Consider the following 47,206-nt stretch of genomic DNA (forward strand, 5'->3'; position numbering starts at 1 on the left):
GGGCTGCGCCCCCAGACCCCCCGCACTACTCAGCCCCTCCGGCGTTTGAGGAGCGGGGGTTCGGGGGCAGCGCCCCCGAGAAGGATGGGACGGGTAGGGGCGGCGGGGGCGAAAAACTGTCCGGATCGTTGACGAGCCATCACACCTCGCACAGCATGGGCCAAGTCCACATCTGGGAGCGCTCCCACGGCAAGCAACGCACCCCCACCCTCACCCGAGGAGCCCGACGTGAAACGACGCAGAACCACCCTGCTCTCGGTGACCGCCCTCCTCGCAGCGGCCCTCACCACCCTCCCCACCACCCCGGCCGGCGCCGAAGAGATCGAGCAGCTCAAGAACGGCACCTTCGACACCACCACCGCCCCCTGGTGGACCACCAGCAACGTCACCGCCGGCCTCGCCGACGGCGGCCTCTGTGCCGAGGTCCCCGGCGGCACCACCAACCGCTGGGACGCCGCCGTCGGCCAGAACGACCTCACCCTCGTCAAGGGCGAGTCCTACCGGTTCAGCTTCAAGGCGCTGGGCACGCCAGCAGGGCACGTCGTCCGGGCGATCGTCGGCCTGTCGGTGGCCCCGTACGACACCTACTTCGAGGTCAGCCCGCAGCTGAGCGTCTCCGGCGACGCATACACGTACACCTTCACCGCCCCCGCCGACACCGCCCAGGGCCAGGTCGGCTTCCAGCTCGGCGGCAGCGCGGACCCCTTCCGGTTCTGCATGGACGACGTTTCACTGGTGGGCGGGGTGCCGCCCGAGGTGTACGAACCCGATACCGGTCCCCGGGTACGCGTCAACCAGGTCGCCTACCTCCCCGCGGGCCCGAAGAACGCCACGCTGGTCACCGGCGCCACGCAGCCGCTGCCCTGGCAGCTGAAGAACGCCGACGGAAAGACGGTGGCCCACGGCAGGACCGTGCCGCGCGGCACCGACGTGTCCTCCGGACAGAACGTCCAGTCGATCGACTTCGGCGCCTACCGCAAGCTCGGCACCGGGCTCACACTGGTCGCCGACGGCGAGACCAGCCGTCCCTTCGACATCGGCACGAGCGCCTACGACCGGCTGCGGCTCGACTCGCTGAAGTACTACTACACACAGCGCAGCGGCATCGCGATCCGCGACGACCTGCGCCCGGGCTACGCCCGCCCCGCCGGGCACGTGGACGTGGCGCCCAACCGGGGCGACTCCCGGGTGCCGTGCCAGCCGGGCGTGTGCGACTACACCCTCGATGTCACCGGCGGCTGGTACGACGCCGGCGACCACGGCAAGTACGTCGTCAACGGAGGCATCTCCACCTGGGAGCTGCTGAGCACGTACGAGCGAGCCCTGCACGCCCGTACGGGACAGCGGGACAAGCTCGGTGACGGCACGCTCGCCATCCCGGAGAGCGGCAACAAGGTGCCGGACGTCCTGGACGAGGCCCGCTGGGAACTGGAGTTCCTGCTGAAGATGCAGGTGCCCGCCGGGCAGCCGCTGGCCGGCATGGCCCACCACAAGATGCACGACGAGCAGTGGACCGGGCTGCCGCTGCTGCCGAGCGACGACCCGCAGAAGCGCGAACTGCACCCGCCGACCACCGAGGCCACCCTGAACCTGGCGGCCACGGCGGCGCAGGCGGCCCGGCTGTACCGGCCCTACGACCGGACCTTCGCCGCGCATGCCCTCGCCGTGGCCCGGAAGGCATGGACGGCCGCCCTCGCCCACCCCGACCTGCACGCCGACCCGAACGACGGGACCGGCGGCGGTGCCTACAACGACACCGACGCGAGCGACGAGTTCTACTGGGCGGCGGCCGAGCTGTATCTCACCACCGGTGAGAAGCCGTTCGAGCGGTACATCCTGAACTCGCCGGTCCACACGGCCGACATCTTCGTCCCGCTCGGCTTCGACTGGGCCAGGACCGCCGCGGCGGGCCGCCTCGACCTGGCGACCGTCCCCAGCAAGCTCCCCGGCCGGGACAAGGTCCGCCAGTCCGTCCTCAAGGGCGCCGACCGCTATCTGACCACGCTGGCGGCACAGCCGTACGGCATGCCCTATGCCCCCGACGCCAACCTGTACGACTGGGGCTCCAACGCCCAGGTCCTCAACAACGCCGTCGTCATCGCCACCGCCTACGACATCGGCGGCGCCTCCAAGTACCGGGACGGCGCGCTCCAGAGCATGGACTACCTGCTGGGCCGCAACGCGCTGAACATGTCGTACGTGACGGGCTACGGCGAGGTCAACTCGCATCAGCAGCACAGCCGTTGGTACGCCCACCAGCTCGACCCGAAGCTGCCGAGCCCGCCGGACGGCACGCTCGCCGGCGGCCCCAACTCGAGCATTCAGGACCCCTACGCACAGAGCAAACTGCAGGGCTGCGTCGGCCAGTTCTGCTACATCGACGACATCCAGTCCTGGTCGACGAACGAGCACACGATCAACTGGAACGCGGCCCTGGCCCGGATGGCGTCCTTCGTGGCCGACCAGGGCTAGCCCGGACCGGGTCCCACCCCACGGTACCTCTGCCTCACCCGTCTGACCTGGTGGTATTTACGGGTAAGTACCGGCGAGGTACCGTGGGGGCATGCCTGCTCTGAATGTGGAGTTCAGTGACCGCGAGCTAGAGGACCTGCGGCAGATCGCCAAGGAACGCGGTACGTCGATGAAGGCACTCGTGCGGGAGGCGGCGGCGGCCGACATCGCCCGGCACCGTGCCCTGCAGGAGGGCGCGGAGGAATTCCGGCGGTTCTTCGCGGCCCACGCCGACGAGTTCGCCGCCGCGTTCCCCGAGGACGAACCGGTGGCGCCGGGGCGTCAGGGACAGGTCGCCTGACCGATGGCTCCTGTCATCCACATCGACGTGCCGTGGCTGCTCCAGCGCCACGAAGAGGTCCTGCCGGACCAGCCCACGGTCAACGACTTCTCCGCCCTGGTCGCTGCCGTGGCCCGGCACCGGGTCGACCCGCCGAGGCTCGGCGTGGACTCCGACCCCGCCTGGCGGGCCGCCGCGCTGCTGCACACCCTCGCGCTGCTCAAGCCGCTGCCGTCGGCCAACGCCCGCTTCGCCTGTGCCACCGCGGTGGCGTACATGTTCGTCAGCGACGTCGGCATAGACCCGCCCTACGGCGCTCTCGTCGACCTCGCCCGTGATCTGATCTCGGGCAAGACGGACGTCTACGGCGCGGCCGACCGACTGCGTTCCTGGCAGATCTGAGGCCGAGCCGCGACAAGCCGGGCCCGCCCTCGGGGCCGCCGACCGAGGGCGGGAGGAACGGGGTCGGCGGCCGTTTCGCGCGAAAGAGCCGCCGTTTCGCGCGGGGCCTTCGAGGAGGGCCGGTTCCAGTGGACCGCACCGTCGCACGCGCCGGGAGCGTGCGCGGCGCCCGGGCGTGTGCGCGCGGTTCACACGGGGCGCGGGCAGGAATCCGAAAACCGGTACGACTGCTGGAGCTTCTGCCCTGTTGCCGACCTTTCTGCAGTGGACGGACGTGAGCGGATGTTGCCCAAGTGGCTTGTTGGCCAGGAGGAACTTGTGCAAGGGTGAACTACTTGTACAGGGGGAGTGGCCGGGCTCGACTCGCCGGTGGTGATGCTGTGGCGGTCCAGCGCCACAGCCGGGGCGGGACTACGCGGCCGGGGGACCTCTGTGAGTCACCCGCGCGTGGGAAGGAAACCGCTCAGTGCCCCATCCCCACCCCCCTCGTCCGTCCTACCTCCCGTACTCCGGTGGGGTTCTGGGGGAATCGGACGAGAGCCTCGCGGCGCAGCTCAGAGGCAGACCGGAGGGCGAGAGCGGCCCTGCTGTGGCCCTGCTGACGGCGCGGCACTGGCAGGCGGCCCACGAGTACGCGGTCATCTGCCTCGCCACCTCGGCCCAGACCGCCTCCATGGTCACCGCCGCGGCCTTCCACCAGGTCCTGGAGCGGGTGATGCGGGCGGAGCCGGCCGTCGCGCTGCGCTCCCGGTTCCTCGTGGCCGTACGTGACACGGTCAGGGAGTGGGCCGACGACGACCGCATAGCCGACGCACTGCCGGAACTGACGAAACCCGCGGGCGGTCGCGGTATGCGCACGGCGAAGTCCATGACGCCGGAGAACCGGAAGCTCGCCGAGCGCTCGTTCCAGGCTCTTCCCGGCCTCGCCCAGTGCCTGCTGTGGCACACCGAGGTGGAGGCCGACCCGATGAGCGTCCCCGCCGAACTGCTCGGCATGGACGCGGACACGGCGGCGGCGTCGCTGGAACAGGCCCGCGAGCAGTTCCGCGAGGGCTGTGTACGCGCGCACCGGGAACTCGCGCCGTCCAAGGAATGCCGGTTCTACAACCGTCTCCTCGACGTCCCGATCCGACGCGGCGGGGCTCTGCTGCCCGATGTGCAGCAGCATCTGATGGAGTGCCGCTACTGCCGTTACGCCGCCGAGCAGTTGAGCCAGGTCGAGGGCGCACTCGGCACGATGCTCGCGGAGGCGGTGCTCGGCTGGGGCGCCCGTCGCTACCTCGACTCCCGCCCGGGCCGCGCCCAGGGCACCGCCAGGGCGCGGGGCCGGGCCCGGCACGGCGGTGGCGGGGGGCGAGGCAGGCGCACCGCCGGCCGCCGCCGTGATCTCGGCGGCCTTGGACGCGGCCGCCTCCTCTCCAAAATCCCCTCCCCCCGCCGCCCAGCAACGGGCCTCCCCCACAACAGAAGAACCCTGTTCACCAGCGTGGGCCTGGCTTCGGCGGTCGTCCTCGCGGTCGTGCTGGGCAGCGGGGTGTGGCCGAAGGACGGCAGCGGCGCCGACCCGGCCGCCTCGTCCAGCGCGACCGGCGGCCGAACCCAGACGCCCGGCGCCACGCCGACCCCGCCCGCGGTGTCGTCCTCCCCGCCCGCGAACCCGACGGCGACCCAGCAGACCAGGCTGCGCAACATCACCGCCGACCAGTGCCTCGACATCCGGGGCGGCAAGGCCACGCCCGGCGCCGTCACCAAGCTCGCGTCCTGCTCGACCGCGTGGACCCAGCTGTGGTCGTACACGAACGACGGCCTGTTGCGCAGTGTCGCCAACCCGGAGCTGTGCCTGGACTCGCACGCCGACGCAGGTGTGGTCATCCTCGGCCGCTGCGCCGCCGCGTCCAACGACGACGTCCGCTACGACCTCACCGTACGGGGCGAGTTGCTCCCCCGCTGGAAGGAGGGCCTGGCCCTGGCCCCCGCCTCCGACGCCCCCGACACGGACGTGGTGGTAAAGATCCGCGACGGCTCCCCCAAACAACGCTGGCAAACAGACCAGACGACCGCCAGTCCCAGCTCCCTGTCGATAGGGGGCCCAAGGGGGCACGCGGAACAAGTGGCCACAGCCCAGAGGTAGCGGTCCACACTCCAAAGCCCCGGCCCGCACCCCCCAGCCCGTCCGGCGTTTGAGGACGAGGCCCGACGAGCAGGCCCGCACCTTCAACGCCCGCCCGCTTCTCCAGCCCGTCCGGCGTTTGAGGACGAGGCCCGTTCAGGGCCGTAGGGGGGTCTGGGGGCGCAGCCCCCAGGGATGGGACGGGTAGGGGCGGCGGGGGCGAAACCCTCAGCCAGGCCCGACGCCGCTCGCCACCCGTGCAGACCCGCCCCAGCCGCTCGGCGGCCTGCCCGCCGGCTCACCCGCTCCGCCGGCCCCGACAACGTCAGCGGGTGCACCCCGTGCACGAGGGAACGCAGTTCGACCGGTTCCCCTAGGTGACGGTCACTTCTCGTCGGTGGACGTTTCCTCGGGCTCGGTCTCCGTCTTGGACTCGGGCCCTGGCTCGGCGTCCGGTCCCTGGGCCCGTACCCGCTGTACGTGTTCGAGGGACTCGCGCAGCTCCGTGAGCCAGTCGTCGGCGTGGCGTTCGACCAGCCGCACGCACCAGGCGAGGGCGTCGCTGCGGCTGCGGGCGACCCCGGAGGCGATGAGGGTGTCGAGGACCTGCCGCTCGGGCTGACGTAGCCGGGTCATGACGGGCGCGGCGATATGGGTGAACAGGGCGCGCCGGCCATCGCACTCCACACCCCAGGAGACCTTTTTGTCGAACCGGTGCTCGGCCTCGCGCGCGACCGCTATCCGGGTCTCCCGGGTGCGCTCGCGAAACTCCTCGATCCGGCCCTGGACGGCCGCGTCCCGCTCGGCGGCCGACACGTCCTCGGCGAGCCGGGGCGCGGGGACCCGGCCGATCACGGTGATCTCCTCGCGGTCGACAGTGACCTCGGCCAGGCTCTCGAACAGGTCGTCGGGGAGTCGGCCGGCGAACCAACCGCGCAGCTTCTCACGTTGCTCTGTCGTAATCATGTAATCACGATTACTCCGTGACGAGGGGAACGCAAGGGGTTGGGTGCGACTCCGCCCGGAGCTGAATCGGAATGTTTCAGGCCGATTAAGAAGGCGGCTGGATCCGGCCAATAGGCATCCCGGGGCGATCAACGACCGCTCAGTTGTGGGCTTCTGGCGTTCACGTCACGTAACTTCAGGCCACTGATTCAATACGCAAGGTTACTGAAACGCATGGGGTCGAGATGAGTTTCGGCGCCGGACTCGGCAGACTCACGCTCGCCGATCCGGCCCGACCGGCTGGGATCGAGCACCCTGCGAACCATTTGACCTTCGATTCGCATCTTCGAAACGAGCGGAAGGATGCACACAATGCCGAACACCGCGCGCTGGGCAGCGACTCTGACCCTGACGGCCACCGCCGTCTGCGGCCCCCTCACCGGGGCCGCCGTCGCCACCCCCGCCCCCGTCGCCCACGCCGCCTCCGGGCTCTACGCCCCCTCGTCCCTCGTGCTCACGACAGGGCACGGACACACCGCGGTCGCCGTCACCCCGGAGCGTGCCGTCACCCTGACCTGCGCGCCGACGGCCTCGGGCACGCACCCGGCGGCGTCCGACGCGTGTGCCGAACTCCGCGCAGCCGACGGGGACTTCGACGCCCTGGCGGCGCGAAGTGGCGTGAAGTGCACCAAGCGGTACGACCCCGTCGTCGTCACCGTCCAGGGCGTGTGGCGTGGGCAGCGGGTCGACTATGAGCGGACTTTCGCGAACGAGTGCGTGAAGAGCACCTACGGGACGGCCCTCTTCACGTTCTGAGGACCGGGGTCGCGCGCTCCCGTGGGCATCGCAGGACGCTCACGGATGGGGAGAGCCAACCCTGTGTCGCGGGAGCCGCGCGATCTCGCAGCGGGGCCGGTCGGTGGTGTGGGGCCACCGGCCGGCCCATCGGCGTGTGCGGGGGCAGAGACCCGCCCCGGACCCCGGAGCCCTATTCGGGGATACGTGAAAGAGGCGGGAAGCGTCGAAGCAGACGTGCGGCCCGCAGCAGGCGGTGGATGCGGGCCGTGTCGGAGACCAGACGCAGGCGCCCGCCCCGCTCGCGGGCCCGGCTGTCCGCGCGGCACAGTTCGCGCAGGCCCGAGCAGTCGAAGAAGTCGACGTGCCGGAGGTCGACCAGTACGTCCGGCTCGGGGCGTGCGGTCGCGGCGTCCAGGTGCTCGGCGAGGAGGCCCGCGGTCGCCAGATCGATCTCCCCGGAGACCTCGACCACGGTGAACGGCCCGTGCACATACGTACGGGCATACGGATTGGCCGTCGGCGGCAGGGCTCCGGACGAGTCCGAGGCTGTGCGCTCGGACGGCCCGCGAGTACGGTCGTCGGCTTCTGGCGTCATGGCCGCTCCACCTCTGCAGTGGGCGCATTTCGGTCTCGGTAACTACCCTTCCGGGGCCCTGACCATCCCTGAGGCGTCGTCCGCAAGATCTATTTCACCCGAGAAGGTGAATTACGAGCCTCTTGATTGACATTTCCATGCGCCATGCACTCGCCGCAGCCGGGAGGGGCCGCCGTCTCCCTGAAGACGGCGGCCCCTCGGTCTCTCCGGTCCGGGTGCGTCACATGTGCACCACCGGCGCGGCGTTCTCGTCCTGGACCGGTACGCCGGGGCGGTAGAGGAGGAAGGTGATCAGCGCGCCCGCGGCGAAGAAGCCGGCCGACCACCAGAAGGCGGTGGTGTAGCTCTCGATCGTCGACTGGGCCTGGACCAGCTTGTCGGCCGCGTTCCGGCCCGACAGGTAGTTGGTCGCGGCGCTCGCGGCGAGCGTGCTCAGCAGCGCCGTACCGATCGAACCGCCCACCTGCTGCATGGTGTTGACCGTCGCGGAGGCCACCCCCGCGTCCTCCGCACCGATTCCGCTCGTGGCCAGCTGCATGGCGGGCGGCATGATGGTGCCCATGCCCAGGCCGATCACCAGCAGCTGCGGAAGGACGGCGGTGCTGAAGTCCGAACCGACGCCGATACCGGTCAGCCAGACCATGCCGGCCGCGCCGAGGAGGAAGCCCAGCGGGATGATGATCCTGGGGCCGAAGCGGGGCACGAGCATCGTGGTCGAGACCTGGGCCGCGACCATCAGGGCCGCCATCATCGGCATGAAGGCCAGGCCGGTCTTGGTCGGGCTGAAGCCGAGGTTCAGCTGCAGGTAGTAGGTGAGGAAGAGGAAGACACCGAACATCGCCGCGCCGGAGATGAGCACCGTGAGGAACGAGGCCGCACGGTCGCGGTCGAGCAGGACGCGCATCGGCAGCAGCGGGTGCTTCGCCCGCGTCTGCCACTGGGTGAACCCCACGAGGAGCAGAACGCCCGCGATCAGGAAGCCCCACGTCTGCGGCGAACCCCAGTCGTGCGTCTCGGCGTTGGAGAAGCCGTAGACGACGGAGAAGAGTCCGGCGGAGACCAGCAGGGTGCCCGGGACGTCGATCTTGGAGTTGGCGGCGTCACGGTGGTTGCCCAGCAGCATCCAGCCGCCCACGAACGCGACGACGGCGAAGACCAGGTTGACGTACAGCGTCCAGCGCCAGTCGAGCGCGTCGGTCAGCAGTCCGCCGAGCAGCAGGCCCACCGCGCCGCCGGCTCCGGCGATCGCGCCGTACACGCTGAACGCGCGCGCACGTTCACGGGCGTCGGTGAAGGTCGTGTTCAGAAGGGAGAGCGCGGCGGGCGCGAGCAGTGCGCCGAAGACACCCTGGAGGGCCCGGGCGACGACCAGCATCTCGAAGCTGTTGGCCGCGCCACCGAGGACGGAGGCGCCGGCGAAACCGGCGACGCCGATGAGGAAGGCGGGCTTGCGGCCGAACAGGTCGGCTATCCGGCCGCCGAGCAGCAGCAGGGAGGCGAAGGCCAGCGCGTACGCGGTGACGATCCACTGGCGGTTGCCGTCGGTGAAGCCGAGGTCGGCCTGTGCGGAGGGGAGGGCGATGTTCACGATGGTGGCGTCGAGGACGACCATCAGCTGCGCGAGACCGATGATCGCGAGGATCAGCCACCGCCTCGGGTCCGGCGCGGCGGACCCGTTGTCCGTGTGGTTCGTGACGCCCTTCGGGGCGCCTTCGGTAAGGGACTGGGACATCTGAGCACACTCCAGGGAAGGCGTGGGATTACGCGTATGTAAACGAAACCGTTTCGTACGCCGATGTTCCGAGGCTAGCCCACTTTCATCGAAACGGCAAAGTATCGATACGGGAAAGTATCGTTAGGGAGGAAGTGCGGACGTGCGCAGCGGCAGGCTGGCGGTCGACGGTGCCGAGCTCTACTACGAGGTGCGCGGGGTCGGCCCGGCCCTGCTGATGATCAGCGGCGCGGGCGGAGACGCCGGCTACTACTCCGGGATCGCCGAGGGCCTCGCCGACGCCTTCACCGTGATCACCTATGACCGGCGCGGCAACTCCCGCAGTACCGGTGGCGGCGCCCTCATGGCGCTGTCACGGCAGGCCGCCGACGCCCGGGCACTGGTCGCCGAGCTGGCGGAGGGCCGGGCGCTGGTCTTCGGCAACAGCGGCGGAGCGATCATCGGACTGACCCTGGCCGCACGTCACCCGGAGTGCCTGGCGGGCCTCATCGCCCATGAACCGCCCGCCGTGAACGTCCTGCCCGAGGGCGACCCCGCGCGCGGCTTCTTCACCGACCTGGCCGCCCGGTACGAGGCGGGCGGTGCCCCCGCCGCTGGCCGCCGTTTCGCCGGGACGACGCGGGGCGAGGGCTCCTACCGCTGGCCGGCCGACCTGTGGGAACGCTTCCTCGGCAACGCCGACCAGCTCTTCCGCCACGAATGGCCCGGCTTCGCCGCCTTCCACCCCGACGAGGCGGCGCTGCGCGCGGCACCGTTCCCCATCGTCCTGGGCGCCGGCGCGGACGACCGGGGCACGTACTACGCCCGGCCGTCGATCGAGATCGCCCACCGGATCGGCGTGCCATGGGTGGAGTTCCCCGGCATCCACATGGAGTTCCTGCGTCACCCCGCGGTCTTCGCAGCGGCCCTGCGGGTCCTGGCGACCCAGGTGTACGCCGCCGACGGCCGGGTTCCGGAACCGTGGCACGGGGTTCCGGCGCCACCCTGATCCCCGACCCCTCGCCCGTCGGCCGGCCTACGCCAACTGCCGACGCACCAGTTCGTGCAGCCGCCCGCCCGTGTCCGCCAGCAGTTGGGCCGGGGGACCCTCCTGGGCGACCCTGCCGTCCTCCATCACGATCACCCGGTCCGCGTCCAGCACCGTCGACAGACGGTGGGCGATCACGATCCGGGTGGCGTTCAGCGCCCGGGTGCTCTCGATGACCGTGCGCTGGGTCTCGTTGTCCAGGGCACTGGTCGCCTCGTCGAAGAAGAGGATGCGCGGCCTGCGGATCAGCGCCTGCGCGATCATCAGCCGCTGCCGCTGGCCGCCCGAGATCGCGCCGCTGCCCTGGACGATGGTGTGCAGACCCATCGGCATCCGCTGGATGTCCTCCGCGAGCCCCGCCATCGCGGCGGCCGCCATCGCCTCCTCCGGCGTGTAGGGCTCGGTGCCGCAGATGACGTCCAGGATCGAACCCGTCATCGGCTGGGCGTGCTGGAGCACGACACCGCACTGGCGGCGTACGGCCGACTGGTCGAGGGCGCCCAGGTCCTGACCGTCGTACAGCACACTGCCCGAGACGGGCTTGTCGAAGCCGATCAGCAGGCGCAGCAGCGTCGACTTGCCGCAGCCGCTGGGGCCGACGATCGCCACGAACTCACCCGCCCGCACCTGGAAAGAGACGTCGTCCAGCACGAGCGGCCCGTCGTCCGCGTAGCGGAAGGACAGGCGGCGGGCCTCGATCGCGCCGGTCAGCACACCCGGCCGGGTGCTCGCCACACGCACCTCCGGGGTCGCCTCCAGCACCGGCTTGATCTCCTCGTACAGCGGGAGCGCGGCCACTCCGGAGACGAAGGCGCCGGTCAGCTGGGTGACCGAGGTCAGCAGCATCGTCACCGAGGTGTTGAAGGTGAGGAAGGCCGCCGCCGACATCGCGCCGCGTGCCGGACCCGCGAGCAGCATGAACATCAGCAGGGTGCAGACCGGCAGGTACACCGCGCCCAGCACCGTGGTGAGGTTCTTGATGCGGCCGACCTTCTGCTGCAGTTCGCGGCTGCGCGCGAACTCGCCCGCCCAGGCCGCGTACGCGTAGTTCTCGGCCGCCGCGACCCGGAGTTTGGGCAGGCCGCGCAGGGTCTGGAAGGCCTGGTTGTTGAGTTTGTTGGACAGGACGATCAGGCGCCGCTGCCAGCGCACCTGCCAGAGCCCGAGTCCGAGGAACACCGCGGCGATCACCACGAGCATGGCGATCGCCGCCAGCGCCATCGGGACGCTGTAGTAGAGGAGCAGGGCCAGGTTCATCGCCGCGACCGTGACCGACTGCGTGACGACCGGGGCGACTCCCGCCAGCAGCTTGCGGATCGCGCTGATACCCATCGCCGCACTCGCCAGCTCACCGGTCGAGCGCTCGGTGAAGAACTTCGTCGGCAGCCGCAACAGCCGGTCCCAGACGGCCGGTTGGAGTGTCGCCTCGATCCGGCCCTCCATCCGGAGCAGGGTGAGGTTCTGCAGCAGCATGAAGGCCGCCGCCACCACACTGCTGATCATCACGGCGAGACAGAACTGCACGATCAGCGTCGTCTGCGCCGTCGGCACGAACTCGCCGAGCACCTTGCCCGTCGCGACCGGTACCAGCGCCCCGATCGCGATCGTCACCAGAGTGCTCAGCAGCAGGTTCACCACATCGCCCCGGCTGCCGCCCATGCTGAACCGGAGCAGCCGCAGCGGGCTCATCCCGCGTTCGGGAAGCGGCCGGTAGAACATCACCGCCCGCTCCTCGAACTCCGCCGCGTTCGCCTTCTCCACCGGCGTCTCGCGACCCGACGAGGGATGCACGGCCACATAGCCCCCGCGCCGCCACAGCAGGGCGACGGGTGAGCCCGACAGACTGCGGTGGCCGATCAGCGGGCCGACGTTGTCGTGCCACCAGCGCCCGTCGAGCCGCACCGCCCGGGTACGGACACGGGAGGCGAGCGCGATCCGCTCGACCGGATCGAGCCGGTCGCTCTCGGTGCCGCTCTGCGCGGGCTCGGCGAGCGTGATGCCGGCCGCCTCGGCGACCAGCTTGCAGGCCGCGTACGTGGCATCGGCGTCGGCGGCGGTCGTGCGCCTCGCCGAAGGCTTGCCGATCGACGCCAGCAGGGTCCGGTCGGCCTGGGCCCGGACCGCCTCACCCGCCTTGATACCGGCCGCCGTACGGGTCTCGTGACTGCGTTCGAGCTGCTCGATCCACCGGTCGAGGGTGGCGAGCAGCCGGAACTGCTGGTCGACCATGCCCTGCCAGACCCCGGGGTCCATCAGCAGATCGGCGCCGGCCTCCGCCCCGTACAAAGATCCGTACTGCACGCTGCCCGGCGGGACCTGCATCCAGAACACGTCGTCGTCGGTCGGCGCGGCGGCCCGCTCGGAGGCCATCGGCGCCTGGAAGAGGATCGACAGGCCGCGTCCGACGCCCAGGGCGAGGGCGTACTCCAGCGGGCTGGTCGCCGGGGGCACGTACTGGGCGTTGCCGTACTCGTCGTACGACCAGGTCTCCGTGGCCGGCGACTGGTACAGCTCGCGCAGGCCGATGCGGTGCACCACGCAGTCGCGCACCGGGCGGGCGACCAGCGTGTGCTGCGGCCCGGTGACCGGGCCCAGCAGCAGCGCGCCCGCCTCCAGCCGGCCGATGTGGTGCCACTGGCCCTGTTCCACGGCGTCCACCGCGTACAGATCGAGCGCGCCGGACGCGACCAGCCACAGCACCTGCGGGCCCTCGAGATCGAGACGGCCCTGCCCGGACAGATCGAACCGCGTCCCCAGCTGCCCGAGCGCGCCCAGGACGACATCGACATCGCCTTCGTTGACCGTCGTCATCTCATCGCTCCCTGACCAGTTCGGCATACGCCCCACCGGCCGCCACCAGGGCTTCGTGCCGCCCGCGCTCCACGATCGTGCCGTGCTGGAGTACGACGATCTCGTCACTGTCGCGCACGGTGCTCAGCCGGTGCGCGATCACCACACAGGCGCAGCCGCGCTTGCGCAGGTTGTCGATCACCGTCTGCTCGGTCTCCGCGTCCAGCGCGCTGGTCACCTCGTCGAGGACGAGAATGCTGGGGTTGCGCACCAACGCCCGCGCGATCTCCAGGCGTTGACGCTGTCCCCCGGAGAAGTTCCGGCCGTCCTGCTCGACCCGGCTGTGGATACCGCCCGGCCTGCGCGTGATGACGTCGTACAGCGCCGCGTCCTCCAGGGCCGCCACCACCGACTCGTCCGGGATCGACGGATCCCACAGCGCCACGTTGTCGCGGACACTGCCCTCGAACAGGAACACGTCCTGGTCGACGAAGGAGACCGAGGCCGCCAGCGCGCCGCGCGGAATGTCCTCGAGGCGCTGCCCGTCGATACGGATGACGCCCTCCCAGGGCGCGTACAGGCCCGAAATCAGCCTGGAGACAGTCGACTTGCCGCTGCCGGAGCCGCCCACCAGCGCCACCTGCTGCCCCGGACCTACGGTCAGATCGAAGCCGGACAGCAGGGGCTTGTCGAGCGGGCTGTAGCCGAAGGTGATGTCCTGGAGCTCGATGTGGCCGTGCAGCCGGCGCGTCGAGTCGCCGCCGCCCGGGCGCGCGTACAGCGGATCCGCCTGGAAGTTCTCGACGTCCTTGAGCCGGGCCACGTCCGCCGCGAAGTCCTGGATCCGACCCGCCACCCCGTTGAGCCGGGTGAGGGGCGCGGTGAACCGCACGACCAGGGCCTGGAACGCCACCAGCAGACCCACCGATATATGGCCCTCGACGGCCCGCATCCCGCCGATCCACAGGATCAGCGCGCTGTTCAGCGTCGCGAGCGTCGGCGCGACCACCCCCAGCCAGGCACTCGGCACCCCGAGCCGCTGCTGCTCGTCCAGCGTCGTCGCGTGCTGCCCCGCCCACTTGCGGAAGTAGCCCTCCTCGCCGCCGGTCGCCTTCATCGTCTCGATCAACTGCAGCCCGGAGTAGGCGGTGTTGGTCAACCGGGCGTTGTCCGCGCGCAGTTTCGCGGTACGGGTCGCGCGCAGCCGGATCACCACCCGCATGGCCACGATGTTCAGCAGCGCCACCCCGATACCGACGGCCGTCAACTGCGGGTCGTACGTATAGAGGAGCACGGCGTACAGCACGACCACGACGGCGTCGACGCCCGCCGACGCGAGGTCGCGGGCCAGGGTCTCGGACACCGCGTCGTTCGACTGGAGACGCTGGACCAGGTCGGCGGGGCTGCGCTGGGAGAAGAAGGTGACCGGCAGCCGCAGCAGATGGCGCAGGAAGCGGGCACTGCTCAGGGTCGAGGAGATGATGCGGCCGTGCAGCAGGTTCGCCTGCTGAAGCCAGGTCAGTACGACGGTGAGCGCCACGCACGCGGCCATCGACGCGAACAGCACCTCCAGCATCGAGGTCTGGCCGCCGATCAGGAACGAGTCGATGTAGGTACGGCTGAGCGCGGGCATCGCGGCGCCCACCGCCACCAGCAGCAGACTCGCCAGGATCGCGGCGGGCATCGTGCCCGACGTACCGCGCAGCCGGGCCGGCATGGCGCCCAGAACCCCCGGTTTGCGCCCGCCGCGCTCGAAGTCGGGGCCCGGTTCCATGACGAGGACGACTCCGGTGAAACTGGAGTCGAAGTCCTCCATCGGCACGAACCGGCGGCCCTTGCCGGGGTCGTTGATGTGCACCCCGCGCCGTCCGAAGCGGCGCCCCATGCCGTCGAACACGACGTAGTGGTTGAACTCCCAGAACAGGATCGCGGGCGCGTTCACCTCGGCAAGCGCCGCCGTGTCCATCTGCATGCCCTTGGCCGTCAGACCGTAACTCCGGGCCGCCTTCAGGAGGTTGCTGGCGCGCGAGCCGTCCCGTGACACCCCGCAGGCGATGCGCAGCTCTTCGAGGGGGATGTGCCGCCCGAAGTGCCCGAGGACCATGGCGAGCGACGCTGCGCCGCACTCCACGGCCTCCATCTGGAGCACGGTCGGCGTGCGCACGGATCTGCCGCCGCCCTTGGGGACCGCGCGCCGGGGCGGGGAAGAGCGGTGCCCCGCCCGGGAGTTGTGTGCGGGACTCACGGCAGCAGCCAATCGACGGGACGCTGGTCGGCCAGCCGGATCGAGCCCGAGGCCAGGGTCATGGAGGTGAGCTGGAACGGCGGCCCGTCGGCGGAGGACCACTGGTAGCCGCTCTTGGTGGACGACGACCTCTCCAACTCCACCAGTACGGCGACCGGACGGCCCTTCCTGGTGAACTGCTCGCCCAGCTGGCTGTCCCCGAGGAACGCGCCGATCTGCTGCTGTGTCTGCGCGGCCCGGTCCACCGACTTCACCCGGCCGCGCAGCACCCCGTACTGCTGGGTGGGCGCGGTCTGGACGGTCAGGTCGACGGCCGCGTCCGCGGGAATCGTGGCGGCGCTCTCCGCGGGGACGTACACCGTCGCGTACAGCGGGTCGCTCGCGCGGGCGACCTTCTCGATGGCCGCGATGTTCGTGCCCGTGGTGATGATCTGGCCGATGGTGGCGGCGAGCGCGGTGAGCCGGCCCGCGGCGACCGAGCGGACGACCGAGTCACCGGAGGCCGTACGGACCTTCAGCACAGGCGAGTTGGCGGGCAGCCGGGCGCCCTCCTCGGCAAGGACCGCGGTGATCTGGCCGGAGACGGGACTCTGCAGGACGTAACTGCCCTCCCCGTGCGTGAGGATGGCGGGCGCGGAGACCGAGGCGGAGACGGTCCCCGTGACCGCCCACACGGACGCGGCGCCCATCACGACCACCGTCACCGCGAGGACCAGCCAGCCCTGGGGACGGGCGAAGCGCACCGGAAGGTCCAGTTCCTCGGCCGACTGGAGCTTGGCGAGGGCCTGTTGGCGGAACTGCACGGGCTTTCCCCACCTGCGTAGGAAGAAGAAGTGAACTCAGGGCAGCCGAGAGTCCCGGAACCGGGAGACGGTTCCGGGACTCAGCGGCGCGAGGCGACGATCAGAGACCGGCGACCGTGTTGGTGATCGCACCGGTGTTCAGGCCGGTGAGGCCCTCGACCGTGCCGACAACCGTGCCGACCAGCGGGAGCGCGCCGGGGGCAACGCTGTCCACCAGGTTCGTGACGGTGCCGACGGCGTTCAGGGAAAGACCGCCGGAGACGGCGTCGAGGGCGGCGTCCGACAGCTCGGCGGTCTCAACCTGGGGGGTGGAGTTCATGATGGAACTTCCCTTCGTATGGGGATTTCACAAGGGGGGAGCGGCCCCCTCTGGGGACAGTGACGGCCGCGACCGCAGGGCCACTCGGGATCGTCTGCACAACCTCGGCGGCCCCTGCGATGCGATGGATCAAAGCACGCCCGCGCCACGCCCTTCCAATCAACCAACCGCCTCACCTGGGCATTTGAGAGCCAGAGGCCTCACACCGTGAGGGAGCGCGCACGACTTGGCGGCGACTTCTTCACATGCCGCACGGCTTCGGTGCAGCGCGGCTCTTGCGGTCGGACGCGCGCGCGGGTCACGTCCGCTCGGCGGAATCGGACACTCCGCCACCAAAGGCGTGGCGTGTTACGAGCGGATGTGCGCAACCGTCGTATCCGGTGACCTGACTGCGTATTCGATGTGCAGATTCACTGGAGCCGGGATTCGTCCCGCCATGACCGACACAGCGCCATGCGGCGACTACGGAAGGTGTCCTCCGGCCTCCTTGCCGCCCCCCTCTTGAGGACTGTCAGCCCAGCAGGGCGTACACCGTGCTCGCGCGGGCCGCGAGTTCACCGGAGTCCGCGTCGGTCAGCGTGATGTCGGCGAAGGCCATCCGGCGGCCCAGCTTGGTGAGGACCGCCTCGATCAGGACATCGGATCCGGCCACCGCGCGCTGAAAAGTCGTGGACTGCTGGACCGTCGTCATGGGGACGAAGGCCCCGCGAGCCGCCGAGACGGCGATCACGGTCGAGGTGTCCGCGGCCGCCATCAGGGCCTGCCCCGACAGCGCCCCGCCCTCCCGGGCCAGTCGAGTCGACCAGGGCATACGCAGCAGCGCGCGGTGCTCGCCCAGTTCCTCGACGGACAGGCCGAGATCGAGCACCCAGGGGGCGAAGTTGGCGGAAAGGATCTTGTCTGCTTCGGCGGGCGTCATCGTCATATGGGTGATTGTTCCCGGCTCCCGTCGGTCAGGTGCGGGCAATGGCCGATTCGCTGTTTCGCAAAGGGAGTTGGCAAATCTTTTGAACGCCCCACGCAACCCGTCCGTACCTAGAGCCATCCAGGCGCCCCACTCGGTCGCCGAGAACCATCGGCGGCTAAGACCCCGCCCCGCAGGAGGTCAAGAAGTTGAGTCACAAGCGAGTTCCGAAGCGTAAGGCCGCGATAGCGGTGGGCAGTGTCGCGGCGCTCGGAGCGGCGGCCCTGCTGCTGCCCAACGCCATGGCGTCCCAGACCGACGCCGCGGCCGGCGCGGCGCCGAAGACCCTCAAGGCGACGGATGCCTCGGATCTGGCCTCGCAGCTGCAGGAGTTGCTCGGCGACGCCTTCGCGGGCTCCTACTACGACGCCGACAGGCAGCAGCTGATCATCAACGTCGTCGAGGGCGACAACAACAACGTCATCGTCCAGGCCAAGAAGGCCGGCGCCGCTGTTCGCGAGGTCGACAACAGCATCGCCGAGCTCAAGGCGGGCGCGCAGACGCTGAAGGCGAAGGCGACGATCCCGGGCACCGCCTGGGCCCTCGACCCCCGCACCAACAAGATCCAGGTCACCGCCGACAGCACGGTCACCGGCGCCAAGTGGGACACGATCGAGTCGACTGTCAAGAGTCTCGGCCCGGGCATGGCGACGATCAAGAAGACGCAGGGCACCTTCAAGACGTTCGTGGAGGGCGGCGACGCCATCTTCGGCGGCGGCGCCCGCTGCTCCCTCGGCTTCAACGTGGTGACCGGCGACGGTACGCCCGGCTTCCTGACGGCCGGTCACTGCGGTGTCGCGGTGGCCGAGTGGGCGGACGAGGAGAACGGCGAACCCATCGCCACGGTCGAGACGGCCACCTTCCCCGGCGACGGCGACTTCGCACTTGTGAAGTACAACGACCCGGCGACCGTGGCGGCCAGCACCGTCGACGTCGGCAACGGCCAGACCGTCGACATCCTCCAGGCCGCCGAGGCAGCGGTCGGCCAGCAGGTCTTCCGCATGGGCTCCACGACGGGCCTCAACGACGGTGAGGTCACCGGCCTCGACGCCACCGTGAACTACCCCGAGGGCACGGTCACCGGCCTCATCCAGACCAACGTCTGCGCCGAGCCCGGCGACAGCGGCGGCTCGCTGTTCACCCAGGACGGCGGCGCGATCGGCCTGACCTCGGGCGGCAGCGGCGACTGCACGGTCGGCGGCGAGACCTTCTTCCAGCCGGTCACCACGGCCCTCGAGGCCGTCGGCGCGACCCTCGGCGAGGGCGGCGCGGGCGCGGGCGCCGGTGAAGAGGCGGGCGCGGGCCAGGACGCCGGTGCCGGTGAAGAGGCGGGCGCCGGGCAGAACGCCGGTGCGGGCGAAGAGGGCGGTGCCGGTCAGGACGCGGGCGCCGGTCAGGACGCCGGTGCCGGTGAAGAGGCGGGCGCCGGGCAGAACGCCGGTGCCGGTGAAGAGGGCGGTGCCGGTCAGGACGCGGGCGCCGGCCACGACGCCGGACTCGGTGAAGAGGTCGGTGGCGACGAGCTCGGCGGTGTCGACGACATCGGCAACGGCGCCGACAACGGCCTCGGTGACGGCAACGGCCTCGGCGACAACGGCAACGGCAACGGTGCCGACGACGGCACGGGCCTGGGGAACAACCAGAAGCACTGATCGGCCACGCCAGTAGTACCGGCCGACAGAAACGCGGTCCGGCCCTCCGGCGGGAGGGCCGGACCGTTCTGCGTGCGCGGACCCGTCGTCCGCGGGGCAGCGCCGTGACGACCCGTCAGGGCCGGTACCGCACGGGGGGGGGGTCGGTCAGCGCTCGTCACCCCGCGTCTTCAGCAGCAGCAGCGCGATGTCGTCCACCCGGTCGGTCACCCCCGCGCCGAACTCGACCAGCCCGTCCGCCAGTTCGTCCAGCGGCCGGTCCCCGGTCTCCGCGAGCCGACGTCCCAGGGCGGCCAGCGTCTCGTCGAGGTCGACGCCCGGCGACTCGATCAACCCGTCCGTGTACAGGGCGAGCACACAGCCCGGCGGCAGCTCGACCTCGGTCGTCGGGTACGTGGCCGAGGCGTCGATCCCCAGCAGGGGACCCCCGGCCAGGTCGAGCACTTCGACCCGGCCGTCCGGGAGCCTCAGCAGCGGCTGGGGATGCCCCGCACGGGCCAGCACGGCCCGGCCGGTGCCCGGATCGAGCCGCAGATACAGACAGCTCGCGAACAACTCGGTGCCGAGGTCGATCAGCAGCCGGTTGGTGCTGCTCATCACCTCCTCCGGCGCCTGCCCGACGGTCGTGTACGCCCGTACGGCCGTACGGATCTGGCCCATCAGGCCGGCCGCAGGCACGTTGTGCCCCTGGACGTCCCCGATCACCGCCGAGGCCCGCCCGTGCGAGGGCACCAGGTCGTAGAAGTCGCCGCCGATGTCCATGCCCTGGGTGGCCGGCAGATAGCGCGCGGCGGCCTCGATGCCGGGCAACGACGGCAGGGAACTGGGCAGCAGGGCGGCCTGGAGGCCGTGCGCGACCCGGTGCTTGGCGTCGTACAGCATGGCCCGCTCCAGAGCCTGGGCGATCATTCCGCCGAGACTCGTCAGGACGGCGCGCTCGTCGGTGGGGAAGTCGTGCCGTTCGGCATAGCCCAGCACACAGGTGCCCACCGGACGCCCGGACGCGATGAGCGGCAGAAACGCCCAGGCCGCCATGGAACCCGGTACCTCCCGCACCACCGGATACGCCCGGTCCAGTTCCCCTCGGGACCCGAAGAAGGCGGGCACACCCGTGGTGAGGACCTGGGTCCCCGGGTTCTGGTCGCTCAGTGGCAGACCGTCGAACCGCTCCACCAGCTGAGGATCGGCGAACCCGCGATGCCCCACCACGCGCATGCGTCCGCCGCCCGAGCGCAGCAGCACCAGCGTCTGGCAGCCCACCGCGGGCATGATCTCGTCCGCGACCAGCTGGACGACGTCCTGGACACCCGCCGCCTCGGTGAGCGCACCCGCCAACGACAGCACCTGCGAGATCGTGACCAGACTGGACGGACCGCCCTTCCGGCGCCCCGTACGGTCCAGGTCGGCCACCGCCCGCGCAGGTGTGATGCGGACGCTCAGCCCGGTCTCGCTCGGATACAGATGGAACGACAGCCAGTCGCCGGGCGGGCGCAACGCCACGAACGAGGTGACGTGCAGGCTGAACAGCGCGGCGCGGTAGCGGTCCTCGTACACCGGATCGTCGAGCCAGGGCACCGACACCCACAGTCGCGAGCCGAGCAGCGCGCTCGCGGGGACGCCGAGCAGCTCCGCGGCCGCCGTGTTGACGAAGGAGACCCGCCCGTGCAGATCGAGGGAGCACAGCCCGTACGGCAGCCGTGACACCATCCGCGCCGCCTCGACCGTGCCGAAGGTCTCCGCCGTCGGCACATCGGGCGGGATGGCCAGCAGATCCGCCTCGGGCCCCAGCGGACGGCGCTCGACGACGGCCCGTTCCAGGCGCAGGGCCAGCCGGTCGCAGGCCGCGCGGAGCTGCTCCCGCTCTCGGTCCGACAGCTCCGAAGGGTGCGAACCGGGCCAGGTGACGAAGACCGACCCGTACACCGCGGAGTCCGTCGCCAGCGGTACGGCGGCCAGCGCGAAGGGGTAGGGAAGCACCACCGCGACCCGAGGGAAGCGCCGGGCCATGTCCTCCTCGCCGCCCACCCACACGAACCGCCGCTCACGCGCCGCCTCGGCGACGGGAACCGGCGCACCGAGCCCGACCCGCTCCCAGGGCGCCGCGAACGCCCGGGGCAGCCCCGCCATGACGGCCATCTCCAGCACCGACCCACCGGGCTCCAGCAGATACACCGCGCCCGCGAGAGCCCGGACCTCCTCCATCATCCCGGCGAGCGCCAGCGACAGCAGCGGCCTCCCGAACGGGGCCGAGGGAGCCTCGTCTCCCGGCGGCCCGTGGGCGGAGGTCCGTCCGTCGGCCATCGGGACCACCTCCTCACCGGGCCGGGTGCTTCCGACTCAAGGCTCTGTCCACTCGGGCCGTCGCGCACGGCGAGCGCCCGCCGCCCCGCCCCCGCCTCGGGCCGAGACACCTCGCCAGGCGGGGGTCCCACCGAATACCCCCTCCGCACCCGCTCATGTCCCCCCGGTCGAAGCACGGGCCCGGCGCGGGAGCCCCCCGGGTGCGCCCCCGCGCCTCCCGTTGGCCAGTTCTGCACGCCCCGGGGTCGCCCTGAGAACCGAGTGCCGAAAACGGGGCACACGCGTCAGCGGTGAAGTGGGCCGACGCGAGTGAAGGAGCTGTGGTGATCCGAGTGCTGCTGGTGCACGACGCGAGTCTGGTGCGGTCGGTCCTGGCGGAGTGGCTGCGCCAGGAACCCGACCTGGGGGTGTCCGAGGCCTCCTGGCGCTGCGCCGGGGGGAGGGTGCGGGCGCTGCGGCCCGATGTCTGCGCGGCCGACCTGGAGAGCCTGGACTCGTACGGCTTACCGCCGCTGGGTGAGTTACGGGGGCGCGGGTCGGGCGCGGCCGCGCCCCGCCTGCTGGTGCTGGCCGGCGCCGGCAGACCGGGACTGCTGAAGCGGGCGGCGGAGGCGGGCGCGCTGGGCTACGTCGACAAGGAGAGGGAGGGCGCGCCGGAACGATTGCTGTCCGCCATCCGCAGCGTCGCGGCCGGCAAACGGTTCGTCGACGACTCGCTCGGCTTCGGCTTCCTCAGAGCCACGCAGATCCCGCTCACCCGGCGTGAGCTGAGTGTCCTGTCACTCGCCGCGGACGGGGCGTCCGTCGCGGAGATCGCCGGCAGCCTGCATCTGTCCCACGGAACCGTGCGCAACTACATGGCGGCCATCACCCGCAAGACCGGGGCCCGCAACCGCATCGACGCCATCCGCATCTCGCAGGGCGAGGGCTGGCTGTGACGGCACCGGCGGCGTCGCCGACCAACTGCCGACCAGATCGCGGTAGAGGGGCGAGCGCTCCAGCAGTTCGTCGTGCGTCCCGTACGCGCACTCCCGGCCGTCCATGACGAGGACCCGGTCGGCGCGGCGCGCGGAGGCGATCCGGTGCGCGACCACGACCATGGTCGTGCCCGGCCGGTCGGCGAAGGCCCGCTCGGCGCGTTCCTCCGCCTCCGGGTCGAGATGGCAGGTCGCCTCGTCGAGGAACGCCACACAGGCGTACGAGAGAAACGCCCGGGTCAGCGCGATCAGCTGGCGCTCGCCGGCCGACAGAGCGGCCGGGTCGACCAGGCCCTGCGGTCCGCCGTGCCGGTCGAGGAGCGCGGTGAGCCCGACCGCCTCGGCGGCGGCGAGCAGTTCGGCCTCGGGCACGGGTTCCGGCCGCAGACAGCCGAGGTTCTCGGCGAACGTCCCGCTGAACACGTACGCCTCCTGGGGGATGACGACCCGATGCGCGCGGGCGGCTTCGCCGGGCACCGGATGCCCGCACAGCCGGATCGTGCCGCGCCGGGGATCGAGGAGACCGGCGGCCAGGGAAACGAGGGTTGACTTGCCGATACCACTGGGACCGACGACGGCGAGCCGGGTGCCCGCGGGCAGGCTGAGCGTGAGGTCGTCCACGACGGGCGCGCAGGTGGAGCCGTAGGCGAAGGTGAGGCCGGTGATGGCGAGAGCGGGCGTGTCGGCGGGGGTGGATGCGGGCGGGGTCGGGGACGTGGGGGTGGGTGCGTTGGTGGGCGTGGGCGCACGTGGGGGTGAGGGCGGCGACGTGGGGGCGGGTGGGGCCGCGAGTGTGGGTGCGCGAGCCTCGGTGGGCGTGGGCGTGGGTGCAGGGGTGAGTGCCTCGGCGGGTGCGGCCGAGGGCGTGGGGGCGGCCGCTTCGGCGGGTTCGGGCGAGGGCTCAGGAGCGGGTCGGGCCGCAGGTGTCGGTGCCGGAGGCCCGGTGGGCGTGGGCGCACGTGAGGGTGAGGGTGGTGACCCGGGCGAGGGCGTGGGGGCGGGAGTCTCGGTGGGCGCGGGCGCGGGGGTGGGTGCAGGGCCGGGAGCTTCAGTGGGCGCGGGCTTGAGGGAGTGGGCGGGACGGGGGGGCGCCCCGCTGTCGTCGCCCCCCGCCCGGCCGGGCGGTACGAGGCGGCGTAGGACCACCGCGAGGCGGGAGCCGCTGGTGCCCATGCCGTGGACCAGGTTCTGCAGGGCGGGCAGCAGGGACTGGGTGACATAGGCCAGCGCGCCCACCAGGGCGCCGGGGGTGACGCCCCGGCGGAGCAGCCAGGGTGCGGTGAGCAGGAGCAGTACGAGGGGCAGCTGGCCCCCGACGGCGATCGACGCGACGCGCGGCACCCCCCAGCGGGCCAGCGAGCGCGCGGCCCGCAGCTCGGACTCGACCCGGTCGCCCACGTCGGACGCCACCCGCTTCTCCGCGCCCGACGCGGTCACGTCCCGCAGCCCCGCGCAGACCTCCCCGAACCGGTCGGCGAGCGCTTCGTCGGCGACCAGGAACGCCTCCTGGCGGCGGGCCAGCGGGCGCATGCTCGCCGCGAAGAGGCCCACGCCGAGGACCAGTGGGGGAGCGACCACCAGCAGCAGGGGCGGCGCCAGCGAGGCCAGCCCGATCAGCGCACCCCCGGCCGTGAAGACGAACGAACGGGACACCATCACCACCCCGGCGAAGGTGTCCCGGGCGATCTCCACCTGCTGGGTCAGCGCGGACAGCGCCCCGCCGTCCGCCTCCCGGACCCCGCGCGCCACCACCCGCTCAACGAGCCGGTCCCGCAGCGGTTCGACGAGCGCGGCGACAGCCCCGTACACCCGCCGGGTGCCGTACGCCCCCACGGCGACCGCGAGCGCGGCGACCCCCAGCCAGCCGAGGCCGACGCCCGCCCGGCCCCGCAGGAACCCCTCGTCGAGGGCGCGGGCCAGGGCGTACCCCATGAGGAAGGTCTGCGCGGTCTCCAGCACGGACCACAGCACGAGCCGCGCCACGACCCGCCGCTGCTGTCGCAAAAAACGCAGCCCACGCGCGCGTAGGCCGAGTTTTCCCGCCTCTCGTCCGGCGGACCGCCGCCGGGCGCGCTCACCCCGCGCCATCCGCGAACACCTCCCGGTAGCCGCTCTCGCGCCACAGCCGCGCATGCGTGCCCACCGCCCGCACCCGCCCCGCGTCCAGCCAGGCCACGGTGTCCGCGCGGGCCGCGGTGGAGGCCCGGTGGGCGACGACGACGCGGGTGCCGCCGGGGGAGTGGTGCAGCAGGGCGTCGACGACCTGGTGCTCGGTGACCGTGTCGAGGCTGGACAGCGCGTCGTCGAGGACGAGCAGCCTGCTGTCGCGGGCCAGCACCCGGGCCAGGCCCAGGCGCTGCCGCTCGCCCCCGGACAGGGGCGCGGCCCGGCAGGGGGTTGCGTAGCCGTCGGGCAGCCGGCGGACGAACGTGTCGGCGCGGGCGGCAGCGGCGCCGGCCCGGATCCGGTCGGGCGGCGCCGCGCGGACGCCGAGGCCGATCGTGTCCGCGACGGTGTCGCCAAGCAGGGCGGGCCGTTCGAAGGCACAGCCGATCGCCCGGCGCAGCTCGTCGTGGTCCAGTTCGGGCAGCGGCACGCCGTCCAGGAGGACGGTCCCCTCGTCGGGATCGGCCAGGCGGCCGGCGAGGGCGGCGAGGAGGGACTTGCCCGCGCCGGAGCGGCCGACCACGGCGAGGGTGGAGCCCTCGGGGACGAACAGGTCGACGCAGTCCAGGACCGTCCGTCCCCCGCGCCGGGCGGTGACCCCGCGAAGCTCCAGCCGGCCCCGCCCCGGCGGCAGGCGGCGGCCTCCGTACCGTGTGACCGGCTCGGCCAGCACCTCGCCGATGCGCCGGGCCGACGCCCGAGCCCGGACCAGCCCCGACAGCTGCCCGACCAGCACACCGACCCCGGCCGCCAGGACGGCGTACCGCGAGGCGGCGAGCATCTCGCCCACTGTCAGCCGGCCGTGGACCAGCAGGACCCCCGCCACCGCCACCACCCCCAGTTGGAGCAGCGGGGCCAGAACGACCGCCCTGGCCGCCGCGCGTCCCTGGACGTGCCACATCCGGTGGCCCGCCCGGGCGAGTCCGGGCAACGGCCGCAGGATCCTGGCGGCCTCCCGGTCCGCCGTCCCGCACGCGGCGATGGTGCGTGCGCCGCCGATCGCCTCCGCGAGCCCGCGCGCGATCAGTCCCTGGGCTTTTTGGTAGTCGGCGGCGCATTGTGCCGAGTCATGGGTGAAGGCCCGCAGCAGCATCGCCAGCAGCGGCGCCCCGGCGAGGAACACCGCGGCCAGCCACGGGTCGAGCAGACCGAGCGCGACCACCGCCCCGACCGGTCCGGCGACCCCGGCCAGCAGCGCGGCCAGGGAGGCGGGCGCGATGCCGGCCTGCGCGGCGTTGCCGACCAGCCGGGCCACCAGTTCACCGGACCCGAAGCGCTCCTCGGCCCGTGGCCCCACGGCGAGCAGGTGCCCGGTCAGCCGGTGGCGCAGCAGAGCCGTCGCGCGGGCGGTCGTGGCTGCGCCCAGCACGGTCTCGACGGCGTCGAGCACGGCCATGAGAAGGACGAGAGCGGTGCACCACAGGACCCAGCGGACGGCCCCGGAGCCCAAATCGTCGGGGTTCGCCAGCAGCGCGTCGAGGGCCCGCCCCAGGGCGAGGGGCAGGGCCAGGCTCAGGACCGTGGAGACCGTGGCCGTCAGGAACAGGGCCGCGCAGCGTCCCCCGGTGCGGCGGACGGTCGCGCGCAGCGGCGATGTGGTGTCCACGGCCGGGGCAGAGCGGTCGTCGGTGGCTGTCGTCATGTCGGGTGGTCCCTCCGCGCGGGGTGACCGACCGCCGGGCGGCCCTCCACGAGTGGGAGTGACCGCCCGGCGTCCGTGCGGGAGATGCTCAGAGACAGAGGGCGACGCTGGCCGCGCTGACGCAGGACAGCAGGCTCAGGGTGCTGTTGCCGCCCGTGTTGGCGGTCTCGTCGGACTCCATCGTCTGAAGGTCGAGCAGTGCCATGTCGATTCCTTTCCTTCGGTCCCGGTGACCCGGGTTCCTGTGGGGACGGGTGTCGCGTCACGACTCCTCGGTCGGAGCCGCGTCATGGGGCCGCCGCAGCGGCGGGAGGAAGGGCAGAGCGGCGGGGGCCGACTCGTCGAGGGCCGCGCCGAGCGCGAGCAGACAGCCCGCCGTTCCGGTGCCCAGGTCCATGGAGAGCCTCATCATCTGGTGCCCGGGGAAGGCCAGTTGGCCCTGGTACGACATCGCGTACCAGCCGAGCCCCGCGATCTGCTCCCGCAGCCGGGCCTCGGGGGCGCCGGTGCGGGCGAGGTGCAGGATCATGCCCGCTCTGCCCTGAAACAGACCGGGCTGCGCGTAGAAACGCGAGGTCGCGGAGGTCAGGATGCGGTCGCGGGCACGCTCGAAGTCCTCGCGCCGGTCGGTGTGGGTCGGCGCGTGCTCCCCGGACGCGCCGAGCGCCAGGTAGTCGTCCAGGACCAGGCCGATGCCCACGCTGCCCTCCGCGAGGTACGGCATCGTCCGCCATCCCTCGTCGACCTCGAGTCCGCCGCCCCGCTGGACGACACAGCCGTCCAGGTCCCGGCGCAGCGCCGTGCCGGCCGCGTCGAGCAGCGCCGGGTCGCCCGTCACCTCGTACTGGCGCAGGAACAGCAGCGCGGGCCCGCTCGCGCCCCGCAGCAGTCCCGCGCGCCGCTTCGGCGGGTCCGGGAGCGGCTCGGCCAGACGGCCCACCAGGATGTCGGTGACGTCCTGGGCCCGCGCTGCCAGCTCCGTCTCCCCGGTGGTGTGCGCCAGCCTGCCGAGGACCAGGCCGAGACCGGCGAGGCCGCCGCGCAGGTCCGAGGAGAGCTTGTGCCACTTCTCGCGCAGGACCAGGTCGATCAGGTCGAGCGCCCGCTGCCGGTGCCCGAGCAGGCCGAGGACATGGGCGACGCCCGCGAGACCGTCGTACAGCCCCAGCGGCGTGCCCACCGGCACCGGGTCCGTGTGGGCCAGCAGCCAGCGCTCGCCCTCCTCGTACCGCTCGGCGCCCGCCTGGGACAGTGCGTACAGCACTCCGGCCGCGCCGTGCGCGAGGCCGAGTCCGCCGCCGTCGGAGAACTGGGTGATGTCGCCCGGGAAGAGCCGGTCGTCGCGGTCCGGGGTCGCGGAGGCGAGGATCGCCTTCACCATCGAGTCGCGGCTGTACGGCCAGTCGCCGGGGTCGACCGGAGCGGCGGGCGGTGAGGGTACGCGGTGGGCCGGCCCGCGCGCGGACACGTCACGGGTGATCTCGGCGACCGCCTCGGCCAGGAACTCCTCCGGTACGTCCGGGAACTGCCCGGCGATCACCTCGGCCAGCTGCGCCGCCTTGCCGCGGTCCACCACGAACAGGGTGGTCAGGGGCATGAACAGCGCGAGCCGCAGACACGCCAGCGCGTACCGGTCGACGTCCGTGCCCCTGCGGTCCGGCGGGGCGAAGAACCCGGGGTGGGCGACGACCTGCCGGCCCCGCTCCTCGACGGGTGCCGCCGCCTCGAAGTCGACCAGGGACACCGACTCCTCGTCGGGCGCGACCATGATGTTGAAGATGTGCAGGTCGTTGAAGACGATCCCGCGCGCGTGCACCGCGTCGAGGGCTTCCTCGACCATCCGGTGGATACGCAGCGCCCACCGCGTGTACGCGGCCACCGCCGCCGGATCCGGGTCGTGGGTGAGCAGGGGGTGGCGTTCGGCGAAGAAGGAGTTGAGGGGACGCCCCTCCACGAAGTCCATGACGAGGAAGCGGTGGTCCCCGAGCGTGAACCAGTCCCGCACCTGCGGCACCGACTCCAGCCCCGAGACCCGCTCCAGCGCGGCACGTTCCCGCTCCAGCCGGGTGACCGCGTCGGCGCCGTCGGCCGCCAGCCCCGCGTGCGGCCGCCCCTCCTTGAGGACGACCCGGCGCCCGTCGCGGGTGTCGGTGCCCACGTACACGCCACCGCCGTTGGAGAAGTGCAGGGCCTTCTCGATGCGGTACGGCAGGTCGGCGACCGTCGTCGCGTTGCGGGCCGCGAGCTGCGCCTCCAGGAACGCGGGCAGCCGCACCCACTCCGGTACCTGGAAGGAGGGCGCCCGCCGGTCCGGCACCAGCCGCCCCTCACCGTCCCGCACCGCCGGCACGAGCGAGCCGCGTTCGTCGACGACGAAGGAGCGCGCGAACGCGCCGTAGCGCACATACAGCGGGCCGTCCTGCCAGCGCAGATCGGTGAGGATGTACGGCCCCTCGCAGCCCTCGAGGAGTGCGCCCAGCTCGGTCAGCACCTGGTGCAGCTGGTCCTCGTCGGCCGGGTAGACCGTCACGAACTTGCCGCTGCCGTCCCGGCCCGCGTACTTGGTGTTGCGCAGATGCAGCAGATGCGGGCCCGGCAGGAACTTGAACGGGATGCCGCGCGGCACGCAGTACTCCCACACGGTCTCGGCGATCCGCTCGGCGTTCGCCCGGGTGGCCGAGGCGTGCACCTTCCAGCCCTGGGTCGGTCCGGGCAGCGGGTCACCGTCCGCCCCGAGCGGCGTCAGCGTCAGCCAGTCGCCGATCCGGTCCGCCCGCCAGCCCTCCGGCACCGCACGACCCGCTGTCTCGAACAAGGGAGCGGTTTCGCCCGGTGCGGACAGCCGGTCGGGCGTCTCGTAGAAGTGCCGGTCGGCGAGCGCGTACACCTCGTACCGCTGGTCCATGCCCACCTCCTCGATGTCTGGCACCGAGCCTTCCAGCCCGCCCCCGGGGCCCGACAGTCACCGCTGTCACGAGACGACCGTGCGGAACGCATGGACGACCTGGAACGCCAGGGGCTGCGCCCGAGCCCCATACGCGCTGTAATGACGAACGTGGTCAGTGAGGACGCGGGACGCGCAGCGACAAGGGCGCGTGCCGAACTTGCCCTCAAGTCGCTCACCGCCGATCTCGACCCCCGCGAACGCCTCCGCCGCATCCTCGAACAGACACTCGTCTTCACCGGCGCGACCGTCAGCGCCGTCTACACCCCGGGCGACACCGGTGACGTGCTGTGCCTCGTCGAGTCGGCCGGCGTGCCTCGCACCCTGTACGGCCTGCGCGACAGCTACGCGGTGGCCGGCGGATCGCCCGCCGCCGACGCCCACCGCACCGGAACGCCCGTATGGCTCGGCCCGGACGAACTCGCCGACTGCGCCGAGTCCCGGCGGCTGCCCGCCGGTACCGTCCATCTGGCCGCACTGCCCGTCCGCGCCGGGGCGGCGGTCGGTGACGGCGGCTGTCTGCTGGTCGTGACGGAGTGTCCTGGCGGCTTCGACGAAAACGCCCGCGACTGCCTGGAACTGTTCGCCGACGCCGTCGCCTGGCCCGCCCCGCCCACCGCCTCGGACGCCGGCGAACTGTCGGACAACGCCTTCAGCCTCGCCATGGACAGCGGACACGTCGAGGTCGGTGACGAACTCCTCGACCTGTTCGCACTCGATCGCGCCGACTTCGACGGCAAGGTGGAGACCCTGCTCGGCCTCACCGTGCCCGAGGACCTGCCCTCACTGATGTCTGTCGTCGAGGCCGACCACATGTCCATCGGCGACCGCGAGCTGGAGTTCCGGGTCCTCCAGCCCGCAGGGCCGCCGAGATGGCTGCGGCTGCGCGGGCGGCTCGAGACCGTCGCGGAGGGCCGCCCGGCCCGGCTGGTGGGCACGGTGGGCGACGCCTCCACGCTGCGCTCCGGCGTCACCGACGTGGCCCGCGTCCAGCGCCTCGCCGCCGCCCTGGCCACCGCCGGGACCGTACGCGACGTCAGCCAGGCCGTCGTCACCGCGCTGCGCAAGCCGCTGCGGGCCGACCGGATCGCCCTCGCCGAGCTGGAGAACGAACGGATGGTCGTCACCGTCCTGGACCCGCCCGAACCCGAGGCCTGGCCCGGGCTGTGGCGGTTCGAATGGCGCTCCGAGTGGCCGGAGTCGCCCGTGCGCTTCATGCCCACCGTGGCCGCCGCCCTGCGCGAGGGCCGCGCCGCCATCTGGCCGGCGGGCGCCGAACTGGAGCCCGCGCTCGAAGGCGTCGGCCCCGGCGGCCTCGCCGTGCTGCCGCTGCCCGCGGGCGGCCGGATGGCAGGCGTCTGCATGATCGGCTGGGACGACCCGCACGAGTTCGGCACCGACGAACGCGCCCTGCTCACCGCCGCCGCCGGCCTCGCGGGCCAGGCCCTGACCCGCGCCCACGCCTTCGACGCCGAACACGAACTCGTCGGCATGCTCCAGCGCACACTGCTGCCCCGCCGCCTGCCCAAGCTCCCCGGCGGGGTCGCCGAGGCCCGCTACCTCCCCACCACCGAGGGCCTGGAGGTCGGCGGCGACTGGTACGACGTCATCCCCCTGCCCGACAACCACGTGGCCCTCGTCATCGGCGACGTCCAGGGACACAACGCGGGCGCCGCCACCCTCATGGGCCAGATGCGCACCGCCCTGCGCGCCTACGCCGTCGAGGGCCACCCGCCGGACGTCGTCGTCTCCCACGCCAACCGTCTCCTCGTCGACATGGAGACCGACCTCTTCGCGACCTGCTGCTACGTCGAGGTCGACATGGAGGAGGGCACCGCCTGGTACGTCCGCGCCGGCCACATCCCCCCGGTCGTCCGCAACCCCGACGGCACCACCGAGATCACCGAGTCCGAGGTGGGTCCACCACTCGGCGTACAGGCCCGGGCCGATTACCCGATGAGCCTGATCCGCCTCCAGCCCGGCACCCTGCTCGCCCTCACGACGGACGGCCTCGTCGAGTCCGCGGAGATCGACGTCGAGGACGGCCTCGACGCCCTCGCGGCCAACCTCGCCGCCGCCGACCCCGCCCACCTCGGCCTGGTCGCCGACGCCCTCCTCGCGGACGCCAACCGCAACGACGACGTCGCCCTGCTCCTGCTGCGCTACGACGCCATGGAACGGCGCCCGCTGCGCGAGAGCTGGACCGTGTGGCGGGTGCCCGAGGCCGTCCGGCACGCCCGCCGCTTCACCCGGCGCACCCTGCGCACCTGGAGTTTCGCGGGCGAGGCAGGGCTGCAGGAGAACATGGACACCGTGCTCCTCGTCGTCTCCGAACTGGTCACCAACGCCCTCGTGCACACCGACGGCCAGGTCCGTCTCGACCTCACCGTCTTCAACGGCCGGCTGCGGGTCGCCGTCGCGGACAACTCGCCCCGCACACCCATCAAACCGACGAACCTCGGCTGGGAGGCCACCGGAGGCCGCGGCATGCTCCTCGTCGAGGCCATGTCGGCGGCCTGGGGAACCGTCCCGGTCAGCGGCGGCAAACAGGTGTGGAGCGAGATCGCGCTGGAGCCCTGAGGACCGCCCGGCGGGTCCCCGCGCCGGTCACTCTGAGGCACCGGATATTACGTCCTGGGAAATCGAAGCTAGGGTGAACGGATGAAGGCTCTCGTGCTCTCCGGTGGCGCCGGCACGCGGCTTCGGCCGATCACCCATACCTCGGCGAAGCAGCTCGTACCCGTGGCCAACAAAGCCGTGCTGTTCTACGGCCTGGAATCCATCGCCGACGCGGGCATCACCGAGGTCGGCATGATCGTCGGTGACACCGCGCCCGAGATCGAGGAGGCGGTCGGCGACGGGTCGCGGTTCGGCCTGAAGGTCACCTACATCCCGCAGGAAAGGCCCCTGGGCCTGGCCCACGCGGTGCTGATCGCGCGGGACTTCCTGGGCGACGACGACTTCGTCATGTACCTCGGCGACAACTTCATCGTCGGCGGCATCAGCGACCTCGTGGACGAGTTCCGCCGGCTGCGCCCCGACGCCCAGATCCTGCTCACCCAGGTCCCCGACCCCCGCTCCTTCGGCGTCGCCGAACTCGACGAGACCGGCCAGGTGATCGGCCTGGAGGAGAAACCCGAACACCCCAAGAGCGACCTCGCCCTCGTCGGCGTGTACCTCTTCACCCCGGCGATCCACGACGCCGTACGCTCCATCAGCCCATCCCGGCGGGGCGAGCTGGAGATCACCCACGCCATCCAGTACCTCATCGACGCCCGGTCCGACGTACGATCCACGCTCATCAAGGGCTACTGGAAGGACACGGGGAACGTCACCGACATGCTGGAGGTCAACCGCATGGTCCTGGAGGGCCTCGAACGGCGGATCGACGGCGACGTGGACACCGCGTCCGAGACCATAGGGCGGGTGGTGATCGAGGAGGGCGCGAGCATCAGCCGCTCACGCATCGTCGGACCCGTCGTCATCGGCGCCGGTACCGTCGTCAGCGACTCGTACGTGGGGCCGTTCACCTCCGTCGCGGAGAACTGCCGGATCACCGACAGCGAGCTGGAGTTCTCCATCGTGCTGCGGGACTCCTCCATCGCCGGGGTGGGCCGCATCGAGTCCTCGCTCATCGGCAGGCATGTCGAGGTGACCCCGGCCCCCAGTGTTCCCAGCGCCCACCGACTCGTCCTCGGAGACCACAGCAAGGTGCAGATCCACTCATGAATCTCCTCGTCACCGGCGCCGCCGGCTTCATCGGCTCCATGTACGTCCGCAACCTCCTCGCGTCCGACGCGCCCGACGCGCCCCGGATCACCGTGCTGGACAAGCTCACGTACGCGGGCACCCTGGACAACCTCCCGGCCGAACACCCCCGGCTGAAGTTCGTCCAGGGCGACATCTGCGACGCCGAACTCGTCGACAAGCTGATGGCCGAGGCCGACCAGGTGGTCCACTTCGCCGCCGAGTCCCACGTGGACCGCTCGATCGACGGCGCCGCCGACTTCGTCCGCACCAACGTCGTCGGCACCCAGGTGCTGCTGGACGCCGCCCTGCGCTACGGCGTCGGCCCGTTCGTCCACGTCTCAACCGACGAGGTGTACGGCTCGATCGAGTCGGGTTCCTGGCCGGAGGACCACCCGCTGGCCCCCAACTCGCCCTACTCGGCGTCGAAGGCGTCCTCGGACCTGCTCGCCCTCGCCTACCACCGCACCCACGGCCTGGACGTGCGCGTCACCCGCTGCTCCAACAACTACGGGCCGCACCAGTTCCCCGAGAAGGTCATCCCGCTCTTCGTCACCAACCTGCTGGACGGCAAGAAGGTCCCGCTGTACGGCGAGGGCCTCAACGTCCGCGACTGGCTGCACGTCGACGACCACTGCCAGGGCATCGACCTGGTGCGCACCGGCGGCCGGCCCGGCGAGGTCTACAACATCGGCGGCGGCACGGAGTTGAGCAACAAGGAACTCACCGGACTCCTCCTGGATGCCTGCGGAGCCGACTGGGACAGCGTGGAGTACGTCGAGGACCGCAAGGGCCACGACCTGCGCTACTCCGTCGACTGGAGCAAGCTCCACGACGAGCTGGGCTACACCCCGCGCCACGACTTCGCCGCCGGTCTCGCCGCGACCGTCGCCTGGTACCGCGACAACCGCGCCTGGTGGGAGCCCCTCAAGCGGCGCGTAGCCACCGACGAGAAGCAGGCCAAGGGATGAAATGGCTGGTGACCGGCGCCGCCGGCATGCTCGGCCGCGACACCGTCGAGGAACTCCTCAGGCGCGGTGAGAACGTCGTGGGCGTCGCCCGCGCCGCCATGGACATCACCGACCCCGACGACGTGCGCCGCGTCTTCACCGAGCACGAGCCCGACCTGGTCGTCAACTGCGCCGCCTACACCGCGGTCGACGACGCGGAGACGGACGAGGAGACGGCACTCCGGATCAACGGCGTCGGACCCCGTCTGCTCGCCCAGGCCTGTGCCGAACACGGCGCCCGGCTGATCCACGTGTCGACCGACTACGTCTTCGACGGCGAGGCCCGCGAAACGCCGTACCCCGAGGATCACACCCCGGCCCCGCGCACCGCGTACGGCCGCACCAAACTCGCCGGTGAACAGGCCGTCCTGGCCACGCTCCCGGACACGGGCGTCGTCCTGCGCACGGCCTGGCTGTACGGCGCCCACGGCGGCAACTTCGTGGCTACGATGATCGGCCTGGAGGCACGTCGGGACACCCTCGACGTGGTCGACGACCAACGCGGCCAGCCCACCTGGAGCGCCGACGTCGCCGGACTGATCGCCGACCTCGGACCGCTGGTCGGTTCCGGGGCCAGTGGTGTCCTCCACGCCACCAACTCCGGCGAGACCACCTGGTTCGAGCTGGCGCGTGAGGTGTTCCGCCTCGTCGACGCCGACCCGGACCGGGTACACCCCACCACCAGCGCGGCCTTCACCCGCCCCGCACCCCGGCCCGCGTACAGCGCCCTCGGCCACAGCCGCTGGCAGCAGACCGGTCTGCGACCGCTCCGCGACTGGCGTACCGCCCTGCACGAAGCACTGCCTCACATCCGCAAGGAGATTTCCTCGTGAAACGCCATGAGTTCCTCCGGGAGCTCCACAAGGTCAGCGCGAACAGGAACTACCTGGAGATCGGCGTCAACGACGGCCGAAGCCTGACCCTGTCCCGGGTACCGAGCATCGCGATCGACCCCGCGTTCAAGGTGGTCTCGGAGATCCGCGCCGACGTCCATCTCGCGAAGGCCACCAGCGACGACTTCTTCGCCCGGCAGAACCCCCTCTCCCACCTCACGGGCGGCCGGCACCCGCTGCGCAACCTGGCCCGCAACCGCAGCCCGTTCGGCTACTGGCAGCGCACCACGCTCGACCTGTCGTTCATCGACGGCATGCACCTGTTCGAGTACGCGCTGCGCGACTTCATCAACGTGGAGAAGTACTCGGACTGGGCCAGCGTCATCGTCCTCGACGACATGCTGCCGCGCAGCATCGACGAGGCCGCCCGCGACCGGCACACCAACGCCTGGACGGGCGACGTCTACAAGCTGATCGAGATCCTCACCCGGTACCGCCCCGACCTGACCACGGTCCTCGTCGACACGGCGCCCACCGGACAGCTCATCGTCTTCGGCGCCGACCCCGACAACACGGTCCTGAAGGACAACTACGACGAGATCATCGCGGAGTTCGAGGTCCCGGACCCGCAGAAGGTCCCCGAGAGCGTCCTGGAGCGGACTCCGGCGGTCAAGCCGGAGACCCTCATCGAGGCCGGCTTCTGGGCCCCGCTCGTCAGGTCCCGCAACCGGGGCACCAAGCGCGGGAAGGGCCTGGAGCAGCTGCGCCGCAGCCTGCAGCCGCTGAGCACCACCCGCTGACGCGGAACCGGACAAAGGCCTGCGGCCCGGAAGCCGATCAGCTCCCGGGCCGCAGGCCTTTTCGCGTGTACATGTCCCGTACGAGGGAGCTACCGGTTGTCGCGCAGTCCCGCGTAGTACGCCGCGCACGCCTCGTAGGACGGCAGCAGCCCCGCCGCCTCCGCCTCCGCCAGGGACGGCGCCTCGGCGTCCTTCTCCGACAGCACCGGCTCGATGCCCTCGGGCCAGGCGATGCCCAGCTCCGGGTCGAGCGGGTTCACCCCGTGCTCACGCCCCGGCGCATAGCCGGTCGAGCACAGGTAGACCACGGTGGCGTCGTCGGTGAGCGCCATGAAGGCGTGCCCGAGCCCCTCCGCGAGGAACACGGCGTGCCGGGTCTCGTCGTCGAGCCGCACGGCCTCCCACCGCCCGTACGTGGGTGAGCCGACCCGGATGTCCACCACGACGTCCAGCACCGCGCCGCGTACGCACGTCACGTACTTGGCCTGGCTCGGCGGTACGTCGGAGAAGTGCACCCCGCGTACGACGCCCCGGCGCGAGACCGAGCAGTTGGCCTGGGCGAGGGAGAGGTCGTAGCCGGTGGCCTCGCGGAACTCCTCGCCCCGGTACCACTCGTGGAAGGTGCCCCGGTCGTCGGGGAAGATCTTCGGCTCCAGTACCCAGGCGCCTTCGATGTCCAGTGCTCGCATGCTGTCAGGCTCCGTTTCCGCGTCGCAGCCCGGCCTTGCGCGCGATCTTCCCCAGGGTGCGCCGCACCTTGCGGACCAGCTTCTGACCGCCGCTCGGCCCGGCCGGCTTCGCGGGCCGTACGACCTGGAGGCGACCGCCCTTGGCGCTGAGACCGACGGACATCGCCAGGAAGCGCGGCTCGTCGGCCTCCGGGGCCAGGCACAGCTCGGGCTTCCACGTCCCGTCGGCCACCGTCCCGGAGGGCAGCGTCGCCTCGACGAAAGCGCGCGCGTCGTCGGCGGCGCCGGACAGGGTGCCGGGTACCTCGACGGGTGTGGCGGAGGCCGACGAGGTCAGCCGCAGCAGCGTCTTGGTGTCGCCGGGAACGTGCAGGGGCAACGCCACGCGCAGCCGGTCACCCGTGACGGTGACATCGTCCGGCTTCACCCGGCCCAGGCCCACGCCCTTGACGGCGCGGTCGACGTCCAGGGAGAGGGTGGCCTGCTTGGCGGTCCAGTACGGCAGGACCACACGAGAGGCGACCACACCGGCCGGCGGCACCGGCCGGGGGTCCAGCTTCACCGGGCCGAGCCGGCACTCACGGGTCCAGCCGCCCAGCTTGATGCGGACGAACACGTCGAACAGACCGCCGCCGAGCGGAACGCCGCCCGCAGCCGTGCCGGGGTCGACGGTGGCCGTGCCGCGCAGCACCAGCCGCACCTGCCCGTCCTCGTCGGCCGGGAGGGTCTCGCGGGTCAGCTCCACCGGCTGGAAGAACTGGGCGGCGGTGGACCGCTCACGCACCAGGAAGTCCGCCGTCGCGCTCCCGAACCGGGCGACCGTGGACGCGCCCACCCGGGCGATCGCGTCGTCGGCGTCGGTGGGCGTGCCGTCCAGGTCGGCGCCGTCGCTGTCGTCCTCGGCGGGGAACGCCATGGGCTTGCCGCGCGAGGTGAACTCGGCGCTGAAGCCGACGTGCAGGACCCCGTCCCGCCACTCCACGCTCAGGGGAGTGGCGGAGGGGGCGAGCGACGCCTCCCACTCGGCGAACGCCACCACGTCGTCGAGACGGTCGGCGGCGATCAGCGCGGCCACGATCCGCTGCGCCTCCTGCATGCCGTTCGCGACGCCCGGGCCGAAGCGCTCGACGACGACCCCGCGGATCTCGTCGAACATCTCCCTGCGGTAGTCCTCCGGCAGCTTGAGGAGCCGGTTGCCGCGCATGCGCTCGACCATTTCGTTGCGCAGCCAGCGCCGGTAGAGACGGTCGCGCACCGCGCCCGGCTCGGTGTACCGCTCGACGACGTCGAGGGCCTCGCGCAGGTTACGGAAGTAGCCGACCGGGTCGAAGCGCTGGAACCCCGCGTTCGAGGCGTCCTCGCGCTTGACGTGGTAGTAGCAGACGTAGTCGCTGAGCACGGAGACGTTGTCCGCGCGCAGATACGCCTCGGTCACGAAGACATGGTCCTCGAGACGCCGCCGGCCCTCTGGGAAACGCAGGCCGATGCGGTCGAGGAACGCGCGGCGCAGCATCTTGTGCGGGGTGAGGCTGTCGATCAGCGGGGCGTTCTCGACAGTGGCCTTGGGGTGGTTGCGCCGGAACAGCTCGACCGGCACCGGCCGGCCCTTGCCGGCCATCTTGCCGACGATCACATCGGCGCCATTGGCCACGCCGTACTCGTACATCCGCTCGAGGGCTTCGTCGCCGAGGTAGTCGTCGTTGTCGACGAACATCACGAACTCGCCCCGCGAGGCCTCGATACCGACGTTGCGCGGCTTGCCCGACCAGCCCGAGTTCTCCTGGTGGATGACCTGGAAACGATCGTCCGCGAGAGCGAGCTCGTCCAGCAGGGCCGGGGTGTCGTCGGTGGAACCGTCGTCGACGAAGATCACTTCGTACTCGTCGGCGGGCAGCGACTGCTGGAGCAGCGACGCGACGCAGTCCTGGATGTAGGGCCCCGGGTTGTACACCGGAACGATGACACTGACCTTGACCGGCATGCGGCTGAAAGCCCCCTCTTGACCTCTGTTTCCCCGTCTCCGCAACACACGGTCCGGGCTGCCTGATACTAACCGTGCAAGGCCCCCCACACCCCGCAGGGGCGCGGCAGCGCCCTGCAGGGGCGCGGGGAACTGCGCGACAAGCCCCCACAGCGCCGCACCCGCCACTCAGCAGATCGCGCACCCCCAGTAGCGCGCCTACGCTCACCACCGTGCACCTACTGCTCCTCTCCGACACCCACCTCCCCAAACGAGCCAACCACCTGCCGGAGGCACTCCTCACCGAACTCCCACGCGCCGACGCCGTCCTCCACGCCGGCGACTGGGTCGACACAGCAACCCTCGACCTCCTGGAGACCCGCTCCCGCCGCCTCATCGCCGTGTACGGCAACAACGACGGCCCCGACCTGCGCGCCAGGCTCCCCGAGGTGGCTCACGCCGACCTCGGAGGCCTCCGCTTCGCGGTCGTCCACGAGACCGGCCCCGCCCAGGGCCGCGAGGCCCGCTGCGCCGCCCGTTTCCCCGACGTGGACGTCCTGGTGTTCGGCCACAGCCACATCCCGTGGGACAGCACCGCCGACACCGGCCTGCGGCTGCTGAACCCCGGTTCACCGACGGACCGGCGCCGCCAGCCGCACTGCACCTACATGACGGCCACCGTGACGGACGGCGGGCAACTGACCGACGTGGTGCTGCACCGGCTGCCTCCCCGTCAGGCCTGACCCCGACCCTCGTGCGGCGGATGGATGGCACCGCCCGTCGCCGTCAGCGCCGCCCCGCTGCCTCCCCAGCGCAGGGCGACGATCTCGGCGGCCACGGACACCGCCACCTCCTGAGGCGTACGGGCGCCGAGATCGAGGCCGATGGGGGAGCGCAGCCGGGCCAGCTCGGGCGCGGTGAGGCCGGCCTCCGTCAGGCGTCGCCGGCGGTCGTCGTGGGTGCGCCGGCTGCCCATCGCACCGATGTACGCGGCGGGCCGGCGCAGCGCCTCCTCCAGCAGCGGTACGTCGAACTTCGGGTCGTGGGTCAGGACGCAGATCACCGTGCGCTCGTCGGTGTCCGTACCGCGCATATAGCGGTGCGGCCAGTCGGCGACCACGTTGACGCCCTCGGGGAAACGCTTCGGCGTGGCGAAGACCGGGCGGGCGTCGCAGACGGTGACCCGGTATCCGAGGAAGGCGCCGATCCGGGCCACGGCGGCGGCGTAGTCGATGGCGCCGAAGACGAGCATGCGGGGCGGAGGCGCGAACGAGTGCAGGAAGACCGTGACGGCGTCCTCGCGCCGCTCCCCGTGGGGTCCGTAGTGCCGCAACCCCGTTGCACCGAGGGCGAGTTCACCGCGTGCGTCGGCGGTGACGGCCACGTCGAGGCCCGTCGTGCCGAGGGTGCCCGACACCCGGTCGGGCCAGACGGCGAGGGTGGCGCCGCGCGTCGCCGGACCGTCGGTCACGGTGGCCACGGTCACCGGATGTCCGGCCGCCACCGTCCGCGCGACCGCCGCGAAGGACGGATCGAGGGCCGGTGTCACCGGCCGTACGAGGAGGGTGATCTCGCCGCCGCACATCAGCCCCACCGCGAAGGCGTCCTCGTCGCTGTAGCCGAAGGTCTCCAGACGGGCCTCGCCGTTCGCCACGACCTCCTGGGCCAGTTCGAACACCGCGCCCTCGACGCATCCCCCGGACACGCTGCCCACCACCTCGTCGCCGGGCCCCACGGCCATCGCGGCCCCGGGGTCACGGGGCGCGCTGCGGCTCACCGAGACGACGGTGGCGAGCCCGAACGGTTCGCCCGCCGCGTACCACCGTCCGAGCGCGGGGAGGATGTCTCGCACGATCCGCTCCTTTTGTCGCCCATGTGACCCCATGATCGACCATGAGCCTCAAAAGCTGAAGATTACTCAGGAGTCAGTTTCTATTGACGGCTCCTGGTGCGCGCGGGACTGTAATGCACATGTCGAAGTCACGCGTGCATCTGCTCGGCGTACTGGTTCTGGTCACGGGTTTTGTGACCACTGTCGGCTCCCAGCCCGCCCGGGCCGACACCCTCTGGTTCGACTCTCCGACCTCCACCACCCTCACCGTCCAGAACGGCCGGTTCACCGACGCTCTGGGTCGCGAGGTCGTTCTCCGCGGCTACAACGTCTCCGGTGAGACCAAGCTCAAGGAGAACAACGGGCTGCCCTTCGCCTCCGTCGCCGACGCCAGGAAGTCGGCGACGGCCCTGCGGGCGCTCGGCGGCGGCAACAGCGTCCGCTTCCTGCTCTCCTGGGCGTACGCGGAGCCCACCCGAGGGACGGTGGACAGCGCCTATCTGGCCGCCGCCACCGCCCAGATGGGTGCCTTCCTGGACGCCGGCATCCGCGTCTACCCCGACTTCCACCAGGACCTCTACTCCCGCTGGCTCTTCGACCCGGACAGCTGGTACACCGGCGACGGCGCCCCCAAGTGGGCCGTCGACCTCGGCAACTACCCGGACGAGTCCTGCGGGATCTGCCTCCTCTGGGGGCAGAACATCACGTCGAACGCGGCCGTGCGCAACGGGACGTACGACTTCTGGCACAACGCCTACGGGATCCAGGACTCGTTCCTCGACACCGCCCAGAAGACGATGACGTACCTCAAGCAGAACCTGACGAGCGCCCAGTTCAGCGGTGTCGTCGGCTTCGACCCGTACAACGAGCCGCACGCGGGCAACTACGACTCGGGCCAGACCAGCCGGGCCTGGGAGAAGGACGTCCTGTGGCCGTTCTTCGTGAAGTTCCGGTCGCGGATGGACGCGGCGGGCTGGCAGGACAAGCCCGCCTTCGTGGAACCGAACATGTTCTGGAACGCCAACCTCGACTTCCAGAAGCAGGAGGGCGGACTGCTCGACGCCGGGAACATCGGCCCGCGCTATGTCTTCAACACCCACTTCTACGACCAGAAGGCGATCTCCGGCGTCTTCATGTGGGGCAAGGCCGGTGACGGGCAGTACGTCAACGACTTCGGCACCGTCCGCGACCGGGCCGCCGCCACCGGAACGACGGGAATCGTCAGCGAGTTCGGCCATCCGCTGAACGGCAATGTCTCCGACAAGGCGCCGACGGTTCTCAAGGCGATGTACCAGGCCCTCGACTCCCGGGTGAAGGGGTCGGGCTGGTGGACGAACGCGAGCGGCTCCGGGCCGGTGCTGTCCGGCAGCCAGTGGCAGTGGGACATCTACAACGGCCGCCACCACGAACTGATGAACGACAACCCCGACAAGGTGATCACCGCCGCTGACGCCTGGAACGACGAGGACCTGTCCGCCGTACGCCTCGACGACTCCGGTACGGCGGTGCTGCGCCAGGACGCCCGGATGCTTGACCGCGTCTACCCGGGCGCCACGGCCGGGACCACGCTCGCCTTCACCTACGAGGACCGCTCCCGGGACGGGTCGACGACCCTGACCTGGAACCCGGTGCCGAGTTCGCTGCCGAACGTGTCCCAACTGGTGGGCTCGGGGCAGTACTCGGTGCTGGTGTGGCGGTCGAAGGGCATCTCGGCGCCGACCGAGCTCCATCTGCCGGCGTCCTTCCCGACCGCCACGACCACGGTCGTCTCCGACCTCGGCACGGTGTACGGCCCGCCCGCCTACACCAGTACGACGCCGGTCGCGGCGGGCACCGACCCCGGGAACACCGGAAGCCGCCGCCTGCTGCTCACCGCGCCGGACTCGGGAGTCCTGCACTACGCGCTGGTGACCAACGGGGCGACGGCTCCCTCGGCGACCCTGCTGAACGCCGCGCGGACCGAACTGGCCTCCTGGGCCGCGCAGGAATTCAGCTGAGCGATCGACCGACAGTCAACCGGCGGTCAACTGGCCTGAAGGAACAGGTCAGTTGGTCGCCGGGCCAGTCCAGTCCGCCTCGACATGGCCGAGGCGGACGCGCTGGGGGTGGTCGCCGACCGGTACGGACACCGTCTTCTGCCCGGTGGCGAAGTCGATGGCCGTGACCTGGTCGGCACCGCTCTCCGAGATCACGCAGGACTTGCCGTCGCCGCTCACCGTGGCCCAGTAGGGCTTCGAGGCGGGGACGAGCGGGCCCTCCTGGAGGGTCGCGCGGTCGACGACCGTCGCGTAGTCGTCCATCGTGCCGGCGACGCACAGCTTCGTGCCGTCCGGCTTCATCGAGATGCCGTGGTGGCGCGAGTCGTTGACGAACGTGGTGCGGTCGTCGCTGGTCGCCGGGTTCTTCGGCAGGGTCTTGGTCCGGGTGATCTTGTCGGTGGCGACGTCGTACTCGAAGAAGCCGTTGAAGAACGAGACCTGGAAGTAGAGCTTGGACTCGTCGGGCGAGAAGGCGGCCGGGCGGACGGCGTCCGAGTAGTCGTTGAGGCCGATCGCGTTCAGCCGGTCGCGCATGTCGATCACCTTCACCTGCTGGAAGGTGGCCGCGTCGACGACCGTGATCTTCCGGTCGCCCTTCGTGAAGTCCTGCCACGGGGCGTCCTGCGAGGTGTTGACGTCACCGATGGACATGTTCCAGATGTACTTGCCGTCCTTGGTGAAGATGTTCTCGTGCGGCTTGTCGCCGGTCTTGAACGAGCCGATCTGCGCACCGGTGTTGATGTTGAGCACATGCACGGTGTTGGAGATCGACGCGGAGACCGCGACCCGGGTCCCGTCGGGGGAGACCGCCATGTGGTCGGAACGGTAACCGGACACCGGGAAGCGCCAGTTGATCGCCCCGGTGGCGAGGTCGATCGACACGACGTCGGCGAAGCTGGGCCGGGACACGACCACCGACTTGCCGTCCGGGGTGGAGTACATGTCGTCCACCAACTGGTCGTGGCCCTCGCCGACTCCGTTGCGGATGGCCGTGTAGTAGATCCACTTGATCGGGTCGGCGTTGATCGCGGCGATCCGCGCCGCCTTGTCCGGTACGACGTTGATCCGGCCGATCTTGGCGAAGTCGCCGCTCGACTTGATGACGTCCGCGGTGCCTTCCCAGTTGTTGCCGACGAACATCACCTCGCGCAGGCTCGCGGCGGTCGCGCCGTCGGCGTCGGTCGCCGATACGGCGGCGGTCGCGGGGGCGGTGACGGTCAGGACGAGGGCGGCGGCCATGGCACAGAGGTGCCTGGACCTGGAAGCAGACATGAGTGCTCTCCCCTCCGGGAGTGGACAGACGGACGTGGCGGGTGCATGACATATGGGGCAAGAGGGAGAACATGGCTGCGGTCAGGAAACTGAACACGGTCACGTTCAGATTGGACTTACTGGAAAGTAAGGAGGGGGTGCCCTTCTCCACAAGACTGCGTGCAAGACAAACTTGGCCCCCGGACCAACGGAGGAGGGTTCATTGGCGGGCAGACTCAGGGCGCCCACCGGCCGATACGCGGGCAAGACGGCCGAGGAACGGCAGTGCGAGCGGCGTCGCAGATTCCTGGACGCCGCGCTCCAGCTGTTCGGCGACACGCCGGGCTACCGCTCGACGACCGTCGCCGCGCTCAGTGAGGCGGCGGGCCTGTCGACCCGGCAGTTCTACGAGGAGTTCCGCACCCTGGAGGACGTACTGGCCGCCCTGCACCTCCAGGTCAACGACTGGGCCGAGGAGGCGGCACTCGCCGCGCTGGCCGCCGCGGAGGGCCTGCCTCTCGCGGAACGCGCCGCCGCGATCTTCCGCGGCTACGCCGCCAACGTCACCGCCGACCCGCGCCGCATCCGGATGACCTTCGTCGAGATCATCGGCGTCAGCGCCCGCCTGGAGGAACAGCGACTCGCCCGCCGCTCCCGCTGGGTGAACCTCATCTGCACGGAGGCGGAGGCCGCGGTGGCCCGCGGAGAGGCGGCCCCGCGCGACTACCGCCTCGCCGCGACCGCCTTCATCGGCAGCGTCAACGGCCTGCTCCACGACTGGAGCGCGGGGTGGGTGGACGCCACGCTGGACGAGGTGGTGGACGAACTGGTGCGGATGCTGCTGGGCATCCTGCGGCCGGCGGGCTGGCTGCCGCCGGGCGCGGGGAGAACGGGGGACGGCGAGCACGGGGACGGGGGCGCTGTGCGCACGGGGGATGCGGCGACACGCTGAGGGTGCCGCAAGTGCCGGGTACTGGCCGGGGGTGCCCGGGGTGCCGGGGTGTTGCGAGTGCCCGGGGTGCGGGGTGCGGGGTGCGGGGTGCGGGGTGCGGTCGGGGTGCCGCAGGGCGGTGAGGATGACGCGGCGGGCCTGAGGGCGTACGGCCGTCATGGGGGTGCTGCGGGCTACGGGCTGCCGGGGTGCTGCGGGCTACGGGCTGCCGGGGTGCCGAGGTGCCGGGGTGCCGGGGTGCCGGGGTGCCGGGGTGCCGAGGTGGCGGGGTGGCGGGGCTGCGGAGCGCGCCGCCCACAGAGGGTGGCGGGGTGCCGGGGTGCCGGGGCTGCTGAGCGCGCCGCCCACAGAGGGTGGCGGGGTGCCGGGACGTCGGGGGCGCTGCGGGGCTGAGGGGCCCGGGTTCCAAGGTGCCGGGGCAGGGCAGGGGCGGTTCGGTCTGTGTTGGGGTGCCTTAGGGCGTCGAGGGTGTTGGGGGTAGCGATGGCTGACGTGCGGCCACCCGGGGAGCGAGGGTGCTGAAAATGCGCCGCAGGCCCGCTCGGGATGACGGAGTGGCTCGGGCTTGGGGGCGCCGGGTGTGTCGGTGTGCCGGGAATCTCGGAGCGCTGTTGCGGCGCAGACGCTCAGATGTCGGAGTGTCGCGGGCGCTGAGGAACCCGGCGTGTGGGGGCGTCGAGACGGTGCGGGCTCCCTGAAGTTCGTGGGCGCTGAGGGGACTCTGGTCTCGGGATGCCGGGGGGCTGCGGGGCCCTGGGCGCCCGGGGTTCAGGGGGTTTGCGCGGTCTCCCGGGTGTGGTCGGTGGGGTTGGGGTCAGGTGGACAACCTGTGCAATGACTCCAGTACCGGTCCGACGCCGTCCTCCGCGTCGATGTGGGCCGCGAGAGCACGCGCCCGCTCGCCGTAAGAAGGGTCACTGGTCGCCTGGCGTAGTGCCGAGGCCAGTGTGGTGGTCGTCAGTCTGCGGAGGGGGACCGTTCGGGGTGCCACGCCCAGGGAGACCAGGCGGGAGGCCCAGAAACCCTCGTCGAACTGGATCGGGACCGGCACCGCCGGTACCCCGGCCCGCAGACCGGCGGCGGTCGTGCCCGCGCCGCAGTGGTGGACCACTGCGGCCATGCGCGGGAACAGCGCCGAGTGCGCCACCTCGCCCACGGTCAGCATGTCGTCGCCGTCCGCCGACAGCTCACCCCAGCCCCGCTGGATCACCCCACGCAGCCCGGCCTCCCGCAGAGCCCTGACGACGGACGCGCTCAGCCGCCCGGGATCGGGCACTGTGGCGCTGCCCAGGCCCACGAAGACGGGCGGAGGCCCCGACGCCAGGAACTCCTCGACCTGGGACGGCAGTTGGGGCTGAGTGTCGTACGGCCACCAGTAGCCGCAGATGTCGAGCCCCGGGCGCCAGTCCCGGGGCCGGGGCACCACCAGCGGGCTGAAGCCGTGCAGCACCGGCCAGCCCTGGCGCTCCCGGGCGCGGCGCGCGGCGCCCGGGGCGTGGTGAGGGAGGCCCAGCCGGGCCCGTACGGCCGGCACGGTCGAGGCGAAGACCTGCTCGACGGCCATGCTCACCCCGTTCCCGGCGAGCCGGTTGCCCGCCGCGCCCCAGGACCGGCCGCCGAGGACGGGAGGCCCGAACTCCCTTGTCGGGGCGAGGGGTTGGAGGTACACGCCCATGCTCGGCAGCCGCAACCCCTCCGCGATCGTGTGCCCCAGCGGGCCCAGGGAACTGGACAGCAGCAGTACGTCGTTCACGCGCGCGGCGGCCAGCAGATCGTCGGTCATCCGCCCGACGAGCCGCCGCGCCATCTCGACCACCCGCAGCAGTTTCCCCGCCCCGGTCGCACTGCGATGCAGCCCGCGCCCGCGCGCCGACTCCAGCTCCGCCCTGGGGTCCACGGGCAGGGCGTGGAACCCGACCCCGGCCCCTGCCACCAGCGGCTCGAAGCAGCCGTGCGTGACCAGGGTGACCTCGTGCCCGGCACGGGCCAGCCCGTGCCCGAGCCCGGTGAAGGGGGCCACGTCACCCCGCGAACCTGCCGTCATGATCGCTACCCGCACGGGGGCCAGTATGGCGGCCCGCAAGGGGCGCGGGGAACGGCGCGCCCGTCCCTCCCGCGGACGACACCCCCTAGCGGCGCAGTGGTGCGAGAACCAGCACCAGCAGTGGTGTGGTCGTCGCCGCGAACGTCAGGCACGCGGCCGTCAGACGCGTCCTCAGGCGGCGGTACTTCGCCTCGTACTCGGCCCGCAACTCCGCACTACGGGCCGCGGTGCGCTGCCAGGACGCGCCGGCGAGAGCGAGGTGCTCCGCTGCGAACTGCCGTTCCAGTTCCGCTCGTTGCCCGCTCGTCAGCCAGTCGAGGCGGGCGGTGAAACGGGCGGCCGCCTCCTGTCCCTCCTGGCGGGTCGCCGCGATGAGCAGGTGGCCCTGGATCTCGTTGACCAGGGTCGTCACATCCACCTGGCCGTCGTCGTCCCTCGTGGTCACTGTCGGGTCAACTCCTGCTGCTGGTCGGGGTGATGGAGGTCGAACGCCGGGGATTCGCTGCGGATTCGCGGCAGGGTGAGGAAGTTGTGACGCGGGGGCGGGCAGGACGTGGCCCACTCGAGGGAGCGGCCGTAGCCCCATGGGTCGTCGACCTCGACCTTCTTGCCGTACTTCGCCGTCTTCCACACGTTGTAGAGGAACGGGAGCACGGACAGGCCCAGCAGGAACGAGCTGATCGTCGAGATCGTGTTCAGGGTGGTGAGCCCCTCGACCGCGAGATAGTCGGGGATGCGGCGCACCATGCCCCCGGCGCCCAGCCAGTGCTGGACGAGGAAGGTGCCGTGGAAGCCGATGAACAGCGTCCAGAACGTGATCTTGCCGAGGCGCTCGTCGAGCATCTTG

The 47,206-nt window shown here is 71.5% G+C and carries 35 protein-coding genes and 1 pseudogene; 16 read left to right on the forward strand and 20 right to left on the reverse strand.

Translation table 11 applies throughout. From position 1 onward, the window contains the following. Positions 1–228 precede the first annotated feature (228 nt). The 4 genes from ABZ855_RS44850 (at position 229) to ABZ855_RS44865 (ending at position 5,324) form a co-directional block, all read left to right on the forward strand. Positions 229–2,472, forward strand: a complete 2,244-nt coding sequence (locus tag ABZ855_RS44850; RefSeq protein WP_360818662.1) for a glycoside hydrolase family 9 protein — start codon at positions 229–231, stop codon at positions 2,470–2,472. 91 nt (positions 2,473–2,563) lie between these two features. Further along, positions 2,564–2,812, forward strand: a complete 249-nt coding sequence (locus tag ABZ855_RS44855) for a hypothetical protein (RefSeq protein ID WP_053745132.1) — start codon at positions 2,564–2,566, stop codon at positions 2,810–2,812. A gap of 3 nt (positions 2,813–2,815) precedes the next feature. Next, the gene (locus ABZ855_RS44860; protein ID WP_053745133.1) at positions 2,816–3,193 is read left to right on the forward strand and encodes a toxin Doc; all 378 of its coding nucleotides are present in this window, start codon (positions 2,816–2,818) and stop codon (positions 3,191–3,193) included. A gap of 466 nt (positions 3,194–3,659) precedes the next feature. Then, on the forward strand, positions 3,660–5,324 hold the full coding sequence (locus ABZ855_RS44865) for an RICIN domain-containing protein (protein ID WP_360818666.1): 1,665 nt from the start codon (positions 3,660–3,662) through the stop codon (positions 5,322–5,324). 363 nt (positions 5,325–5,687) lie between these two features. Here ABZ855_RS44865 and ABZ855_RS44870 read toward each other — a convergent pair whose 3' ends face one another. Beyond that, positions 5,688–6,269 carry a hypothetical protein gene (locus tag ABZ855_RS44870; RefSeq protein WP_360818669.1) on the reverse strand — a complete coding sequence of 194 codons (582 nt, stop codon included), beginning with the start codon at positions 6,267–6,269 and terminating at the stop codon, positions 5,688–5,690. A 351-nt stretch (positions 6,270–6,620) separates the two neighbouring features. Here ABZ855_RS44870 and ABZ855_RS44875 point away from each other — a divergent pair, with 351 nt between their 5' ends. After that, positions 6,621–7,064, forward strand: coding sequence for a protease inhibitor (locus ABZ855_RS44875; protein WP_360818672.1), 444 nt, complete (start codon positions 6,621–6,623; stop codon positions 7,062–7,064). A 172-nt stretch (positions 7,065–7,236) separates the two neighbouring features. Here the strand turns inward: ABZ855_RS44875 and ABZ855_RS44880 are convergent, their stop codons facing one another. Together ABZ855_RS44880 and ABZ855_RS44885 are read right to left on the reverse strand one after the other, a co-directional pair. After that, the gene (locus ABZ855_RS44880; protein ID WP_360818675.1) at positions 7,237–7,641 is read right to left on the reverse strand and encodes an STAS domain-containing protein; all 405 of its coding nucleotides are present in this window, start codon (positions 7,639–7,641) and stop codon (positions 7,237–7,239) included. Positions 7,642–7,861: 220 nt separating this feature from the next. Continuing rightward, positions 7,862–9,373 carry an MFS transporter gene (locus tag ABZ855_RS44885; RefSeq protein ID WP_360818678.1) on the reverse strand — a complete coding sequence of 504 codons (1,512 nt, stop codon included), beginning with the start codon at positions 9,371–9,373 and terminating at the stop codon, positions 7,862–7,864. A gap of 142 nt (positions 9,374–9,515) precedes the next feature. On the opposite strand from ABZ855_RS44885, the gene ABZ855_RS44890 reads away from it, so the two are divergent. Next, positions 9,516–10,361 carry an alpha/beta hydrolase gene (locus ABZ855_RS44890; RefSeq protein ID WP_360818681.1) on the forward strand — a complete coding sequence of 282 codons (846 nt, stop codon included), beginning with the start codon at positions 9,516–9,518 and terminating at the stop codon, positions 10,359–10,361. Positions 10,362–10,388: 27 nt separating this feature from the next. Here the strand turns inward: ABZ855_RS44890 and ABZ855_RS44895 are convergent, their stop codons facing one another. From ABZ855_RS44895 to ABZ855_RS44915, 5 genes are all read right to left on the reverse strand, one after another. Beyond that, positions 10,389–13,211, reverse strand: coding sequence for an NHLP bacteriocin export ABC transporter permease/ATPase subunit (locus ABZ855_RS44895; RefSeq protein WP_360818684.1), 2,823 nt, complete (start codon positions 13,209–13,211; stop codon positions 10,389–10,391). A gap of 1 nt (position 13,212) precedes the next feature. Continuing rightward, positions 13,213–15,435 carry an NHLP family bacteriocin export ABC transporter peptidase/permease/ATPase subunit gene (locus tag ABZ855_RS44900; protein WP_360818687.1) on the reverse strand — a complete coding sequence of 741 codons (2,223 nt, stop codon included), beginning with the start codon at positions 15,433–15,435 and terminating at the stop codon, positions 13,213–13,215. Then, complete coding sequence (locus ABZ855_RS44905) at positions 15,432–16,238, reverse strand: HlyD family efflux transporter periplasmic adaptor subunit (RefSeq protein WP_360818690.1); 807 nt, start codon at positions 16,236–16,238, stop codon at positions 15,432–15,434. The genes ABZ855_RS44900 and ABZ855_RS44905 overlap by 4 nt, the downstream gene beginning before the upstream one ends. A 100-nt stretch (positions 16,239–16,338) precedes the next feature. Then, positions 16,339–16,557, reverse strand: coding sequence for a type A2 lantipeptide (locus tag ABZ855_RS44910; protein WP_319090863.1), 219 nt, complete (start codon positions 16,555–16,557; stop codon positions 16,339–16,341). Between the two features lie 511 nt (positions 16,558–17,068). Then, positions 17,069–17,482 (reverse strand): PaaI family thioesterase, encoded by a 414-nt coding sequence (locus tag ABZ855_RS44915; protein WP_360818694.1) that lies wholly within the window; start codon positions 17,480–17,482, stop codon positions 17,069–17,071. Between the two features lie 188 nt (positions 17,483–17,670). Between ABZ855_RS44915 and ABZ855_RS44920 the strand changes: the two genes are divergently transcribed. Next, complete coding sequence (locus ABZ855_RS44920) at positions 17,671–19,173, forward strand: S1 family peptidase (RefSeq protein ID WP_360818697.1); 1,503 nt, start codon at positions 17,671–17,673, stop codon at positions 19,171–19,173. Positions 19,174–19,320: 147 nt separating this feature from the next. Here the strand turns inward: ABZ855_RS44920 and ABZ855_RS44925 are convergent, their stop codons facing one another. Continuing rightward, positions 19,321–21,474: a SpoIIE family protein phosphatase gene (locus ABZ855_RS44925; RefSeq protein WP_360818700.1), complete on the reverse strand. Its 2,154-nt coding sequence runs from the start codon at positions 21,472–21,474 to the stop codon at positions 19,321–19,323. A 563-nt stretch (positions 21,475–22,037) separates the two neighbouring features. Between ABZ855_RS44925 and ABZ855_RS44930 the strand changes: the two are divergent. Continuing rightward, a pseudogene (locus ABZ855_RS44930) lies at positions 22,038–22,328 on the forward strand (LuxR C-terminal-related transcriptional regulator); the annotation flags it as partial. Here ABZ855_RS44930 and ABZ855_RS44935 read toward each other — a convergent pair. The 4 genes from ABZ855_RS44935 to lanKC all read right to left on the reverse strand — a co-directional run bounded on the left by ABZ855_RS44935 (position 22,254) and on the right by lanKC (position 29,164). Beyond that, on the reverse strand, positions 22,254–24,539 hold the full coding sequence (locus tag ABZ855_RS44935; protein ID WP_360818703.1) for an ABC transporter ATP-binding protein: 2,286 nt from the start codon (positions 24,537–24,539) through the stop codon (positions 22,254–22,256). The pseudogene ABZ855_RS44930 and the gene ABZ855_RS44935 sit on opposite strands and share 75 nt — an antisense overlap. Continuing rightward, on the reverse strand, positions 24,526–26,259 hold the full coding sequence (locus ABZ855_RS44940) for an ABC transporter ATP-binding protein (protein WP_360818706.1): 1,734 nt from the start codon (positions 26,257–26,259) through the stop codon (positions 24,526–24,528). The genes ABZ855_RS44935 and ABZ855_RS44940 overlap by 14 nt, the downstream gene beginning before the upstream one ends. A gap of 88 nt (positions 26,260–26,347) precedes the next feature. Beyond that, positions 26,348–26,464: a SapB/AmfS family lanthipeptide gene (locus tag ABZ855_RS44945; protein WP_360818709.1), complete on the reverse strand. Its 117-nt coding sequence runs from the start codon at positions 26,462–26,464 to the stop codon at positions 26,348–26,350. Positions 26,465–26,521: 57 nt separating this feature from the next. Next, positions 26,522–29,164, reverse strand: coding sequence for a class III lanthionine synthetase LanKC (gene lanKC, locus ABZ855_RS44950; protein ID WP_360818757.1), 2,643 nt, complete (start codon positions 29,162–29,164; stop codon positions 26,522–26,524). A gap of 141 nt (positions 29,165–29,305) precedes the next feature. Between lanKC and ABZ855_RS44955 the strand changes: the two genes are divergently transcribed. From ABZ855_RS44955 to ABZ855_RS44975, 5 genes are all read left to right on the forward strand, one after another. Next, complete coding sequence (locus tag ABZ855_RS44955; RefSeq protein WP_360818712.1) at positions 29,306–31,783, forward strand: SpoIIE family protein phosphatase; 2,478 nt, start codon at positions 29,306–29,308, stop codon at positions 31,781–31,783. Between the two features lie 81 nt (positions 31,784–31,864). Beyond that, positions 31,865–32,932, forward strand: a complete 1,068-nt coding sequence (locus tag ABZ855_RS44960; RefSeq protein ID WP_360818715.1) for a glucose-1-phosphate thymidylyltransferase — start codon at positions 31,865–31,867, stop codon at positions 32,930–32,932. Continuing rightward, on the forward strand, positions 32,929–33,921 hold the full coding sequence (gene rfbB, locus ABZ855_RS44965) for a dTDP-glucose 4,6-dehydratase (protein WP_360818718.1): 993 nt from the start codon (positions 32,929–32,931) through the stop codon (positions 33,919–33,921). Before ABZ855_RS44960 ends, rfbB begins: the two co-directional genes overlap by 4 nt. Then, on the forward strand, positions 33,918–34,793 hold the full coding sequence (gene rfbD, locus ABZ855_RS44970) for a dTDP-4-dehydrorhamnose reductase (protein ID WP_360818721.1): 876 nt from the start codon (positions 33,918–33,920) through the stop codon (positions 34,791–34,793). The genes rfbB and rfbD overlap by 4 nt, the downstream gene beginning before the upstream one ends. Next, positions 34,790–35,593 carry a class I SAM-dependent methyltransferase gene (locus tag ABZ855_RS44975; protein WP_360818724.1) on the forward strand — a complete coding sequence of 268 codons (804 nt, stop codon included), beginning with the start codon at positions 34,790–34,792 and terminating at the stop codon, positions 35,591–35,593. Before rfbD ends, ABZ855_RS44975 begins: the two co-directional genes overlap by 4 nt. A gap of 89 nt (positions 35,594–35,682) precedes the next feature. Here ABZ855_RS44975 and rfbC read toward each other — a convergent pair whose 3' ends face one another. Both rfbC and ABZ855_RS44985 read right to left on the reverse strand, forming a co-directional pair. Continuing rightward, positions 35,683–36,282 (reverse strand): dTDP-4-dehydrorhamnose 3,5-epimerase, encoded by a 600-nt coding sequence (rfbC, locus tag ABZ855_RS44980; protein WP_360818727.1) that lies wholly within the window; start codon positions 36,280–36,282, stop codon positions 35,683–35,685. Between the two features lie 4 nt (positions 36,283–36,286). Continuing rightward, positions 36,287–38,263, reverse strand: a complete 1,977-nt coding sequence (locus tag ABZ855_RS44985; RefSeq protein WP_360818730.1) for a glycosyltransferase family 2 protein — start codon at positions 38,261–38,263, stop codon at positions 36,287–36,289. 212 nt (positions 38,264–38,475) lie between these two features. Between ABZ855_RS44985 and ABZ855_RS44990 the strand changes: the two genes are divergently transcribed. Continuing rightward, the gene (locus ABZ855_RS44990) at positions 38,476–38,985 is read left to right on the forward strand and encodes a metallophosphoesterase (RefSeq protein WP_360818733.1); all 510 of its coding nucleotides are present in this window, start codon (positions 38,476–38,478) and stop codon (positions 38,983–38,985) included. On the opposite strand, the gene ABZ855_RS44995 is transcribed toward ABZ855_RS44990, so the two are convergent. Beyond that, positions 38,976–40,094 carry an XdhC family protein gene (locus ABZ855_RS44995; RefSeq protein WP_360818736.1) on the reverse strand — a complete coding sequence of 373 codons (1,119 nt, stop codon included), beginning with the start codon at positions 40,092–40,094 and terminating at the stop codon, positions 38,976–38,978. The genes ABZ855_RS44990 and ABZ855_RS44995 overlap by 10 nt on opposite strands. Positions 40,095–40,207: 113 nt before the next feature. On the opposite strand from ABZ855_RS44995, the gene ABZ855_RS45000 reads away from it, so the two are divergent. Then, complete coding sequence (locus ABZ855_RS45000; protein ID WP_360818739.1) at positions 40,208–42,070, forward strand: endoglycosylceramidase; 1,863 nt, start codon at positions 40,208–40,210, stop codon at positions 42,068–42,070. A 48-nt stretch (positions 42,071–42,118) separates the two neighbouring features. On the opposite strand, the gene ABZ855_RS45005 is transcribed toward ABZ855_RS45000, so the two are convergent. After that, positions 42,119–43,384, reverse strand: coding sequence for a YncE family protein (locus ABZ855_RS45005; protein WP_360818742.1), 1,266 nt, complete (start codon positions 43,382–43,384; stop codon positions 42,119–42,121). A 202-nt stretch (positions 43,385–43,586) separates the two neighbouring features. On the opposite strand from ABZ855_RS45005, the gene ABZ855_RS45010 reads away from it, so the two are divergent. Further along, positions 43,587–44,315 carry a TetR/AcrR family transcriptional regulator gene (locus ABZ855_RS45010; RefSeq protein WP_360818745.1) on the forward strand — a complete coding sequence of 243 codons (729 nt, stop codon included), beginning with the start codon at positions 43,587–43,589 and terminating at the stop codon, positions 44,313–44,315. Between the two features lie 814 nt (positions 44,316–45,129). Here the strand turns inward: ABZ855_RS45010 and ABZ855_RS45015 are convergent. The 3 genes from ABZ855_RS45015 to ABZ855_RS45025 all read right to left on the reverse strand — a co-directional run. Next, positions 45,130–46,359, reverse strand: coding sequence for a glycosyltransferase (locus ABZ855_RS45015; protein WP_360818748.1), 1,230 nt, complete (start codon positions 46,357–46,359; stop codon positions 45,130–45,132). An 85-nt stretch (positions 46,360–46,444) separates the two neighbouring features. Then, positions 46,445–46,804: a hypothetical protein gene (locus ABZ855_RS45020; protein WP_360818751.1), complete on the reverse strand. Its 360-nt coding sequence runs from the start codon at positions 46,802–46,804 to the stop codon at positions 46,445–46,447. Beyond that, positions 46,801–47,206: cbb3-type cytochrome c oxidase subunit I (locus ABZ855_RS45025; RefSeq protein WP_360818754.1), on the reverse strand; the 406-nt coding region annotated here is incomplete at its 5' end. The genes ABZ855_RS45025 and ABZ855_RS45020, both read right to left, overlap by 4 nt.

This window comes from Streptomyces sp. NPDC047042 (assembly GCF_040644035.1).
Lineage (GTDB): Bacteria > Actinomycetota > Actinomycetes > Streptomycetales > Streptomycetaceae > Streptomyces.

Bases quoted from the DNA above. Each gene is read 5' to 3' on its own strand.
- ABZ855_RS45015 (WP_360818748.1), bottom strand. From the start codon at position 46,359: ATGACGGCAGGTTCGCGGGGTGACGTGGCCCCCTTCACCGGGCTCGGG.
- ABZ855_RS44875 (WP_360818672.1), top strand. From the start codon at position 6,621: ATGCCGAACACCGCGCGCTGGGCAGCGACTCTGACCCTGACGGCCACC.
- ABZ855_RS44915 (WP_360818694.1), bottom strand. From the start codon at position 17,482: ATGACGATGACGCCCGCCGAAGCAGACAAGATCCTTTCCGCCAACTTC.
- rfbC (WP_360818727.1), bottom strand. From the start codon at position 36,282: ATGCGAGCACTGGACATCGAAGGCGCCTGGGTACTGGAGCCGAAGATC.
- ABZ855_RS45005 (WP_360818742.1), bottom strand. From the start codon at position 43,384: ATGTCTGCTTCCAGGTCCAGGCACCTCTGTGCCATGGCCGCCGCCCTC.
- ABZ855_RS44870 (WP_360818669.1), bottom strand. From the start codon at position 6,269: ATGATTACGACAGAGCAACGTGAGAAGCTGCGCGGTTGGTTCGCCGGC.
- rfbD (WP_360818721.1), top strand. From the start codon at position 33,918: ATGAAATGGCTGGTGACCGGCGCCGCCGGCATGCTCGGCCGCGACACC.
- ABZ855_RS44935 (WP_360818703.1), bottom strand. From the start codon at position 24,539: ATGGCGCGGGGTGAGCGCGCCCGGCGGCGGTCCGCCGGACGAGAGGCG.
- ABZ855_RS44860 (WP_053745133.1), top strand. From the start codon at position 2,816: ATGGCTCCTGTCATCCACATCGACGTGCCGTGGCTGCTCCAGCGCCAC.
- lanKC (WP_360818757.1), bottom strand. From the start codon at position 29,164: ATGGACCAGCGGTACGAGGTGTACGCGCTCGCCGACCGGCACTTCTAC.
- ABZ855_RS44960 (WP_360818715.1), top strand. From the start codon at position 31,865: ATGAAGGCTCTCGTGCTCTCCGGTGGCGCCGGCACGCGGCTTCGGCCG.
- ABZ855_RS44855 (WP_053745132.1), top strand. From the start codon at position 2,564: ATGCCTGCTCTGAATGTGGAGTTCAGTGACCGCGAGCTAGAGGACCTG.
- ABZ855_RS44925 (WP_360818700.1), bottom strand. From the start codon at position 21,474: ATGGCCGACGGACGGACCTCCGCCCACGGGCCGCCGGGAGACGAGGCT.
- ABZ855_RS44955 (WP_360818712.1), top strand. From the start codon at position 29,306: ATGACGAACGTGGTCAGTGAGGACGCGGGACGCGCAGCGACAAGGGCG.
- ABZ855_RS44895 (WP_360818684.1), bottom strand. From the start codon at position 13,211: ATGACGACGGTCAACGAAGGCGATGTCGATGTCGTCCTGGGCGCGCTC.
- ABZ855_RS44910 (WP_319090863.1), bottom strand. From the start codon at position 16,557: ATGAACTCCACCCCCCAGGTTGAGACCGCCGAGCTGTCGGACGCCGCC.
- ABZ855_RS44945 (WP_360818709.1), bottom strand. From the start codon at position 26,464: ATGGCACTGCTCGACCTTCAGACGATGGAGTCCGACGAGACCGCCAAC.
- ABZ855_RS45000 (WP_360818739.1), top strand. From the start codon at position 40,208: ATGCACATGTCGAAGTCACGCGTGCATCTGCTCGGCGTACTGGTTCTG.
- ABZ855_RS44885 (WP_360818678.1), bottom strand. From the start codon at position 9,373: ATGTCCCAGTCCCTTACCGAAGGCGCCCCGAAGGGCGTCACGAACCAC.
- ABZ855_RS44940 (WP_360818706.1), bottom strand. From the start codon at position 26,259: ATGACGACAGCCACCGACGACCGCTCTGCCCCGGCCGTGGACACCACA.
- ABZ855_RS44880 (WP_360818675.1), bottom strand. From the start codon at position 7,641: ATGACGCCAGAAGCCGACGACCGTACTCGCGGGCCGTCCGAGCGCACA.
- rfbB (WP_360818718.1), top strand. From the start codon at position 32,929: ATGAATCTCCTCGTCACCGGCGCCGCCGGCTTCATCGGCTCCATGTAC.
- ABZ855_RS44985 (WP_360818730.1), bottom strand. From the start codon at position 38,263: ATGCCGGTCAAGGTCAGTGTCATCGTTCCGGTGTACAACCCGGGGCCC.